52 protein-coding genes (1 of these 52 running past the window's edge) are annotated in these 57,671 nt (G+C 55.3%); 31 read left to right on the top strand and 21 right to left on the bottom strand.

What is annotated here, in order from left to right:
* Positions 1-476, top strand: partial view of a PAQR family membrane homeostasis protein TrhA gene (gene trhA / locus VFO10_RS02335; RefSeq protein WP_325137061.1) — the 3' portion only. 169 nt of this gene lie to the left of the window's left edge; 476 of the gene's 645 nt are visible here — the last part of the coding sequence; its start codon lies off the left edge, out of view; the stop codon is at positions 474-476.
* Between the two features lie 96 nt (positions 477-572).
* Positions 573-3,374 carry a 7TM diverse intracellular signaling domain-containing protein gene (locus tag VFO10_RS02330; RefSeq protein ID WP_325137060.1) on the top strand — a complete coding sequence of 934 codons (2,802 nt, stop codon included), beginning with the start codon at positions 573-575 and terminating at the stop codon, positions 3,372-3,374.
* 9 nt (positions 3,375-3,383) lie between these two features.
* On the opposite strand, the gene VFO10_RS02325 is transcribed toward VFO10_RS02330, so the two are convergent.
* Complete coding sequence (locus tag VFO10_RS02325) at positions 3,384-3,557, bottom strand: hypothetical protein (protein ID WP_325137059.1); 174 nt, start codon at positions 3,555-3,557, stop codon at positions 3,384-3,386.
* 64 nt (positions 3,558-3,621) lie between these two features.
* On the opposite strand from VFO10_RS02325, the gene VFO10_RS02320 reads away from it, so the two are divergent.
* Positions 3,622-4,437 carry a crotonase/enoyl-CoA hydratase family protein gene (locus VFO10_RS02320; RefSeq protein ID WP_325137058.1) on the top strand — a complete coding sequence of 272 codons (816 nt, stop codon included), beginning with the start codon at positions 3,622-3,624 and terminating at the stop codon, positions 4,435-4,437.
* Positions 4,438-4,498: 61 nt separating this feature from the next.
* On the opposite strand, the gene VFO10_RS02315 is transcribed toward VFO10_RS02320, so the two are convergent.
* Positions 4,499-5,623, bottom strand: coding sequence for a PA14 domain-containing protein (locus tag VFO10_RS02315; protein WP_325137057.1), 1,125 nt, complete (start codon positions 5,621-5,623; stop codon positions 4,499-4,501).
* Positions 5,624-5,936: 313 nt separating this feature from the next.
* Between VFO10_RS02315 and VFO10_RS02310 the strand changes: the two genes are divergently transcribed.
* Positions 5,937-6,644 carry an OmpA family protein gene (locus tag VFO10_RS02310; protein WP_325137056.1) on the top strand — a complete coding sequence of 236 codons (708 nt, stop codon included), beginning with the start codon at positions 5,937-5,939 and terminating at the stop codon, positions 6,642-6,644.
* Between the two features lie 72 nt (positions 6,645-6,716).
* On the opposite strand, the gene VFO10_RS02305 is transcribed toward VFO10_RS02310, so the two are convergent.
* Entirely contained in the window at positions 6,717-8,093 is a 1,377-nt protein-coding gene (locus VFO10_RS02305; RefSeq protein WP_325137055.1) for an OmpA family protein, read from the bottom strand.
* Positions 8,094-8,194: 101 nt separating this feature from the next.
* Positions 8,195-8,671 (bottom strand): hypothetical protein, encoded by a 477-nt coding sequence (locus VFO10_RS02300; RefSeq protein ID WP_325137054.1) that lies wholly within the window; start codon positions 8,669-8,671, stop codon positions 8,195-8,197.
* Between the two features lie 184 nt (positions 8,672-8,855).
* Between VFO10_RS02300 and VFO10_RS02295 the strand changes: the two genes are divergently transcribed.
* The 3 genes from VFO10_RS02295 to VFO10_RS02285 all read left to right on the top strand — a co-directional run bounded on the left by VFO10_RS02295 (position 8,856) and on the right by VFO10_RS02285 (position 10,770).
* Positions 8,856-9,545: a lysophospholipid acyltransferase family protein gene (locus tag VFO10_RS02295; RefSeq protein WP_325137053.1), complete on the top strand. Its 690-nt coding sequence runs from the start codon at positions 8,856-8,858 to the stop codon at positions 9,543-9,545.
* 132 nt (positions 9,546-9,677) lie between these two features.
* A complete protein-coding gene (locus VFO10_RS02290; RefSeq protein WP_325137051.1) occupies positions 9,678-9,944 on the top strand; it encodes a hypothetical protein in 267 nt (88 codons plus the stop codon).
* 94 nt (positions 9,945-10,038) lie between these two features.
* Positions 10,039-10,770, top strand: coding sequence for an SIMPL domain-containing protein (locus VFO10_RS02285; RefSeq protein ID WP_325137050.1), 732 nt, complete (start codon positions 10,039-10,041; stop codon positions 10,768-10,770).
* Here the strand turns inward: VFO10_RS02285 and VFO10_RS02280 are convergent, their stop codons facing one another.
* On the bottom strand, positions 10,771-12,507 hold the full coding sequence (locus VFO10_RS02280) for a PQQ-binding-like beta-propeller repeat protein (protein ID WP_325137049.1): 1,737 nt from the start codon (positions 12,505-12,507) through the stop codon (positions 10,771-10,773).
* Between the two features lie 176 nt (positions 12,508-12,683).
* Positions 12,684-13,184, bottom strand: a complete 501-nt coding sequence (locus VFO10_RS02275; RefSeq protein WP_325137048.1) for a hypothetical protein — start codon at positions 13,182-13,184, stop codon at positions 12,684-12,686.
* 236 nt (positions 13,185-13,420) lie between these two features.
* On the opposite strand from VFO10_RS02275, the gene VFO10_RS02270 reads away from it, so the two are divergent.
* On the top strand, positions 13,421-14,251 hold the full coding sequence (locus VFO10_RS02270; protein ID WP_325137047.1) for a hypothetical protein: 831 nt from the start codon (positions 13,421-13,423) through the stop codon (positions 14,249-14,251).
* A 21-nt stretch (positions 14,252-14,272) separates the two neighbouring features.
* Here the strand turns inward: VFO10_RS02270 and VFO10_RS02265 are convergent, their stop codons facing one another.
* Together VFO10_RS02265 and VFO10_RS02260 are read right to left on the bottom strand one after the other, a co-directional pair.
* A complete protein-coding gene (locus VFO10_RS02265) occupies positions 14,273-15,238 on the bottom strand; it encodes a DUF3187 family protein (protein WP_325137104.1) in 966 nt (321 codons plus the stop codon).
* The gene (locus VFO10_RS02260; protein ID WP_325137046.1) at positions 15,228-16,679 is read right to left on the bottom strand and encodes an ABC1 kinase family protein; all 1,452 of its coding nucleotides are present in this window, start codon (positions 16,677-16,679) and stop codon (positions 15,228-15,230) included. The genes VFO10_RS02265 and VFO10_RS02260 overlap by 11 nt, the downstream gene beginning before the upstream one ends.
* A 175-nt stretch (positions 16,680-16,854) precedes the next feature.
* On the opposite strand from VFO10_RS02260, the gene VFO10_RS02255 reads away from it, so the two are divergent.
* The 12 genes from VFO10_RS02255 to VFO10_RS02200 all read left to right on the top strand — a co-directional run bounded on the left by VFO10_RS02255 (position 16,855) and on the right by VFO10_RS02200 (position 29,469).
* Positions 16,855-17,634, top strand: coding sequence for an AMP nucleosidase (locus VFO10_RS02255; protein ID WP_325137045.1), 780 nt, complete (start codon positions 16,855-16,857; stop codon positions 17,632-17,634).
* A gap of 24 nt (positions 17,635-17,658) precedes the next feature.
* Positions 17,659-18,387, top strand: a complete 729-nt coding sequence (locus tag VFO10_RS02250) for a YebC/PmpR family DNA-binding transcriptional regulator (protein ID WP_325137044.1) — start codon at positions 17,659-17,661, stop codon at positions 18,385-18,387.
* A 10-nt stretch (positions 18,388-18,397) separates the two neighbouring features.
* Positions 18,398-19,570: a POTRA domain-containing protein gene (locus VFO10_RS02245; RefSeq protein WP_325137043.1), complete on the top strand. Its 1,173-nt coding sequence runs from the start codon at positions 18,398-18,400 to the stop codon at positions 19,568-19,570.
* A complete protein-coding gene (locus VFO10_RS02240; RefSeq protein ID WP_325137042.1) occupies positions 19,567-20,157 on the top strand; it encodes a hypothetical protein in 591 nt (196 codons plus the stop codon). The genes VFO10_RS02245 and VFO10_RS02240 overlap by 4 nt, the downstream gene beginning before the upstream one ends.
* Positions 20,150-21,637 carry a sensor histidine kinase gene (locus VFO10_RS02235; RefSeq protein WP_325137041.1) on the top strand — a complete coding sequence of 496 codons (1,488 nt, stop codon included), beginning with the start codon at positions 20,150-20,152 and terminating at the stop codon, positions 21,635-21,637. Before VFO10_RS02240 ends, VFO10_RS02235 begins: the two co-directional genes overlap by 8 nt.
* Positions 21,634-23,157: a sigma-54 dependent transcriptional regulator gene (locus tag VFO10_RS02230; protein ID WP_325137040.1), complete on the top strand. Its 1,524-nt coding sequence runs from the start codon at positions 21,634-21,636 to the stop codon at positions 23,155-23,157. Before VFO10_RS02235 ends, VFO10_RS02230 begins: the two co-directional genes overlap by 4 nt.
* 135 nt (positions 23,158-23,292) lie before the next feature.
* On the top strand, positions 23,293-24,204 hold the full coding sequence (locus tag VFO10_RS02225) for a hypothetical protein (RefSeq protein WP_325137039.1): 912 nt from the start codon (positions 23,293-23,295) through the stop codon (positions 24,202-24,204).
* On the top strand, positions 24,201-24,905 hold the full coding sequence (locus VFO10_RS02220; RefSeq protein WP_325137038.1) for an RNA methyltransferase: 705 nt from the start codon (positions 24,201-24,203) through the stop codon (positions 24,903-24,905). The genes VFO10_RS02225 and VFO10_RS02220 overlap by 4 nt, the downstream gene beginning before the upstream one ends.
* 189 nt (positions 24,906-25,094) lie before the next feature.
* Positions 25,095-25,781, top strand: coding sequence for a hypothetical protein (locus VFO10_RS02215; protein WP_325137037.1), 687 nt, complete (start codon positions 25,095-25,097; stop codon positions 25,779-25,781).
* Positions 25,782-25,792: 11 nt separating this feature from the next.
* Positions 25,793-27,379 (top strand): acyl-CoA carboxylase subunit beta, encoded by a 1,587-nt coding sequence (locus VFO10_RS02210; protein WP_325137036.1) that lies wholly within the window; start codon positions 25,793-25,795, stop codon positions 27,377-27,379.
* 12 nt (positions 27,380-27,391) lie between these two features.
* The gene (locus tag VFO10_RS02205) at positions 27,392-28,900 is read left to right on the top strand and encodes an acetyl-CoA carboxylase biotin carboxylase subunit (protein ID WP_325137035.1); all 1,509 of its coding nucleotides are present in this window, start codon (positions 27,392-27,394) and stop codon (positions 28,898-28,900) included.
* 14 nt (positions 28,901-28,914) lie between these two features.
* The gene (locus tag VFO10_RS02200; protein WP_325137034.1) at positions 28,915-29,469 is read left to right on the top strand and encodes an acetyl-CoA carboxylase biotin carboxyl carrier protein subunit; all 555 of its coding nucleotides are present in this window, start codon (positions 28,915-28,917) and stop codon (positions 29,467-29,469) included.
* 69 nt (positions 29,470-29,538) lie between these two features.
* On the opposite strand, the gene VFO10_RS02195 is transcribed toward VFO10_RS02200, so the two are convergent.
* The 3 genes from VFO10_RS02195 to VFO10_RS02185 are packed head-to-tail and all read right to left on the bottom strand — an operon-like array spanning position 29,539 to position 31,111.
* A complete protein-coding gene (locus tag VFO10_RS02195; protein ID WP_325137033.1) occupies positions 29,539-30,495 on the bottom strand; it encodes a HipA domain-containing protein in 957 nt (318 codons plus the stop codon).
* Positions 30,492-30,830, bottom strand: a complete 339-nt coding sequence (locus VFO10_RS02190; RefSeq protein WP_325137032.1) for a HipA N-terminal domain-containing protein — start codon at positions 30,828-30,830, stop codon at positions 30,492-30,494. The genes VFO10_RS02195 and VFO10_RS02190 overlap by 4 nt, the downstream gene beginning before the upstream one ends.
* Positions 30,827-31,111 carry a helix-turn-helix domain-containing protein gene (locus VFO10_RS02185; protein ID WP_325137031.1) on the bottom strand — a complete coding sequence of 95 codons (285 nt, stop codon included), beginning with the start codon at positions 31,109-31,111 and terminating at the stop codon, positions 30,827-30,829. The genes VFO10_RS02190 and VFO10_RS02185 overlap by 4 nt, the downstream gene beginning before the upstream one ends.
* A gap of 269 nt (positions 31,112-31,380) precedes the next feature.
* On the opposite strand from VFO10_RS02185, the gene VFO10_RS02180 reads away from it, so the two are divergent.
* The 8 genes from VFO10_RS02180 (at position 31,381) to VFO10_RS02145 (ending at position 39,871) form a co-directional block, all read left to right on the top strand.
* Positions 31,381-31,890 (top strand): hypothetical protein, encoded by a 510-nt coding sequence (locus tag VFO10_RS02180; RefSeq protein ID WP_325137030.1) that lies wholly within the window; start codon positions 31,381-31,383, stop codon positions 31,888-31,890.
* Between the two features lie 86 nt (positions 31,891-31,976).
* The gene (locus tag VFO10_RS02175; protein ID WP_325137029.1) at positions 31,977-32,201 is read left to right on the top strand and encodes a hypothetical protein; all 225 of its coding nucleotides are present in this window, start codon (positions 31,977-31,979) and stop codon (positions 32,199-32,201) included.
* A gap of 233 nt (positions 32,202-32,434) precedes the next feature.
* Positions 32,435-32,848, top strand: a complete 414-nt coding sequence (gene ndk / locus VFO10_RS02170) for a nucleoside-diphosphate kinase (RefSeq protein WP_325137028.1) — start codon at positions 32,435-32,437, stop codon at positions 32,846-32,848.
* 33 nt (positions 32,849-32,881) lie between these two features.
* Positions 32,882-35,365 carry a Tex family protein gene (locus VFO10_RS02165; RefSeq protein ID WP_325137027.1) on the top strand — a complete coding sequence of 828 codons (2,484 nt, stop codon included), beginning with the start codon at positions 32,882-32,884 and terminating at the stop codon, positions 35,363-35,365.
* Between the two features lie 5 nt (positions 35,366-35,370).
* A complete protein-coding gene (gene mtnP / locus VFO10_RS02160; RefSeq protein WP_325137026.1) occupies positions 35,371-36,246 on the top strand; it encodes an S-methyl-5'-thioadenosine phosphorylase in 876 nt (291 codons plus the stop codon).
* On the top strand, positions 36,227-36,712 hold the full coding sequence (locus VFO10_RS02155) for an acyl-CoA thioesterase (RefSeq protein ID WP_325137025.1): 486 nt from the start codon (positions 36,227-36,229) through the stop codon (positions 36,710-36,712). Before mtnP ends, VFO10_RS02155 begins: the two co-directional genes overlap by 20 nt.
* Positions 36,706-37,731 (top strand): 4-hydroxyphenylpyruvate dioxygenase, encoded by a 1,026-nt coding sequence (gene hppD, locus VFO10_RS02150; protein WP_325137024.1) that lies wholly within the window; start codon positions 36,706-36,708, stop codon positions 37,729-37,731. Before VFO10_RS02155 ends, hppD begins: the two co-directional genes overlap by 7 nt.
* A gap of 157 nt (positions 37,732-37,888) precedes the next feature.
* Positions 37,889-39,871, top strand: coding sequence for a hybrid sensor histidine kinase/response regulator (locus tag VFO10_RS02145; RefSeq protein WP_325137023.1), 1,983 nt, complete (start codon positions 37,889-37,891; stop codon positions 39,869-39,871).
* Here the strand turns inward: VFO10_RS02145 and VFO10_RS02140 are convergent.
* From VFO10_RS02140 to VFO10_RS02125, 4 genes are all read right to left on the bottom strand, one after another.
* Positions 39,868-41,166 carry a hypothetical protein gene (locus tag VFO10_RS02140; RefSeq protein WP_325137022.1) on the bottom strand — a complete coding sequence of 433 codons (1,299 nt, stop codon included), beginning with the start codon at positions 41,164-41,166 and terminating at the stop codon, positions 39,868-39,870. The two genes, VFO10_RS02145 and VFO10_RS02140, sit on opposite strands and share 4 nt — an antisense overlap.
* Positions 41,167-42,507, bottom strand: a complete 1,341-nt coding sequence (locus VFO10_RS02135) for a HAMP domain-containing sensor histidine kinase (protein ID WP_325137021.1) — start codon at positions 42,505-42,507, stop codon at positions 41,167-41,169.
* An 86-nt stretch (positions 42,508-42,593) separates the two neighbouring features.
* Entirely contained in the window at positions 42,594-44,402 is a 1,809-nt protein-coding gene (locus tag VFO10_RS02130) for a DUF885 domain-containing protein (RefSeq protein ID WP_325137020.1), read from the bottom strand.
* Between the two features lie 111 nt (positions 44,403-44,513).
* Positions 44,514-44,831, bottom strand: a complete 318-nt coding sequence (locus tag VFO10_RS02125) for a thioredoxin family protein (protein ID WP_325137019.1) — start codon at positions 44,829-44,831, stop codon at positions 44,514-44,516.
* A 186-nt stretch (positions 44,832-45,017) separates the two neighbouring features.
* On the opposite strand from VFO10_RS02125, the gene VFO10_RS02120 reads away from it, so the two are divergent.
* Positions 45,018-47,039 (top strand): HEAT repeat domain-containing protein, encoded by a 2,022-nt coding sequence (locus VFO10_RS02120; protein ID WP_325137018.1) that lies wholly within the window; start codon positions 45,018-45,020, stop codon positions 47,037-47,039.
* Positions 47,040-47,891, top strand: coding sequence for a DMT family transporter (locus VFO10_RS02115; protein WP_325137017.1), 852 nt, complete (start codon positions 47,040-47,042; stop codon positions 47,889-47,891). It begins immediately after the preceding gene.
* On the opposite strand, the gene VFO10_RS02110 is transcribed toward VFO10_RS02115, so the two are convergent.
* From VFO10_RS02110 to VFO10_RS02100, 3 genes are all read right to left on the bottom strand, one after another.
* The gene (locus tag VFO10_RS02110; RefSeq protein ID WP_325137016.1) at positions 47,878-48,480 is read right to left on the bottom strand and encodes a hypothetical protein; all 603 of its coding nucleotides are present in this window, start codon (positions 48,478-48,480) and stop codon (positions 47,878-47,880) included. The genes VFO10_RS02115 and VFO10_RS02110 overlap by 14 nt on opposite strands.
* Positions 48,481-48,584: 104 nt before the next feature.
* Entirely contained in the window at positions 48,585-50,681 is a 2,097-nt protein-coding gene (locus tag VFO10_RS02105; protein ID WP_325137015.1) for a S8 family serine peptidase, read from the bottom strand.
* Positions 50,682-50,972: 291 nt separating this feature from the next.
* Positions 50,973-51,581, bottom strand: a complete 609-nt coding sequence (locus VFO10_RS02100; protein ID WP_325137014.1) for a hypothetical protein — start codon at positions 51,579-51,581, stop codon at positions 50,973-50,975.
* A gap of 137 nt (positions 51,582-51,718) precedes the next feature.
* On the opposite strand from VFO10_RS02100, the gene VFO10_RS02095 reads away from it, so the two are divergent.
* Positions 51,719-53,503 (top strand): DUF885 domain-containing protein, encoded by a 1,785-nt coding sequence (locus VFO10_RS02095; RefSeq protein ID WP_325137013.1) that lies wholly within the window; start codon positions 51,719-51,721, stop codon positions 53,501-53,503.
* Between the two features lie 12 nt (positions 53,504-53,515).
* Here the strand turns inward: VFO10_RS02095 and VFO10_RS02090 are convergent, their stop codons facing one another.
* From VFO10_RS02090 to alaS, 3 genes are all read right to left on the bottom strand, one after another.
* Positions 53,516-54,436 carry a LysR family transcriptional regulator gene (locus tag VFO10_RS02090; protein ID WP_325137012.1) on the bottom strand — a complete coding sequence of 307 codons (921 nt, stop codon included), beginning with the start codon at positions 54,434-54,436 and terminating at the stop codon, positions 53,516-53,518.
* Between the two features lie 10 nt (positions 54,437-54,446).
* Positions 54,447-55,214, bottom strand: a complete 768-nt coding sequence (locus VFO10_RS02085) for an exodeoxyribonuclease III (protein ID WP_349259342.1) — start codon at positions 55,212-55,214, stop codon at positions 54,447-54,449.
* Between the two features lie 5 nt (positions 55,215-55,219).
* A partial coding sequence (gene alaS / locus VFO10_RS02080; protein ID WP_325137010.1) for an alanine--tRNA ligase occupies positions 55,220-57,671 on the bottom strand: 2,452 nt, incomplete at its 5' end.

Genomic DNA, 57,671 nt, shown 5'->3' with positions numbered 1-57,671 from the left:
GCTCGTTGGTCGCTCTTTATCTGGCATCCACGCTCTATCACGCGGCGAAGTCGCCGAAACTCAAGCGCTGGCTGAAGTACTGTGACCATGCCGCCATCTTTCTTCTGATAGCCGGCACCTACACACCTTTCTGCCTGATCGGGCGTGATGGCGAAGGGCAGAGCATTGCGATCACCGTATGGATCATGGCCACCGCGGGCATCATCGCCAAGTTTTTCCTGGTGGGTCGCTTTCGCTTTGTTTCGACTCTTATGTATCTATTAATGGGCTGGCTGGTGATCTTTCATATCGACTTTCTGCGCGCACTGCCCAAAGAAGAACTGACATGGCTGGTCTCGGGCGGTATCAGCTATAGCATCGGCACCATCTTCTACCTATGGCGCAGCCTGCCTTTCAGCCATGCGATCTGGCATCTTTTCGTGCTGGGCGGCTCGGCCTGTCACTATCTGGGTGTACTCTTTTATCTGGCCGCCTAGTCGATCCATACTTTATCGAAAAGGATGGGAAAGCTCTTATTTTCATGCCGCAGCTGCCGATCCCCTTGGGGTGATATCTTTTCAAGGGGTTTGGCTTTGCGTACTATCCTGCTTTCCATCCTTATGCTTCTGTCCCTCTCGCCTGTCAGGGCCGAAGATCGAACTCCACCCTTTTTGGAATTGAGCGCCTGGGATTTAAAGCCGCGCGATCTGGAGCAGGACTTCATGGTTCTGCCAACGATCCAGGATCCCGAGGTCTTTCAAAAGGAATGGCAGACGCTGGGCTGGAGCCTCGCACCCATTCAAACGCATTTCTCGAAGCTGACAATTGGTGATCGCAGCGTCGCATCGCATGACAGCGTGGCCTTCGCCCTTCAGCTGCGCGGTATTCCCGAAGGCGACTATGGTCTGCGCCTGCGCGCGGATACTTCGGCGGAAGTTTATATTATTCCCAGCGACGGCCAGGGCAAAATTCAAAGTGTTTTGAAAGTGGGTCGAGCCGGCAAGGACGAGGCCAGCACCATTCCCGCCGTCGCCGATCCCCTGGGGCATTTCACAATTCCGGCGACGGGTGATTACTGGATCCTGGTGAATGCGGCCAACTATCACTACAAGGAAGGCATGATCTGGCGCCGGCCGATCATCGGCTCCTATGAGGTGATGCACCGCTCATGGCTGCTGGAGATCGTCCAGGAAAACTTCGCCTTTGGCATCATCACGATTCTGGCCATCTATAACCTCGCCCTCTTTTTGAATCGAACCGAGGACCCTTCCAACCTCTGGCTGGCAGGCTACTGCTTTTTCGCGCTGCTTCGCTTCTTTGCCGTCAGTGCGCTGAATCTCTCGATCATCTTCCCGGAATCGTCGGTTCTCTTGCACCGCGCCCTGCGCATCATGGAGCTGGGCTTTGTTCCCATCTCCTGCGTGTGCTTTGCGAACTTCGCCATCGCCAACTTCGGGAATCAGGAGTACTGGCGCCGGAAATCGCAGGTCTTCATGGGCGCCGCGCTGCTCTTCGCCCTGACGGCCATGGTTTTTGATACGCGCCTTCTGCCCCATCTGATCATTCCCCTGGATCTCTTCGCGCTCGTTTCAGCCGTCATCACGATGGCGCTCCTTTTCAAAGCGATACGCTTGAAGATGACAGGCGCACGCCTGATGCTCTGTGGAGCCCTGGTGTTTCTCTCCACCGTCACCTATGACATCCTCTGCGGCCTGAACATCATCGAGTCGCCTTTCTATCTCACCAACTATGGACTCTCCGCCTTCATCTTCTTTCAGGGCCAGGTGGTGGCCAAGCTTTTTGCAAGGGCCTTCCGCACCGCCCAGGTCCTTTCCGCCCATCTGGAAGAGGAGGTGGATAAGAAAACGCGCGATATCCAGGGTATGCTCGATAACATTCCGCTCGGCATCTGCTCGATCGATTCCCGAGGACGCATACTCCCGAACTATTCCGTGCAGCTTCCGTCGATCATCGGCGTGAAGGAACCCGCGGGCCAGGATTATGTCACGGCGATTTTTGGTTCCTCCAATTTGAGCGTGGACCTGAAAGACACCATGCATCAAAGTCTGCTCGCCTGCTTTGACGACGACGTCATCAGTTTTGAAAGCAACGCCGCGCATCTGCCCGAAGAGGTGGCCATTGCCTATGACGGCCAGCGGCATGATCTGCAGTGCATCTGGAGTCCGATCACCGACAAGAATAACTGCGTGGCCCGAGTCCTGCTCGTGCTGCGCGATATCACCAGCCTGAAGCAGGCCGAAGCCCAGCGGCTCGAACATCAGCGCGAGCTGGAATACATTATCGAGCTGGTCAACGTGAGTCCGGATAAATTCCAGGGCTTCGTCGTCACCTCGATGCAGTTCCTGGCCGAGAATGATCGCCTGATCCGCCAGAACACCAGGAAGGATCCAGAGATCGTCAAGATTATTTTCGTGAACATGCACACGATGAAAGGCGCGGCGCGGACGCTGGGTTTCTATAAAATGACCTCGCTCCTTCATGAAGTGGAGCAGGTGTATTCGGCCTTGCTGCGTGATCCTGAGCTGCAGTGGCATCAGCAGAACCTCCTGGAGAGCATGCTGGACGTGAAGGCCGTTTTTGACTACTATGTGAAACTGAATCATGAGAAGCTGGGCCGTACCGTCGCCAACAGCACCGAAGTCTCGATCAGCCGCGAGGCCCTGGAGCATGAGAACCGCACGCTGCGGTCCATTCAGGTCTCGCGCCTGGAACCCCATGATGCGCTGAAGCTTCGCGATACCATTCAAAGGATCGAGGACCTCTGCTTCAGCGAAGCCTCCGATGTCTTCTTGGATATTCTGAGCAGCGTTCATCGCGTCGCGCGGGATTTAGGCAAAGAGATCCCCATCATCAACGTCGAGGCCCGCGGCTTCAAACTCAAGCAAAGCGCGCATGAACTCCTGGCCAATGTCTTTGTTCACATCATCCGCAATTCCCTGGATCACGGCATCGAGACTGCCGCCGAGCGCGTGGCCGTGGGCAAGCGTCCGACCGGGCGCATTGATGTGCGCCTGCAGCAAAAGGGCGATCTTCTGTCCATCGAGTATCGCGATGATGGACGCGGCCTGAACATGAAAAAGCTGCGGGAAAAAGCCCAGCGGGATCATCTGCTGGATGCGGAGGGATTGAAATCACTGCAGAAGGTGGCGGATTTGATTTTCATCTCGGGCTTGAGCACAGCGCAGTCTTTGACGGAAGTATCCGGGCGTGGAGTCGGGATGGATGCCGTGCGCCGTTACCTGGAAAACAATGGCGGTCAGATCCAGCTTCGCGTGCATGAAGAGCTGGCAGGCTTCGCCAGCTTTTCCATCCACCTTATGCTGGCGTCCACGCACTTTATCAAGGCGCAGGAGACGCTGGGCGAGGCCAGCTAAGACAAAAATTTACGGAACCTTCAATGGCTCCGTGGCATCGGGCTGACGCTTTTTCAGCTCCTCTTCCACGCGTTTCAAATGATCCTCGGGAATACTACTGACTTCGCGTCGGGCCGCTTCGACCATGAGACGGGCATCCTCAAGATCCTTCTTTCTATTGAATTCCAGACAAATAATGCACATAAAGACTCCTGATCAAAAAACGGGAATACCCCTGGTATATCACCATGAGTTGCGAGGATTTTCCATGCCTGATTTTGAGTTCCTGAAGGTCTCCCTTGCGAACAAGGTCGCCGAAGTCAGCCTGAATCGCCCCGACAAGGCGAACGCTCTGCATGAAAAAATGTGGTACGAACTGGAGGCTGCCTTTCGCTGGGCCGATGAAACACCCGAGGTCAGAGCCGTCATCCTGCGCAGTGAAGGGCCCCGTTTCTCGAGCGGCATTGACTTTGAATTTGTGCTGAGTATAGCCCAGCGCATCGAAAGCCTTCCGGAAGGTCGCCGCCAGGAAAAACTTCGAGCGATCATTTGTTCCCTGCAGGCAAGCTTTACCCGCATCGAAAGCTGTCGCAAGCCCGTGATCGCCGCCGTACAGGGCGTTTGCTTCGGCGGTGGCATTGACCTCATCAGCGCCTGCGATATCCGTCATGCATCCGAAGATGCCAGTTTTTCCGTCAAGGAAGTGGATCTGGGCATAGTGGCTGATATCGGCACGCTTCAGCGTCTGCCGAAAATCGTCGGCGAAGGTCGAGCCCGGGAATGGGCTTTGACCGGCAAACTTTTCCATGCGGTCGAGGCCCAGCGTGCCGGTCTTATCAATGAAGTGACCTCGGATGTCCCGGCCCTCCTGGCCCTGGCGCGGGAGCAGGCGGCCTTGATCGCTGAAAAATCGCCTCTGGCCGTGCGCGGGACCAAGCAGATCCTGAATTACAGCCGAGATCATTCCGTGGCCGAGGGCCTCGATTATGTTGCGACCTGGAATGCAGGTATGCTCATGTCGCTCGATTTGAAGATGGCCGTGGAAGCGGCGATGCAGCGAAAGAAGGCCCAGTTTCCCGACTGAAGAGGAAAGGCCGGCTGCCTTCTGCAGCCGGCCCCCTAAAGGTTTTTCTTTGAAACACACTTTACTTGAATGAGGCTTTCGGTACATAGACATACGAAGACGCTCCCGGCGTCTTCCAGTAAAGCTCAAGTGCGATCTGATAACGTGGACCCTGGAAGTAATCGATGCTGAGGGCATGCTGTCCAGCTGTCAGCGTAACCGTCGCTTCCTTGGCTGTCGGTGCATGCTGACCGTCGTTATCAATAACGAGTTTGCCATCTATATAGAGTTTGGCTCCATCATCAGAATTCAATTTGAAGCTATAGGTGCCATCCATCGGCACGACGACGTTCGTGGTGGTATGAAGGGCAAACCATTCGAAGAGATTCGTTACACCCGGAAAGCCGGTGGACCAGTCGCGCGGGGCGACATTGTATTGATCCATGCAGACCTTGGTCAAACGTGTCCCAAGCGCACTGAAATCCGGTAATTTCGTGGTATTCACAGGCAGCTGATAGACATCCGCAGTGATCGGGAAGAATTCCGAACCCTGCTGACAGCCGACAAAGATCTGTTCGTTGGCAATGAGTTTGATCGTGACGCTCGCCGTGATGCTTGGATCGTCGTTCAACGCCGCGGAAATGATAATGTCATAGCCGCCGCCGTTGGCAGGCGCTGTATAGAGCCCTGTTTCACTGATGCTGCCGGCACTCGCCGTTCCACTCGATCGCACCGACCAGGTGACATTCGCAGGCGTGGTCTGTCCTGAAAGTTTAGCCGTGGCCTGCATGGGAGCACTGCCCGCACGCAGGGATGTCGAAGGCACGGTTATGACCAAGGTCAAAGGCAGAGGCGCTGCCGGCGGCGTTGTTGGTGCGGATGGAGTCGAGGCTGGCGCTCCCGTTCCAGGAGGCGTCGCCGAATCCGAAGGAACGGCAACGGTTGCATCCGTGCCTTCATAGATCACGCTGTTGTCCATCTCGATGCTGTCGGTCTCTATAATTTCGCCATCGTCTGTTTGCACAGGCATGGCAGCTGTCGCATCGTCGCTCCCGCTGTCGCGATTGCCGAAATCGCGACCCGTGGCGTCATCCGATTCAGCGGTCCCCGACACGCTCGCCGTATCACCCTGAAATCCTGCCGGCTTGCCGGAGCAGGCTTGCAGCGAAAAAACCAAAAGGCTCAAAGATATCAAAGGCTTTCTCATCGCACGGACTCCCGAGTCGAATGACCACTATGGTTGCAATCCCTTTCCAATCTTTTCGGCTGCGGTCATTTCGGATCCTGAAACTTTTTCCAGAGCTTGAATACTTTCTTATAAGTCACTGTTTTTATTAAAGCATAAAACTTAACTCAAGGTGCGCAACCCCTGGAATTATTTTTGAAATGCCATATTGACATTTACGCCTGTTTGGACTAGCTTTTGCAAACCTTACTGGCAGTGCCAACAAAGCACTCCGATCCTGAAGATCCTATTGACCTGACATATACGGCAACTGATTCGAAACAGGAGAACTTCCATGCTCATGCGCACCCGTCCCCTTGCTGCTTTGATCGTATCCGCTCTTTTCAGTCTGCAAGTCGCCTGCTCGTCTCAGGAAACAACGACCGAAGAAAGCATTCAGCCTGTGGGTGAGGAAGCCCCGGCCGACGCGCCGACCGACGCCGAAAACACCGGCTCTGTCACCGAAAATACCGAGAAAACTGAAGCCGATATCGAAAAAGAGAAAGCCATTGCCGAAGCCAGCGGTTCGGACTTCACCGACCCCAGCCAGGTTCAGCTGAATGGTGACGGAAGTCCGGCGACACCTGTCGATCCTGTCGACACAACAGGCGCTCCCGCCATGAGCGATATCCCTGCTCCTGAAGCTCCCATGGCTTCTGACATGGGCCTTGATGCCGGCCTGGGCGCTCCCGCCAGCGGCTCGGTTTACTTTGCCAAGGCCAGCGCGAAAGTGAGCCGCGAATATCGTGAGCAGCTGAAAGACATCGCTGCGAAACTGAAAGCCGATCGTTCGATGAAAGTTGTTCTGGTGGGTCACTGTGATAACCGCGGCAGCACCGCCTTCAACCGTCGCCTCGCCAACAAGCGTGCGAAGGCTGTGAAAGCCGCCCTTATGAAAATGGGTGTGAAATCCAGGCAGATGAGCATCGGCGCTCCTCAGCTGGCCCAGTCGGGTTCGACCGAAGAAGAGCACGCCCAGAACCGTCGCGTTGAAATTCAGTAAGACTCTTTAAAGATAAAAAAAGAAAAGCCTGTCGGATGACGACAGGCTTTTGTTATTTTCAGCTTGATCCGCTTATTTCTTATAGATGATGCGGAAGACCACGCGGCGGTTCAGCTGGCGACCCTGGAAGTTGCCGTTATCCGCCACCGGCCTTGTTTCCCCGTAGGATCGGGCTTCCACGCGACTCGGATCGAGTTTTTCCGAACGCACGATGTATTCACGGATGACCTTGGCCCTTTGCAGGCCGAGTTCATAGTTATACTTCTCCTGACCCACCGAATCGGTATGACCTTCGATGATGACTTTCTCGACCGCATTCTTCTTCAGATGCTGGCCCAGATTGGTCAGGATTTCCCGGGTTCCGGGCAGAACGCGACTCGCCGAATCGAAGACGAAGTTGATACCGCGCAGAACGAAGACTTCATCCCCTTCACCCGCGGGCTCGGCAGGTCCTGCATCCGGCGTCTGCACGAACTTCGGTATCATCGGCTGCGGTCCGGGCGCCTTGGGTTTCGGAGGCGCCACGATCTGCGGCTCCTTCTTATCACCCTCGCCACCGAAGACATAGTTGATCCCCGTATAAACACGCCAGTCAGCGGACGAGGTGCCGTTGCCGGCTTCCGTTCCCGCACCGGCATGGAAGGCCAAGGCATCGGTGATATCATGCTTGATGCCGAGCAGCATTTCCGCAGCCGAAGCCGAACGGGATTTGACGGTATCGGTTTTTTTGGTGGGGATGCCCGCATAGAATTCGAAGATCAGCTTGGTATCGAGCGAGGTAAAGAGGTAGCTCGTGGCCAAGGATCCGATGTACTGATCCTGAAGAGGCTCGATCGGGAAACCGTCCACCTTGTCTCCAGGGGAGCGTTTCCGATAGCCGACATTCGCGCCCACGGCGATCTTATTGAAGGTGGTGTCGAATGCGAATTCAAAGTTCATGGTCGGTCCGCTGCCCGATCCGGTATAGGGATTGTTTTCGGTCACGTTCACGTTCGTGCCCAAAATAAAGGCAATGCCCCCATCCTGATCCCCGTAAAGACGCCATTTGCTGTTGGCGCGGATCTCGGTGACCCCGTTCTTATCGAACTGGCCGCGATCCCCATCGAAGTTCACATTCTGGTAAATCACCGAGGGAATGCTGATTCCGATATCCCAGAAACTGGCGACCCCCATCCCGAAGTTGATGTCCGCGGCGATGATGGAATCGTTGACGTCGGCGTCCCGACCGCTCGCATCCTCGTAACGCGGCAGGGTATTGACCGCGTAGTTGGTGAAGAGACCCAGGTTAAAGATCCCCTTCCCGAGTGTCTCCGACGATTGAACCGTCACAAAATCAAGGCCGTTGGTGGTGGCATTGAAGTTCTGCAGGTCACTGCCTGTGATGTTGGCGAAACTCATTGACGCCGGCGCGATCAGGCAAAAACCTAAAATAAGGCGGAAAGCCTTCACCTCTCACCTCCTTGTGATTGAGGTTCGACTCTGAAAATAAACAGAGGTGGTCATGGACCACCTCTGATTATACAAAATCTTTTAGATTTGCGCGAAATCGCTTACTTTTTTCCAGACTGGCTGGGATCGTTCTGATTGGGATCGTTTTGATCCGGATAATCAGGGCACTTGCCGTCCTTGCCGCCGCTCTGGTTCGGGCACTGCGGAGGATTGTTGGGTGTTCCTGGATCCTTGCCGCCGGGATCTTTGCCGCCTGGCGTCTTGGGCTTACATTCCGTTTTGATATCGGTGACTTCCGTAGGCTGCAGGATACCATCGAGGTTCTTATCCTTGCCTTTCTCATGAATAATCACGATGCCGTCGCAGCCATAGGACTCGCTGTCCTCGGGCGGCAACTCTTTGGTATTTTCAAGCGTGGGGTAGTCCGGGTTGGCTTTCTTGCCATCATCACCCTTGGCTCCCAGATCATCACCACTGGAGAGCAAACCCTGTTTTTGGATGTCCTGGAAGGACGCGCGACAGCCTACAAATCCAAGAGCCAGACCGACACAAAGCAATGCATGAGAAGTCAGACGCATGTTCCACCTCTAAAAAGGAACAACCTAGGTTTCATAGATCGGCAGTTTGGGATAAGATCTTAAGATAAATTTTATCGGCCAGTTATTTCAAAGGGTTGAAAACGTCAAAAGCCTGCTTGCTCCCCGGACCGGGGCAGGGTAGAAAGGTCCTTTTGTCGGTTTTGATTCCCCAGGGAGATGCCCTTTGGCTTTTACACGCAAACAAAAATTCATCTGCTGGCTGGCTTATGGGCTTGTGGGCCTTTTTCAGCTCAGCTATCGCTATACCCGTTTAAATCCCGAACTTCGGGATCAGGCGAGCCAGATGAATGAGAAAAAGACCCTGGCCTATGCCTGCTGGCATCAGAACGCGCTGTCCACAGTTATGGCCCACACCTGGCGGCGTCTTGCGATTCTCGTCAGCCGGTCTTTTGATGGCGAGGTCATCGCCTTCGTCGCGAAAAAATTTGGCATCCATTCCGCGCGCGGTTCATCATCCCGCGGCGGGCTTGAGGCTTTGCGTCAGCTCATAAAATTGACCAAGGAAGGCTACGAAGTCGGCATTACGGTGGATGGTCCGCGTGGGCCGAGGCACGAGGTGAAGGGTGGCGTCATCGCACTGGCTTCCCGCACCGGCGTTCCCATTCTGCCGACCGCCAGCCGCGGCCGCCGCACCTGGACCCTGGTGAAAAGCTGGGACCACTTCCGCGTGCCCAAGCCTTTTACGGAAATCGTCGTGCTCTATGGCCAGCCCATGCTGATTCCTCACCGGGTCACGGAAGAGGACGTGCATGTTTATCAAAAAAAGCTCGCCGATGAGCTGATGGAACTTGAGGCTCGGCTCGACACCATGCTGGCCCATGGGCACAGCCGAACCACAGCGATAGAAGCCTGATTTGAAAGCTCAATCACCAGCCTTTTGACATCAGTACCGCTTCGCAAAATTTGACTTTGTGAGGAATGGAGCCGATCCCCTTATCGGCATTCATGGAGTATTTGGACTCTTTTGAGGAAACGGACGAATTGCATGAGCGTCATTCACATTGATTTTCGCGACAAGGAACACTATCGGCTGACCCGCCTCGTGGAGGAGCAGCTCGAATCCTTTGGTCTGGATCCGACGAACATGCCGATTCCGGAAGATGCCATCGCCTGTGCGCTGGATGAGGTGAAGAAATTCACCAATGCCGGCGACCGTAAGGCGGCCCTCGTCAAGCTTGAGGCTCATTTTCGCCAGCGCCGCGAAGCCGACATGCCCATACCCATTGCCGCGCTTCACAAACCGAAGCCCTGAAGGACTTTACAGGGACTTCCCAAGGGCGGACCTTGACGGGAACGCCCCGAGGCAGCAAGATGACCTGCGAACGATCCTTTGCAGGAGGTTTCTTATGCCGCTTAAGTTCCCTGTTTTTGCCCGCTGCACGGCTCTTGTGATCGGACTTCTTTCCCCTCTCTCCCTTCAAGCCAAGGATGATGACCGCACCATACTCGTGACCGGGGATGGCGAATCCACGGGAACGCCGGATCAGGTGGAATTCATTGTCGGCATTGATGTCACCGAGGCCAAGGTGGAAGCCGCCAAGGCGAAAAGTGATGAGGCCATGCGCCGCATTCTGGCAATCGCCAAAGACTTTAAAATCGAGCCGAAAGACGTTCAGTCCGACTACGTGCGCGTGCAGCCGATCCAGGAAGGCGCCTACAATCCCGGCGGGAAACCCGCACGGCCGGTGATCACCTATAACGCCCGACGTGATGTGCGCATCCTTCTGCGCGACATTAAAAAATATGAAGAGCTGATGACCGCCATTTTCAACAGTGGCGCCAATAATCTTCATAGCCTTCAATTCAAAAGTTCTGCCCAACCGAAGCTGGAAGGCGAAGCCAGGACTGCTGCTCTGAAGGATGCCAAAGCCAAAGCGGAAGCCATGGCCCGGGAGATGGGATTGAAATTGGGGCGGCCGCGGAGCATAGCGGAAGGCGTGCAGAGTCCCGGACCGCTTCCCATCATGAAGACGATGATGATGGAAAGCGCGGCCCGGAGCAGCAGCGGAGAACCCACGCTGGCTCCTGGAGAAGTGGTCGTGCGGCAGCAGGTGACCGTTCTCTTCGAAGCCGAATAATTACTTGCGCAGAGCCTTGGTGGAACCGTAATAACCCGCATTCAAAATCAGAGTGCGGCTATCCCCGCCCACGCGGTAAAGGGAGGATTCCAGCCAGGTCTTCCACTTCAGCTGACCATTTTTCATATCAAGGGCCAAAACACCCATCGGCGGATATTTGCTGCCCGTGAAACCATAGGACACATAAGCCGTGGCGTTGTCCTGCTCCAGAACCGTCATGATGTTTTCAAAGGGCTCTTCGGAATCCAGCGTATAGACCCAGCGCACGGCCCCGGTCCAGGGATCGAGGGCCTTGATGCTTTTGCCGCTGATAATCCAGGTGCCGGAAATATTATCTTCACTCACATAACTATTGGCCCCGCCTTCCTCACGCTCCCAGAGCACCTTGCCCGTCCAGCTGTTCAAGGCGATCTGCCGGCTGACACCTGCGTTGTAATCGTTCGCACGCACCAGGACGACGCCTGCCTTCAGGACCTGAGTGTAAGGGAATTGCGCCGCGAAACTGCTGTAATCATAGGTCCAGAGCACACGTCCGCTTTTTTTCCCGACGGAGCTGATGCGGGATTTTTCATGAACGAAGAGTCCATTCTGTTCAAAGGTCAACCAGATCGAATCATCCTGCCAACCGTTATAGGTCCAAAGGGCTTCGCCCGTACCAGGGGAAACAGCCGTCAGCTGGGATCCGCTCACCCAGAAGAGCGAGCCGTCATCGGTCAGAGTATGATAGCCGGTACCGGGATCAGCCTGCCAAAGTTCGACGCCGTTGATCTTATGCAGCGCCTTCAACGAGGACTTCGCATCGACATAACTGCTGACAAAGACCCGCTGGCTGTCGACGCCCATGATGCCTGCAAATGCGGGCGCCGTCCATGACCAGAGCGCCTGGCCGTTGGAACGCTTCAAGCTGACCAGCGTCGTGCGATCGGCACCGTAGCTCAGATAGATTTGATCGTGGCCGGGATAGCAGTTCAGATAACCATAGGAATCCTTCAGGGCTCCATTCAGATTGGTGCTCCAGATCTCGCGTCCGGTTTTCAAAGACAGCGCCGCCACGCGCCCGGTCAGGCTCACGAAGACGGCATCATCCGTCGAGCAGTTGCCATAAAAGGAAATGTAACTCTCGGCCGTATAGGTCCAGTCAGGCAGTCCTGTCGCTCCGTTCACGAGCGAGATCGAGTTCTGCGGATAATAATTGGAAAGAAAGAGGTGCCCCTGGGTATCAGTCAGCATGTTGCCAGGCAAAGTCCAGGCGACATCACCCGGCTGGGCCACGGCATCCTTGCGAACGGAAAAATAACCATCACGCGTGTTGAGTGTAAAACGATAGCGACCCAGCGAGGGGAAGCGCAGTCGGAAATTCAGATTCTCCTGGGGCTCGCTGGCCACGCGAATGCGGGCGCTCTCCGGCACACGCAGAAAGGACAGCTGGCCTCCATAGTATTTCTGCCAGTCTCCCCACGCATCCAGCTGAGGCGTCTCGGTGATCACGCAATCATCCCCCGATTCCGTCATCCAGGATTCTTTGACTTCGAATGTGAGTTCCCGCAGAAAATCTTTCTCGGGTGAAGGTTTCAGACGGGATACTTCATTCACATCCCAGCTCGTGCTGTTGCAGCGCAAATAGAGATGGGTGCCAGCCCCCAGTGGTCCGGGTTGGGCCGCATCCTGCGCTTGCGCGGACGGCAGGCTGAAAATCAGAGCGGCAAGCCACGAGAGGCCTTTGATTTTTTTTCGCATGACAATTCTCCTGGCGGCCGAGGCCGCGCATCATGAATGGTGAAGACGTGAAATTAAAAAGAACGGGACCTGTGAATGCAGGGATGTGCTGGTTATCGCCTTTGTTAACTGTTATTATCAAGCGAAAATCGCAGCACGCAAAGTTGGGAGGAATGATGAGAGCAAAGGCATGAACATCAATAACGGACTGGGGTCAGAGCTTCCGCTGCGAAATATCCCGATTTCTCGTCCTGAGTGGACGGACCATAAATGATCTGTTCAACATGCACGGCGGTTTCGGGAACAGGCAAGAACGTAGGGCAGTTTTCATAGTTGTAGCGCGTGTTGTCGACCAGGAGAATCCGCACGGCATGCTCACGATTCTGCTGAGCCTCATAGATCACGGCATCGCATTCATCCACCCGGGTCTTCACGCCTTCCAGAAAATACTCATAAGGTGCCGGCATCACTTCCGTGCACGACTGCCCGCTAGGACAGGGCGGCATTGGTGGCTGCAGGACGAGGTTGATCGTGCCCGTGGTCTTGTTGAGCTGCACATAGCCTTCCACAAAATTGGAGCGGCCATCGCTTTGAAAACTTGTGGCTACGACTTCATTCGTGATCGGAACAATGCTGGCAAAGGACGGGCTGGGTAAAATACTCAGGACCAGGAAGAGCGAGTTTCGTATGGCTTGCATGGAAAATTCTCCAGTGAGTCTTGTATGAATTGCGCCGGTTATAGCGCAGAATTCATCAGGACTCCAAGGCCTGGCCGTCCAGTTAAGGTCTCTGTGCTTTTTATATTTTCGAAAAGCTCGCAGAAAAACCCTGCTTAATCAATTTCACCCAGAAGGCCCCGCTCAATCCTCGGCAAATCCTGCCGAATGGGAAAGTAACGACCCGTTATACAGCTTGTTCCAGGAGGGGAGAGCTTATGCTTTCACATAAAAGTCTATCGTCTATCTCTTTGGGTTTGACCATGGCCATGAGCCTTGCATGTGGCTCCAGTCATCAGTTCCAGGAACCCAATGTCCCAGTGGAAACCGCACCGATCGCCCGCGCCGATGGCGACGACGCCGCGATTGATTCCAAACCCCCTGTCTCGGATGAGAATGGGACCGTCAGCACCATTCCTCCATCACCTGTGGTTCCAGTTGTCAAAGATCCTGAGCCCGTCGCCTGCAGTACGCTTTATGCGATACCCGGCATCGCGAACCCCTTCCTTGCGGGCATGCCCGAAGGAACGGAGATAGCTTATCCAGCGTCGGTGGATCGCGCACCTGTAAACTCGCCGATTCTTGTCACACCAACCGATCGGCAATGTTTTGAAGCTGGGCGGTACCTTTACTTCCGTGTGGAAGGAACGATCGCGCACGGAACAAACGCCGATCAGATTTCGGATGCCGATGGCATTCCCACCGCACCTGGTCAGCATACGCTCGGCACCATGCATAATATTTCCAATATCAATGCACCGATCAACAGTTTGGTTGGAATATTCCTGGATGACAGGACGCCCGCACAGCGCCCTGCAGCCCCTGGCACGCTTGATTTTGGCGAGGCACCCCTGCGCAACTTCAAAACGCTGGCGCCTCAGCTCGGCCAGATCTTTTTCATCGGCGATGGCCGGGATGGGAATGGCAAGCTGCAGGGCTTCACCGTACCCCAGGGCACAACGCGACTTTATCTTGCCATCTGGGATGCGTATGAGTGGAACAATAACCTGGGCAAAGTTTCCGGTGGGATCCTTTGGGTGAAACCCTAAGGGTTTATGCGGAACAGATCCTTAGTTCACGGGTGCATGCAGCCCGAGACTGAAACCCCAGTCCGGGCTGTTATAAAGCCAGAAAATATTCTCGATCACCGCCGCCTCCAGCGTCACAGCCTCAAAGCGATAGCGATAGCCGAGCTGCCATTCATATGAGTTACGGCTGAGCTGACCCAGATCGCGAAAGACCGGCTGATTATTCATGAATTGAAAAATAAGCTCCTGCGTTTCTGGCAGCGGATAAATCAGGCCCAAGGCAAAGCCGCGATTTTCTGAACGCGTGCCGACGCGCACATCCTTACGCTTATCAAAGAATAGCTGCCGCAAATTGGCAAAGTATCTGAAGATCGAGCTGGGATAGAGCGCGCTCAGAATGAGGCCGCGATCCACCGAACCCGCGGAATAGGGGGAAAAGCTTGCCATTTCGTAGGCGGCGAGAACCGTCGCGGTCAGGTCCCAGCCGTGCCGCGCCGCTGTGAGAAACGCGTAGCTCAGATCGAAAGTCGCCTGTTCGCTGAAGGTGCGATCGAGGTTGTCGCGATTATACTGAAGATTGTAGTCGGGAATGACAAAGCGCGTGTGATGCTTGCCGGTCTGCAGGCGACCGTCCTGGCCGATGCGGAAAAGATCATGAAAGCTGATGGCGATCTGATCGGTGTCGGCCTGCACGAAGCGACGGGAAGAGAAGCCAAAAGCCGCCTGAAGGTTCGCCCCCAGGCCGATGGCAAAGCGCGCCTGATCGTCGACGATTTCGCCGTCCACCACGTAGCGTTTATCACGCGCCCAAAGGTTGGCATAGGTGCGCGAGGCGGCGAAGTCGATGCGGCCTGCGGGCAAAAGTTCGGGATTCTGCAGCGGTGGATTCAGTCGGAAGAGTTGACCAACCGCTTCGGAGCGGGTGAGCAGCGGCCCCTCGCCAGCGCGAACCGGGCTGGCAAGAAGGATCATCAGCAGAAAAAAAGCGGCGTGATCGTCACGATGCATTGGCAAATATTTTTTTCACCAGATGGGGCAGTCGGCGACCCATGCCGATCACCTCTTTGAGGTTGGGACGGGCGGCCCGCAGAAGCACAGGCCCTGCGGCCCTCGCAAACGAGACTTCAGGGTCGATGCCGCGCGCCAGTCCTTCGATCGTCAGAAGACTCTTGGCCATCATCAAAAGCCCATCGGGCACGGGAATCCCAAGATTCTCCGAACCGCGCAGCGCGGCCTCCAGCAGTTCTTCCATCGAAGCCTGCGTGCCCGCGGCTTTGTGCTCCTGAATCAGAGTCGAGACTTTGCGCAGCTCGGCTTCGACTTCGGCCCGGCTGCACTGCACATCGTGCTCTTCGCCGATACTGATCAGAACATCGACGAGCCTTTGCATATCAGCCATCAGAAGGGCCTTCAGAATACCGGAAATATGCCGACGATCCGTGTCGCGCAGCTCGCCGGTCAAACCCCAATCGAAGAGTCCAACCGAGCCGTCTTCAAGCAGCATAAGGTTACCGGCATGAGGATCGGCATGGAAAAGACCGATCTCGAAAACCTGCACCAAAAGTTCCTGCAGAAGACGGCGCGCGAGTTTTTTGCGCTGCTCAGCGTTCAGAGTCACGCGACCTTCCACGACATCGACCAGGGACGAACCGCGGAAGCGTTCCATCACCATGACGTTCGGCGTGCAGAAACGATCGAAGGTGTTCGGTAGGCGCAAAACCTGCTGCTTTTTCGCATCGAGACGTTCCCGCATGCGATCGAGATTTTTCTTTTCAAGATCAAGCTGCACCTCACGGCGCAGGCTTTTGATCAAATCCTGAAGTTCACGTATGGTTTTGGCACCGACCGACGTCAGCTTCAAAGGCGAGGTCAGCGTCACGATCTGCTCAAGGGCCTGGAGAGTTTCTTCCAGACGACGGCGTGATTCGGGTTTGATGACTTTGATCACCCATTCACGGCCCTCTTCATCCGTGGCCGCGTGGACCTGGGCCATGGATGCGACACCGAGCGGATAGGGTTCGACGACAAATTCCTGAGCCCAATCCGGAATCTCGGTATCCAGAATGGCTTCCACAGTTTCAAAAGGAATGGCCGGCCATGCACCATAGAGCCGGGTCAGCTGCATCTTCTGTGCAAGCTCCTGACCCTCTTCATCGAGACGGCTCAGGGCAATCTGACCCAATTTGCCATAGACAGGACCCAGCCCATCGAGGCACGAAAGGGCCACATCACCAACGAGTTCCAGGATGCGTTTTTCGGACCAGATCGGATCTATGCCGGGTTCTTTCAGGAAAGCCCTGGAGACCCGCAGCGGCAAGGCAATGCCGCCAGAGTATAGTAACTTCTTGTAAAGACATGAAATTTCACGAGCCAACGCCAGATGTTCACTCGGCCCACCAAAGGGAAAAGATCGCGAACCCTTGGAAGACTTGGCAGCATTTGTTTTCACAAAGACTCCTCATATCGAGTCGGCACACAGAGCAGCTGAGACTGCGGCTGGCTCTTAAACTTGCTGTTTTCTCAGCATTGATTTCAAGAATATAATAGCACATAAGCCCCGGCACTGGTCACGGGATCAAAATTTCCCAGGACACGGCGCCTCATAAGGAAAGGGATTCTACCTGATGGCACTTCGCACCAAACAGGACATCGTTGGCAATTGGCTCCCCCGCTACACTGGAACGGCTTTGGAAGAGTTTGGCAAGTACATCCTGCTGACGAACTTTTCTGATTATGTTCGGCGGTTTTCGGCTCGTTTTAATCAACCCATCAAAGGACTGGATCGGCCGATGCAGACCTGTTCCGATGGGAAAAACCTCACCATGATCAACTTCGGCATCGGCTCGGCCAATGCCGCCACCGTCATGGACCTTCTGAGCGCCATCAAACCCAAGGGCGTTCTTTTCCTAGGGAAATGCGGCGGTCTGAAAGATACCACCGAAATCGGACATTTCATTCTGCCCATCGCCGCGATCCGGGGCGAGGGCACATCCGACGATTACCTGCCCAAAGAAATCCCGGCCATGCCTTCCTTCAAACTGCATAAGTTCGTGTCGGAAAAAATCGTCGAAGCTGGTCTCGATTATCGAACAGGCGTGATCTACACAACCAACCGCCGGGTATGGGAGCACGACGACGATTTCAAACACAGGCTGCAAAAACTCCGGGCCATCGGCATCGACATGGAAACGGCCACCATCTTTGCCTGCGGCATTGCCAATGAAATCTCGCGCGGCGCTTTGCTTTTGGTATCCGACGTACCCATGACTCCGGAAGGGGTGAAGACCGAAGAAAGCGATCGTAAGGTCAGCGGACAATTTGTTGACCTTCATATCGACATTGGCATAAAAGCAATGACCGATATCGAAGGAAAGGGCGAGAAGATCAAACACTTCCGCTATTGAGTCGGGCAGGAGGACAAGACTAAGATGGCAGGCCATAGTAAGTGGAAAAATATCCAGCATCGAAAGGGCGCTCAGGACGCCAAACGCGGGAAAATCTTCACAAAGCTGGCCAAGGAAATTACGGTGGCGGCCCGTTTGGGTGGTGGTGATCTGGAAAGCAACGCGCGCCTGCGCACAGTTGTCGTGAAAGCCCGCTCGAACAGTATGCCCCGTGACAATATTGAACGCGCCATTAAAAAAGGAACCGGAGAACTCGAAGCCGAACAGTACGTGGAAAAGGTTTACGAGGGTTACGGTCCAGGTGGCGTAGCTGTCATGGTTGAATGTCTGACTGATAATATCAACCGTACCGTGGCCGACGTGCGCCACGCCTTTACCAAATTCGGTGGCAACCTCGGCACCGAAGGTTCTGTCGCTTACCAGTTCCATAAGAAAGGAACGATCGTTTATCAGCGCGGCAAGGTCAAAGACTTTGACAGGCTCTTTGAAGTCGCTCTGGAAGCGGGTGCGGAGGATGTGAAAGAAGACGAGGATGCGGTCGAAGTCATCTGCGCGCCGGACGCTTTCAATGCCTTGAAAGAGACCCTCGATAAGATGGGACTGGAAGCGGACGTCGCGGACATCATGCGCGTACCGGAAAACTATACGGCGCTGGATAGTGACAAGGCCCTGTCGATGCAAAAGCTGATCGACTGGCTGGAAGACAATGATGACGTTCAGAACGTCTATCACAACGCCGAGATGCCCGAATAAGGTAGCCTCCATGCTCAAAGCCTTGTGCGTCCTGATCCTGCCGGGATTTTTGGCTGGATCCGGTCTGGCGGCGGAACGCCGTCTTTTACTCGAGAACGTGGATGTCACAGGCAGCCAGAGACTTCCGACGGCTTTTTTGGAGCGCGAGCTGCATCTGACGCCCGGTGTTTCGGTCACCGAAGAGGAATTGACCGCCGATCGCAATCGCCTCCTGGGCACCGGACTTTTTCAATCCGTCCAGTTTTTCCTTTCCAAAGGCCAGAATCCTGGCGAGGCCCGTCTGAAAATCGAACTCGTCGATGACCCCGGCGTCTTCGGCACCTGGGCCTGGGGCGGATCCTTGGGTTTGACCCAGGATGAAGGGGCCTCGGATCAGTTCAGCGGCGAATTCAATCCTTTGAGCGCCCGCGCGCAGATCATCAGCCGCAATCTTTTTAATTCCCTGCATCGCGCCTCGGCCGCCGTCGATTACGATGGCCAGGGAATCATGCGCGGCTTTCACGTCGCTTACGGTTTCCCTCGTTTTTCAAAGGAAAGCGTGCAGTTCGATGCGCGCATGGAAGCCGCTGATGCGCAGGCGCGGTACCTCGATATCCTCGGTTTCGGCGCGCGCGGCCAGGCCTACTGGACCTTTGATCAGGACAATGGCACGCGGCTGCAGTATGGTCTCGCGATTTACATGAACAATCGCGGGGAGCGTTTTTCGCTACCCGGTTTTCCGCGCACTTTGATCGGACCCAAAGTCGGCCTTTATCGGGAAAATCGACTTTTGAGCTTCCGCCCGAGCGAGGGTTATGCCTATGGGGCCTCGGTGATTCTGAACAGCCAGGGCTTTCATAAAATGGGCTACGAGCTGGAAGGCGCGGTGACCGAAGGGCTTTGGGGTCAGTCGATGCTCACCGCGCAGGTGCAGGGTCTGAGCGTAGGCTTTGAATCGTTGAGCTATCGCGGATCGCTCCGCTGGGAACAGCCGCTGCCCATTCTGGATGAGGCCTCGGATCCTGGCATCTATCTGCAGTTCACGCATGGCGCGGATCATTACAAGGACTACCGTTATGAAGGTCGCGAGGCTCGGCTTGGCCTGCGTTTTCATAGCGCCGGGCTGATCGCGGATATCGCGCTGGCCTTCCGCACCCTCCCGGAAAGCATGAAGGATGTGCTGGAACAGGAGTGGGAGCCATGATGCGCATTCTCGCTCTTTGGCTTTTTCTGGTCTCGGGCTCGGCCTGGGCGGATATCAAAGCCCATTGGGAAAGCAGCAAGGATCGACAGAGCCTTCGCATCAACCTTGCCGAGTCCTTGACCGAGCAGCAGAAAAAGCTCCTTTATTCCGGCTTTTCCACCTTCAGCCATCTTGAAGTCCGCTGGATCGACAATGATGTGCGGCGCACTCTGGTTTTCATTTCTGAATGCACGATCAAGTTCGATCTTTGGGAAGAAAAATTCGCGCTCCTGCATTTTCTGGAACTCCGTAAGGAAAATTCCTTGAAGAGTTTTCAGCAGTACACCGACCTTTGCCTGCAGGCCGACATCAGCAGTCAAAGCAATATCGCGCAGATCGCGAGCCGGGGCGCGCGGCTGGACGTGCGTCTGGATATTTCCCAGGTTTCGAATGAATTCGCCCAGGATGTCCGCAGCTGGCTCATCCAGCAGCAGTCGGGTGTGATGCGCGGACTTTTTTCGCACATGCTCGGTGATCTGAAGTTAAGCGAGAGTACGCAGACCGTCCTGGTCGTACCGCCTCTTGTCAAAGGAGCCGACCGTGGCTGAACGCAAGGCTTTGCACCTGGCCTGGTATCAGACGACCGTGGTTCGCGCGGCGGCTCTTGCCATTCTGATTATTCTCGGCGGCTATGTGAGCGGCCTGAATAGCATTCGCCAGGCGCTCCATAGCCTTGCGGACATGGCCTATGATGAGGACCTGGATCAGGCCCTCGGCGATTACATGGATTCCCTGAAAGAGCTGGACACATCGAAGCGGCAAACGCTTCTTCTGGAGATGAAGGCCATCATCGACGAGGAACCTATCGGCCGCTTCAATGAAGCGCGCATTCGTGATCTTCTGATGAAGGCGAACATCAATAGCCTCGCGCCGATTGATGGCATCAAGATCGAACTCCTGCGGGAAAAAATCGAAGGACCGGAACTGGCCTGGCTTACGCGCACGGAACTGCGCGTCGGACGTTACATGGTCTCGGTGCCGGTGAGTGAGGTGCGGCAAAGGTTTGAACTCGTGCAGCAGGTGAAGCAGAAGTACGAGCTGATTGAAGCGACCTGGGACAAGGAAATCGCGCCGAGTCTTCTCCTTACCAACGGACTGATCCTGATCGGAGCCTTCTCCTTGGTCGGACTCGTCCTCGTCTGGCTCGTGCGCCGCTACGTGCGGAACGTGCAGGAAGTTCTGCGCGGGTTTCGCCGCTGGTCGGAAGAGGACCCGGGCTTTCGCCTGCCAGGCAATCTTAAAGGTGAAATGGGCATGATCGCCGTTCAGTTCAACACCATGGCCGATGAAGTGGAACTCAACCGGCGCAAGACGCTTTATCTGGAAAAACTCGCGTCCTGGCAGACGATGGCCCGGAAGCTGGCGCATGAAATCAAAAATCCTCTGACACCGATCCAAATGATGGTCAATCAGCTGCAGCGCAAATACAAGGGCGAGGACGAGGCCTTTCAAACACTGTTGGATGAAGCCACCAAGATCATTCATGAGGAAGTGAATGCACTCCGCCGCATGGTGGATCACTTTTCGCAGTTTGCCCGCCTGCCGGATCCCACCTGGGAAGAGGCCGACCTTTTAAGTCTTTGCCAAAAGCTTTTGGAGCTGGAAAAGGCGGCCTTTCCGGAACATGACCTGGTTTTGGAAACAAAGCTTGCCTCGGCTCCGATCATGATGGATAGTCAGCTTATGAAGCAGGTCATCATGAATCTGATTAAAAATGCCGCGGAAGCGAGCATCGGTCGCAAGGCGCACATCGCGGTTCAGCTGGAAAAGACCGCGCGGCATTATATCGTCAATGTGGTCGACGATGGCCCCGGGATTCGCGAAGAGGATCTGGGCCGCATCTTTGAAGCTTACTACACCACCAAGCATACCGGCCCGAGTCCCGGCATGGGCCTGGGTCTGGCCATCTGTAAGAAAATCGTGATGGACCATCAGGGTGAACTGACCGTCACGAGCCAGCCGGGTCACACCGTATTCCGCATTCAATTACCCAGCGAACATCATCATACCGAGGTTCTTTCATCATGAGTGAGACTGTCACGAGCAAGGATATTATCCGCGGCAAACGAGTCCTGGTCGTCGATGATCATCGCAATATCCGTCTGGCCCTGCGCCTCGCGCTGACCGAAGAAGGCGCGAACATCGTCGAGGCCGAAACCTATGCGCAGGCCTTGATTCAGGTGGGAAAGATCGGCCCCTCGAATCCGCCGCCCTTCGATGCGATCCTGCTCGACATCCGCCTGCCCGATGGCAGCGGCCTCGATTTTCTGAAGCTTTTGAGTCATCACGGCTTTGCCTCGCGGGTCATCATGATCTCGGGCGAAGGCACGGTGAAGGAGGCTTACCAGGCCACGCAGATGGGGGCTTTTGACTTCATCGAAAAGCCCTTCACGCCCGAACGCATCCTCGTCAGTCTGAGCCGTTGCCTCGACTTTCATAAGATTCAGGCCGCGCATCAGAAACTTTCGCAGGAAGTTCTGCGCGGGCAGGAAATCCTGGGCGCGTGCGAACCCATCGTGCAGCTGCGGAAGATGATCAGCAAGGTCGCGAATACCAATAGCCGCGTCCTGGTCCTGGGTGAAAGCGGAACCGGCAAGGAGCTGATTGCCAAGAGTCTTCATCGGCAATCCGAGCGCCGTGATCAGCCTTTGGTGAAGGTGAACTGCGCCGCGATCCCCCAGAACCTGGTCGAAAGTGAACTCTTCGGTCATGAGAAAGGCGCTTTTACCGGCGCGATTCGCACGAAAAAAGGGCTTTTTGAACAGGCCGACAGTGGCACCCTGTTTCTGGATGAAATCGGTGAGCTGGATCTGAACGTGCAGGCCAAACTTCTGCGCGTTCTGCAGAGCGGCGAGATCAGCCGCGTCGGTGGCGAAAAAATTATTGAGGTCGACGTGCGTTTGATCGCGGCCACCCACCGCGATCTGGAAGGCATGATTGAATCCGGCACCTTCCGCGAAGATCTTTACTATCGCTTGAATGTGGTGACGCTGAAATCACCGCCTCTCAGGGAACGCGGCGAGGATATCCGACTCCTGGCCCAGCACTTTTTGGAAGCCGCCTGCGAGGAGCATTCGATCGGTTCCCGCGTGCTCGGTCCCAAGGCCATGGAGCAGATCTGCGCCTATCATTGGCCGGGCAACATTCGCGAATTGAAAAACGTCCTCGAACGCGTCGTGATCCTGAGCGAAAGCGAGGAGATCGAGGACATCCCCGATCTTGCGGCGAGGCTGCGTGGAACGAAGGCCAAAGCGGAAGGCAGCCCGAGCCAGCCGCCGCCGAGCCCCCGGACCGAAACGGTCGAAACTGCGTCCGAAGAAGCCGCGAGCGCCACCAATGGCGGCAAAGAAAGTTTTGCCTACGAAACCGCGATCGTGCCCTGGGAAGAACTGCACCAGAGCCTCGGCCGGAGTTATATCCGTTTCATCCTGGGCCGTGCCAAAGGGAATGTCAGCGAAGCGGCGCGGGTCCTCTGTTTGGAGCGGGCTTACCTGCACCGGCTTATGAAAAAATATGGCATTCAAAGGGATGTCATTGTGAGCGACTAGGACCAGCCGGCACTGAAGCCTCGGAGTCTCGGGGCCCTGGCCCTGACAGGTCAAAGAAGCAAGCATCGCTTGTGTTTCCAGCTCAAATTACGTAAAGCTGGAGATTATTTTGTCGATATATGAGGTTAATCAGTAATGACAGAACTTCCTTTGACCCTTGCACTGATCTTTGCTTTCGCCTGTCTGGGCTTCGCCTTTTTCAGCCGCAATCGTCTGGCGCAAAGCCAGGCCGTGCTCGCGGATGCATCAAGTCGCCTGGAAGCGGTGAGCAAGCAGAACAAGCAGCTGGAGCAGGGGCTCCGCAATGCTCAGGACAACGCCGACAAATATCGGCAACAGTCAGCCCAGTCTGACAAACAGGTGGATGATCTGAAACAGAAGCTTTCGGATCGCACGATGGAATGGAACAAGCTGAAGTCCGAGCGCGAAGATGGGCAGAAGCGTTTCCTTCTGCAGCGCGAGCATTTGGACGAGCAGGTGCAGGTCCTGACCCAGCAGCTTGCCGAAGCCATTCGTGAAAAGAAAATGGTGCAGGATGAAAACGCCCGCCTGCAAAAAGAAGGTGATGAGAAATCGCGTCAGGCCATGGAGATTCTGCGGCAGCAGGTTCGTGAAGCCAATCAGCAGACGCAGCAGGTGCGCAAGGAAAAGCAGCAGCTCGAAGCGCAGTTGGCTCGGGCCAAAGACGAAACTCCGCGCGTGAAGCCGGAAGAACTTCTGCGTTACAAACAGAAAGTCATGCGCCTGGAGCAGCTCTACGGCAGCATGCGCGGACTGCGTGAGCTGGCCGAGGAACGCAATAAGAACTGGGAAACGGCTCTGCGTTATTTCGCGGGTCATATCCTTCAAAAGCCTTTGGATGCCGAACTGCAAACCCAAAGCATCGGTCGCCTGGTCGGTGAGGCCCTGGAAAAAATCGGGGCGAGTCTTGTGATTGAAACAAGGGCTGAAGCAGCAGCAGCGGAAGCAGCGGCTGTGGCGGCTGCGGCCGATCACAATTCAATAGCAGCGCCGGTGCGTACAGCGGAAACTGCCACCCAACCATGAGTGTTTGGCGCAACAACTTTGATGAAGCACACTATCCTTCTGACGCCTGGGAGCTCCTGAGTCCCAGGCTCAGTCCCGTTCGTCGCGAGCGCATGCAGCAGGTCGCGAGTCAGCGCACGCGGCATCTGCGCCTTGTTTTGCAGGATGTTTTTGATCCGCACAATGTCGGTGCCTGCCTACGCTCCGCCGAAGCCTTTGGTGTGCTGTGCTGTGACCAGGTCAATCTCTACCAGAAATTTGGCAAGATTTCGACCGTGAGTCGCGGCGCCGATCAGTGGCTCGAAGTGCGGCGCTTCACAGACCTCGATCTTTACATCCAGGGCCTGCGGGCGAAGGGCTTCAAGATCGCTGCGGCTTACCCTCCTGGTGGCACGACCATGCCGCTCCAAGCGCTTCCCCTGGACGCGCCTTTGGCCGTGGTCTTCGGCAATGAACGCGAAGGCCTGCATAAGGCCTGGCAGGACCAGGTGGATTATCGTTTCACCATCCCGATGTATGGGATGGTCGAAAGCTTCAACATTTCGGTCTCCGCGGCTCTGAGTCTGCACACTCTCACGGAGCGTTGCCGCGTGGAACTTCCCGCCGAAAAATATTTGCTGGATGCCGCGGCGCAAAAGCGTCTTCTCGATCAATGGATCTGCCGTCACAGCCATAACCCCGACGACGAGCTGACTCGCCTGCGTGATCAGAGCTCGGGCTGAGAGCTGGCAACGCAGCCTCTGATTCCTTGGACATGGCACCGAAACCGTTCTTTCGCTGGATCCCGGTCCTGGCTTTTGATAAACCTTGTGAAGACAAGTCAAAAGAGGATCACGCGCGAAAGGAAACATGCTTTGAGACGCTGCCTCGCTTTAATCTTCCTGTTCCTTACTTTGTTTCAGACGCAATGCGTGACCCCTGAAAAGGGCGACTACGGCGTACAGGCCGAACAACTCGCCCGCATTCCCGCAAGGATCGCCGTGGTTCCCTGTCGAGCCTGGCCGCAGGGCGCGCGCTTCGTCAATCAGCCGGAGCTCAAGGCTTCCCCCGAAGATCTGAAAGCCCTTTGTGAAAAATTTGATCAGTACGTCCTGCAGGGATTTGATGGCCAGCCTTACATGCGCGGCATCAGCCCGCGTGTGGTGCTCAAACTTCTGGAACAGAGTCAGCAGCCGGATCTCCTCACAAAAATCGACGAGCTGTGGTTCCGTCCCGGTCAGGCCTGCGAGTCATGTCAGCATCCCGCAAGCTATTATCGCGAGGTGATTGCTCCGCGTCCTGACTGGCGCGCCTGGCTCACCAATTTCAGCCGCAGCGCATCGCAATCGGATGCTCTTCTTTTGCCTCTTGTCATCGAAGCGGATAAGGGCACGCTCAATGATCGTGGGCTGCTCTTCAATTTCCGTCGGGCCAGGATTGCTCTTCTTCTGATCGACACCAATAACGGTGAATTGATTTGGATCGGTGGTCGTGAGACAGAATCCCGTCTGCCGAAGGAAAAGGAAGCGCAGGACACGCTGCCTGATCTGGAAGATTTCTATCGCAACCTGTTCATACCCGATCTTTGGCTCGAATTCCCAGGTCGGCAAACCAATTGAAGGATAAACAGATGCTCGATACACCCCCAACGAAAAGGCAAGAGGCCTTTGATCGGCTCAACGCCTTGCGTTCTGAAGCAGCCCAAGGCGGCGGCGAGGATCGCATCAAAGCCCAGCATAAAAAAGGCAAGATGACAGCACGCGAGCGCATTCATCAGCTGCTCGATCCCGGTTCCTTCACCGAACTCGATGCCTTCGTCACGCATGATTGCCAGGACTTCGGCATGGAGCAGAAACGCATTCTAGGGGATGGCGTCATCACCGGCTTTGGAACGGTGGAAGGGCGTCTCGTTTATATCTTCTCCCAGGATTTTACCGTCTTCGGCGGCAGTCTGAGCGCAGCGTTCGCGAAGAAGATCTGTAAGGTCATGGATATGGCCGTGCGGAACGGAGCGCCGGTGATAGGGCTGAACGATTCCGGTGGCGCGCGGATTCAGGAAGGCGTGGCGAGCCTCGGCGGCTATGCGGATATTTTTTATCGGAACGTGCAGGCGTCGGGCGTGGTGCCGCAGCTTTCTTTGATTATGGGCCCCTGTGCGGGTGGGGCGGTTTATTCACCGGCCATTACCGACTTTACCTTGATGGTCGATCAGACGAGCCACATGTTTATCACCGGCCCTGAAGTCATCAAGACCGTGACGGGTGAGGAGGTGACCTTCGAAGAACTCGGCGGCAGCCAGACCCATACCGCGACCAGCGGCGTCGCGGATCTTCGTTCGGCTTCCGAAGGCGATGCCCTGCTCGCGCTTCGGAAAATGCTGAGCTATATGCCTTCCAATAACCTCGATACGGCGCCGTTCCAGGCTCTGGATCAGGATCCGAATACCCAGCGCCGCATCGCGGATGCTCAGAAAAAGCTGCGCGATATCATGCCGGATAACCCGAACCAGCCTTATGATATGCGTGAAGTGGTGCGGACGGTTCTGGATCCGGACAGTTTCTTTGAACTTCGCGAAGAGTATGCTGCCAACATGCTGATCGGCTTTGGTCGCCTCGGCGGTCACGCGGTGGGGATCGTTGCGAATAATCCCAATCATCTGGCCGGCTGTTTGGATATAGATGCCTCGGTGAAGGGCGCGCGTTTTGTGCGTTTCTGCGATGCCTTCAATATCCCGCTTCTGACCTTTGTCGATGTGCCCGGCTTTCTGCCGGGAACCGATCAGGAAAAAGGCGGCATCATTCGCCATGGCGCGAAACTTCTTTATGCCTTCAGTGAAGCGACGGTTCCGCGCCTCACTGTAATTACCCGCAAGGCCTATGGCGGCGCCTATGATGTGATGAACTCCAAGCACATCGGTGCGGATCTGAACCTCGCATGGCCGCAGGCAGAGATCGCGGTGATGGGTCCTGAGGGTGCGTGTAACATCATCTTCCGCAACGAAATCGTGAGCGCGGCGAATCCGAATGAAACGAGAAAGCAGCTGGTGGATTCCTATTCGGCGAAGTTCGCGACGCCTTATGAGGCTGCGGATCGCGCGTATATTGATTGCGTGATCTTTCCCGAGGAAACCCGGCGCTATCTTCTGGATGGCCTGAAAGCGAGCATGAACAAGCGGGTTGAAACGCCCAAGCGCAAGCATGGCAATATCCCTCTTTAAGAGAAAAACGCGATGAAAAAGCCTCTTTTTAACAAAGTCCTGGTTGCCAATCGCGGGGAAATTGCGCTGCGCATCATGCGGACGCTCCGCGATCTGGAAATTCCCAGCGTTGCTATTTATTCGGATGCGGATGCCGGCAGTCTGCACCGCAAATATGCGAATGAAGCCGTTCGTCTGCCCGGTCGCGCCTCGAAGGATACCTATCTGAATGTCGAGGCCATCCTGGAGGCGATTCGGCTGACCGGCGCCGATGCCGTGCATCCGGGTTATGGATTTCTATCCGAGAATGCCGCGTTCTGTGCGGCTGTTACGAAGATGGGCGTGAAGTTCATCGGTCCGTCCGATCATGCGATGCATCTCATGGGCGATAAGGTTCAAGCCAAGGCGATCATGAAAAAGCATAACGTGCCCTGCGTGCCGGGGAGTGATGGTGCCTTGGCCTCCGTGGACGAGCTGCGGGAGCTGGTGAAAAAGATCGGCTATCCCATTATTCTGAAGGCCGCTGCGGGAGGTGGTGGTCGCGGGATGCGCATCGTGCGGAAGGACGAGGAACTGAAAGATTCCTTCGAGGCCTGCAAGCGCGAAGCGATATCCTATTTTGGGGATGATACTGTGTTTGCGGAACGCTATGTGAGCAATCCGCGGCACATTGAAATCCAGGTGCTCTGTGATGGAAAAACGGGTGTGCATCTTTTCGAGCGCGATTGTTCGGTGCAAAGACGCCATCAGAAGCTGATCGAGGAAGCGCCGAGTCGTTTTCTGAATGATGAGCAGCGCCAGCAGCTGGGTGAAATCGCTGTGCGTGCGGCTCTGGCAGCGGATTATGAAGGCGTCGGTACGGTGGAATTCATCTGTGAATCCCCTGATCGCGCCTACTTCATGGAAATGAATACGCGCATCCAGGTCGAGCATCCCGTGACCGAGATGATCACGGGCGTGGACTTGATTCAGGAGCAGATCCGCGTGGCCGCGACCGGCAAACTCCGTCTGAGCCAGGAGGATATTAAAATCCGCGGCTGGTCGATTGAAACGCGGATCAATGCCGAGGATCCCGCCCAGGACTTCATGCCGAATCCAGGGCAGATCACGCATCTGCATCTGCCGGCCGGTCCCGGGATGCGGGTCGATACGCATATTTATGCGGGTTATACGATTCCTTCGGATTATGATTCGATGGTGGCGAAGTTCATCAGCTTCGGTGCCGATCGTGATGAAGCGATTCAGCGTATGCTGCGGGCGCTGTCTGAATTCGAATGCGATGGCGTTCCGACCACTGCGAAATTCCATGAGGTGGTGCTGAAGCATCCGGCCTTTGTTTCCGGTGAGTTTGATACTGGATTCCTGGCTTTGCATCAGAAGGAAATTGATACGGCGTTGAAAGGCGGTCCGGCTGATGAAAAATACAGTCGGCTCTTTACAGCCTTCCAGGCCCAGGTGAAAGCCGACGGTCGCTCTGGAAACGCTGTATCGCTGCCTTCGCAGTGGCAGCTGCGAGCGCGCCATGAATCCTGTCGGCATTAAAGGAAGGAAGTCCTATGAAATGGAGCAGTAAAACGGAAAGCGCCGGCACGGAAGTCACTTTACCTGACGCCATTACTCCCGGCGTCTGGAGTCCCGCGCAGGTCGGCACAGAGTCCATGGAAATATGCTGGGAACCCGGTCTTCGCACACTTTTCGTGCGCGAGTCCGCGAAGCATCCGGAAGTCCCCTTGAAATATCGCGCGGTGAAGAGCCAGCGTTTTCCCGGTGATCTTTTCACCGAGATCCTTTTGGAATACGTCGGCGGCTCCGAAGGCTTCGCCCGTATTCTCCAAGGCGAAGTCGGCATCCAGGTGCCCGGCCTCAACGGTCGCAAGGCCGGCGCCGGCGCCGCGGGTGAAGTCATCCGCTCGCCGATGGTGGGCAAGGTGCTGAAAGTTCATGTCGAGCCCGGTCAGGTGATTGAACGCGGTCACGAGGTCCTTGTGATCGAGGCGATGAAGATGGAGAATAAAATTTTCGCGCGCAGTTCAGGTACAGTGAAGGACGTTCAAATCGCTGCTGGCGCCCAGGTCGTGGTCGGCCAGGTGCTTGTGCAGATCGGGTCCTGACCGAAGACAGTTCGATATCAGGGCAAAACTACGGCTACCTCTGTCGCTCGCTTTGCTTTTGCCCTGGATTCAGGAATCCTTGATTCTACTGAACCGAATACTGATCAAACGCTGGTACTCCTGTTTGATATGTTCAGGAAGGATGCTTTGACGAATGGCGTCCATCAAAACGTCCTGGCTTTCGATAAATTCTTCAAGCCTACCCAGGATCGCTTTCTCCGGGATCATGAGATTTTCCCCAAGAAAAATAAAGTTGGATCTCTTCATTGAAGACTTCTTTCCTTGGACCGATAACGTAAGTTCTTCGGGATCATCCTTTTCACTGATCAAGAGACGCGTAGAGAGCAAATCATAAGCGGGCGAGAGGGTCACCCGGTCGGGTTTATCCGTTATCATGGAAAAATTTTTCATATGCATATCGGCGTTGCCGGTCAAAAAGGAAAAGACTGTAATTTCAAAGTAGCGAAGGGCATCGTCGCCGGGATTGGATGAATAACGCCTTATGACTTTTCCGACTCGTTCCGCAGTGCTTTTGTCTTTGTGTTCAGTCATCATTTCCGAGAGCTGACAAAGATCCTCGACTGCGATTTTCTTTTTCCCTTCACGATCAAATCGCTTCGTGATGTAGGCGAGCTGTCCGTCTTTCATGATTATTAACCCGTGGGGCGCGGTTTTGATCCCGCATTTTTCAGCCAGGTGCATCGTCAGGTGTTCCACCTCGGGCATATGAGGATACTCTGGGGCCGGGGGTTTGAGGATGTGGCTCCCACCAAGGTATCCCACAAGGGTAAGCCGATCTGTGGCTTGCGTGGATAGTGATTCCAGCTGCAAAGACAGTTTTCTCTGAACGCCTGTCATGGCCAGGCGCCTATTGATCAGGGCACCAGCGAGTTCGTCGATATCATTTTGGTCAAGATCGAGAGTAGGTATAACTTTTTTTCCGAATAGCTTTCGAGCACATTGGGGATGGTAGAGTTGATCGACCAAACTCTGGTAACACACCAGGCATTTTTTATAAGGATTCATGGCTGATCCTCATCAGACAGCGGCTGAACATGCACAGCGCCGATACAGTCGCGACATGCTGCCAGCAGCAAACCCATCCGGTCTTTAGGGTTTAATTTCCAGTTCTTTGTACTGAGATCAAGCAACCACCCTTCCGGGATAAGTCCGTCAAAAATTGGAAAGAGGAATTTGGACTCATGGACTTCAGTGTCCAAGGGTAAGGTGAGACTGATGGCCTGAGCGCCGGGCTGCTGCTGGTAAGACTTATCATAAGTGAAGAGATACGTGCCGCTTTCCGTTTCCTGAATGATGCCGGCAAACTTATTTTTGAAGAAGACTCTTGCCTGTCGCGTCATGTCCAATCCTCTTTCTGGATCGGCCGTGGCGCCAGTTCATGCCCAAAGAAAGCCAGAATCTTGTTCACACTATCCATCTTCGCGCTGGCTTTGCCAAGTTCGAGGTCACGAATGAATTTTGTGCTCAATCCACTGCGACGGGCGAGCTGTTCTTGCGTATAGCCAAGTTCTTTCCTTCGCATGCGGACAAATGTGGCGACCGGCCCAGCGGTTTCCAGGATCTCCTCAACTTTTCTTCGAGGCGCTCGCTTCCTGGATTTTATCTCGTTGTTTTTATTCATTTTGGCCTCGTGCAGCATCATTTTTAGCCCCCGACGAGGAGCTATAATGATGGTAACACCTCTTTTATGACCTTGTAAGGGTACAAAATAGATATTTTATATAAGCAGGGGAGTATAAAAATGAAAGTTCCTCATTTTATATCCTTGCAGGTGTATAAAAATAGCGAATGCCTCGCCCTCCCTGACAAAAAAAAGTGCAATATCACTCAACTCATCCCGTCCTCATACCGCCCGCGTTACCCTTTGTTTGATGATAGTCGGAGCCCTACATGAAAGCACGAGTCCATATCACCCTCTTCACGGCCGCGTCCCTTTTGGGAGCTGCGGCCTTTTTCTTCCCCAAGGCTTCGTCGGCTCCTTCGGTGTCTGCCTCGCAAAAAATTGTAAAAACTTCCACGCAAAAAGACAGCGTGAGTCAGCTCGCAGCGCCGCTGCTTCATCGTGAATTCACTTCGACCTGCATCAGCGGGAAGGATGGTTTCTATAAAGAAAAGCTGAGCTTCGCCGCCGATGCTACTACGACCTTCGCCAGGCATTATTTTGCGGATGCCGCCTGCCTGCAACCGAGTGAGAAGGAAAGCGTTCAAGCGGGACACTTTGCAGTGGCCGAAGAGGAAGAAGGTCAGCTGCTTTTGATCGTTCGCAATCTGCAGGATAAAAAGAGCGCGGATGTTACGCCTTACTTTGAAGCGTTGATCAAAGTCGATCGCGAGCAGCTCGTCATGCAGAACAGCCCTTCGACTTCGCTGCACTACACGGCCTCCACCAAATCCATCTAAGCCCTTGCATCCCGGCAGTTTCTGCCCACTGTGCGCACCTCGGACCCTGTTACAATAGAAGAGGAATAGAGTCCTAAGGAGGCACCATGCGCACCTTGGTTTTTGGTCCTATGATATTTCTTTGTCTGGCCCTGGGCGCTTGCCAGAGCGGTGGCGGCGGCGGTGGATCAGACGGCGTTTCCGGCAATGAAGGTGGTTCGGAGCCGATCAACCCGACGGAAGAACGGGCTTATAAAAGAGCCATCCTGAAATGCTATAAGACAGGGGGTTCGCGCGTCGTGAAAATTGAAGGCCAGCTGATGTGCTACTAATCGGCGACAGTCAGCTCCGAGCGGGACCCGGAACCCCATTCCGGGTGCCAATTAGCCCACAAAACCTATAAAACCAGCCAATTTTAACCAGCCCCCTGCCAACTATGCTTAAAAAAGAGCGTTAAAACGCTCGTCACCCTTGCCAATTTTCAACCTTCCAGTATGATTATCTGCGTTTTTTTCCTATCTTAGGATACATTGAAAAACTCTTTCACAGGCAAGAGGAGCTTACCTTGGAACTTACACTTTCGATCATTAAACCCGATGGCGTGGAACGCAACCTTGTTGGTAAGATTATCAGCAAATTCGAAGATCAGGGCATCAAGATCGCGGCCATCAAGAAGGTTCAACTGAGCCGCGCTCAGGCTGAAGCTTTTTATGCCGTGCACAAAGCTCGCCCCTTCTTCGGAGAGCTGGTAGAATTCATGACTCGCAGCCCTGTCGTCGTCATGGTCCTGCAAGGTGAGAACGTGATCGTGCGCAACCGTGATATCATGGGCGCCACCAACCCAGCGCAAGCTGCAGCGGGCACGATCCGTAAAGACTTCGCCAAATCCATCGGCGAAAATACCGTGCACGGCTCGGACTCGCCGGAAGCTGCGAAGAACGAAGTCGCATTCTTCTTTGCATCCAGCGAAATCTGCTGAAACCATTTCGTGAATCTTCTGGAGCGGATCCCTATGGTCAATCTTATTGGCAAAATTTCATCGGAACTCGGGCTTAAGGAATTTCAAGTTCATAACTCCGTCAAACTCATGTTCGATGAGGAATGTACCATTCCCTTCGTCGCCCGTTACCGCAAGGAAATGACCGGCAGTCTCGATGAAGTTGCCTTAAGAGACATTCGGGAACGCTACAACTACCTGACGGAACTGGAAAGCAACAAGCAGAAGTACCTGAAGGTGGTGGAAGAGCACTGCAAAAAAAGCCCCGAGCTGATGGACAAATACCCAGAGCTCAAAGCCAAATTTGAAAAGTGCGAAACCAAGCAGGAGCTTGAGGACCTTTATCTGCCGTTCAAACCCAAGCGCCGCACACGCGCTCAGGTGGCTCGCGAGAAAGGCCTTGAGCCCCTTCTGGAAAAAATCCTGGCGGAATCCGCGGTGCTCACCAATCTTCTGGAAGCCGCGAAGCCTTTCGTCACGGCCTCGGATGCCAGTATTGATCCGGCCCTGAAAGTCCCGGATGAAAAAGCCGCGCTCGCCGGAGCCGCTGACATCTATGCCGAGCAAATTGCGGAAACGGCCGAACTTCGCGCACTCGTGCGGCACATCTCCCAGGAATCGGGCGTGCTCGTTTCGAAGAAGATCGAAGGCGCGGAAGCCGAAGACGGAGTCGAGAAGACCGCCGCGGCCAGCAAGGATAAGAAAAGCAAGAAGACCGATCCTTCCAAGTATCAAAACTATTTCGATTACCAGGAACCGATCAGCAAGGCCGCTTCGCACCGCGTGATGGCGGTTCGTCGTGGGGAAGCGGAAAAAGTCCTGAAGGTGTCGATCGACGTCGATGTCGCCAAGATCACCGCGGAACTGAAGAGCAAGGTCATCGCCGATCGCCGCATGACACCCGAAGTCAAAGCCTGGGTGGAACAGATCGTGGAAGATGCCTACCGCCGCCTCGTGAGCCCTTCGATCGAAACCGAACTGCGTCTGCAGCTGAAGCAGACCGCCGAGACCGAAGCGATTCGCGTGTTCTCGGAGAACCTGGAAAACCTGCTTCTTTTGCCGCCTATTCCTGGCAAAAGCGTGCTCGGTGTTGACCCAGGCCTTCGGACCGGCTCCAAATTCGCTGTGGTGGACGAGACGGGCAAACTCCTGACCCACACCACGCTGCTCACCGACCTTGGTGACAAGGAAACCAATAAGACGACCCGCGCCAAGGACGAGATCCTGCGCCTGGTCAAAGAATACAATGTCCACTACGTGGCCGTCGGCAACGGTACCGGCAGCCGGGAAATCATGCGCCTCATCGCAGCCGTTTTGAAAGAAAACGATCTGAAGGATGTGAAGCGCCTTGTCGTGAACGAAGCCGGCGCTTCGGTGTATTCGACCATGGATATCGCCCGTGAAGAATTCCCGGACCTCGATCCGACGATCCGCAGCGCCGTGAGTATCGCGCGCCGCCTCCAGGATCCCTTGGCCGAACTCGTGAAAATCGATCCCCGCTCGATCGGTGTGGGCCAGTATCAGCACGATGTGAACGTCACCAAACTCAAGACGAGTCTGGAAGAAGTGGTGGAGAGCTGCGTGAACCGCGTGGGTGTGAACCTGAACACGGCCAGCTATAAGCTTCTGAGTTACGTGTCCGGCATCGGCGGCACCGTGGCCAAGAATATCGTCGCCAAGCGCGATAAGGATGGCCGTTTTGCATCGCGTAAAGACCTTATGAATGTATCAGGGCTCGGCCCCAAGGTCTTCCAACAGGCTGCCGGTTTCTTACGCGTGCCTGAATCAACGAACCCGCTGGATAACTCCGCGGTTCACCCGGAAGCCTATGAGATCGTCGAAAAAATCGCCAATGACCAGGGCAAAGGCATCACCGAGATCGTCGGCAATCGCACCCTTGTGGAAACGATTCCGCTCGAAAAATATGTGACCGAACGTTACGGGATGCCGACCCTCAAGGATATCGCGAAAGAACTTCTGAAGCCAGGCCGTGACCCGCGTGAAGACGGTGCGCGCCTTATGTATTCGGATGACGTTTCCGAGATCGAGGATCTGAAAGTCGGCATGACCCTGCCTGGCACCGTGACCAACGTCACCAACTTCGGTGCGTTTGTGGATATCGGCGTGCACCAGGACGGTCTGATTCACATCAGTGAACTCGCCGATCAGTTCGTCGATGATCCTTCGAAGGTGGTTTCGGTCGGTGATGTCGTCGATGTGCGCGTGATCGAAGTCGATCTGCAGCGTCGCCGGATCGGTCTGAGCCGTCGTCTGAATGCAGCTCCCAAAGCTCAAGGCGCTGCCGCGCGTCCCGAAGCCGTGGCTGCTGGTCAGCAGCAGGCGCAGCGTCCGCAGCAGGGCGGCAAAGGCAGCCCGATGAAACCTCGGGGTTCGGAACCTGCCGCACGTTCGGTGGGTGGCATCAGCGCCAAAGGCAAGGCGCCGCAGCCGAACTACACGATGGATGATCTGCTCGCCAAGTTCAACCAAAGGAAATAAGCAGCATGGCGCAAGTCAAAGTGCAGTTGGGAGTGATCGGTGGATCCGGCGTCTATCAGATGGCCGGTGTCGAGAAGGTCAAGGAACACACCATCCCAACGCCCTTTGGCGAACCGTCGGATGCCATTATTGAAGGCAAAATCAACGGTCGAACCGTTTACTTTCTGCCAAGGCACGGACGGGGCCACCGCTGGCTTCCGTCCGAGGTCAATTACCGCGCGAATATCTATGCGCTCAAATCCCTGGGCGTCACGCATGTGCTGGCCGTCAGCGCGGTCGGCATCATGCAGGATCATATCAAACCAGGTGACCTTGTTCTCCCTGATCAGCTTTACGATCGCACCAAAGGCCTCAGGCCTTCCACCTTCTTCGGGGGCGGCATCGTCGGTCATGTGGAATTCGCCGATCCTTTCTGCCCGGATTTTCGAGGCTGGATCGAAGCGGCCGCCCGCAAGGTGACCCCCGAAGTTCATAGCGGCGGCACCTATGTCTGCATCGAAGGTCCGCAGTTTTCCACGCGGGCCGAATCCCATCATTATCGCGCTACACTTCAGCCCGCTGTGATCGGCATGACCGCTTTGCCTGAAGCCAAGCTTGCTCGGGAAGCGGAGATGGCTTACGGTATGCTGGCTCTTGCCACCGATTATGATTGCTGGCATGAGCATGAGGCCGATGTTACCGTCGGAACGGTGATCGCGGTCCTCAAGGCCAACACCGAGAAGGCCAATCGCGTGATCAAGGAAGTCCTGGCCGGGCTTCCCGCTCAGCATGAAAGCCGTATCTTCGAAGCGGCGAAACACGCGATCATGACAGCACCGGAAATGGTTCCGGAGCAAAAGAAAAAGGATCTGGCGCTGCTTTATGGCACATATCTCAGCTGATTCCGGCGTGATCCGGGGTGAAATTGAATTCCCGGTTTATTATGAAGACACGGACCTCTCCGGATTCGTCTATCACTCCAACTACCTTAAATACTTCGAACGCGCCCGCGAGCATGTGATCGGGATTCGTTTTCTGAAAGAACTCTTTGACCAGGGCGTTCATTTCGTCGTGAGCAAGGCGGTGCTGGAATACAAGGCCCCCGCGCAGCACGGCGATCAGGTTCTGGTCATTTCCGAAGGACAATACTCCCGCTCCCCGGCCATTCCTTTCGAGCAGAACGCTTATCTGGTCAATGGTGAAGGGACGCGGCGTCTGCTCGTAAGCGGACAGATCACGATCGTGGCGCTCAATGCTCAGAACCGCCCCATCCGCATGCCGGATGTGATTATCGAACGTTTTCAAAGGCAGAGCCCTGACGCAAAAGGATCAAAACCAACCACTGACGAGGAGTCACCCCCATGGTAAACAACCCAACAGGCATCACTGGTTTCGATTTCATCGAGTTCAGCAGCCCCCAACCGGAAAAACTGCATGAGCTGTTCACGAAGCTGGGTTTTTCGCGGCTGAAACGCCACAAGACCAAAAAGATTGATTACTATAAGCAGAACGACATCCATTTCCTGGTGAATACCGAGCCCGGCTCCTTCTCCGTGACCTTCAACAAAGAGCATGGTCCCTGCGCGTCGTCCACCGGCTGGCGCGTGCAGGATGCGAAGAAGGCTCTGGAGGCCGCTGTATCCCGCGGAGCCAAGCGCGCGGAGACATCCGACTATGATCTGCCCGCGATTCAGGGCGTGGGCAACAGCCTCATTTACTTCGTCGATTTTCATACGGCCAAGGATCGCTGGGAGCGTCTTGGTTTCGTGGATCTTGAAAAGACCGAAATCGTGCCTTCGAAAGGTTTCGCTCTGGTCGATCACCTGACGAACAACGTGTATAAAGGTCAGCTGCAACCTTTGGCGACTTTCTATAAGGAAGTCTTCGGCTTCGAAGAGGTTCGCTACTTCGATATCCGCGGCGAGCAGACCGGACTCAAATCCTATGCCCTGCGTTCCCCCTGCGGCTCCTTCTGCATTCCCATCAACGAAGGGACGGAAGCCAAATCGCAGATCAATGAGTATCTGAACGAATATAAAGGCGAAGGCATTCAGCACATCGCGCTTCTGACGTCCAACATTATCAATGTGATGGACAAGATGAAAGTGGAAGGCTTGAAAACCCTCGACATCGATGCCGATTATTATGATATGGCCTTCAAGCGCGTGCCACAGCTGAAAGAGGATAAAAAGAAGATCCAGGAGTATAACCTGCTCGTCGATGGTGATGAGAGCGGCTACCTCGTCCAGATCTTCACCGAGAACGTCATCGGCCCCATCTTCTTTGAATTCATTCAAAGGCACAATAATCTCGGTTTCGGTGAAGGCAACTTCGGAGCCCTCTTCCGCGCTATCGAACGCGATCAAAAGCGTCGCGGCGTGCTGTGATCCTGCTTTGATGGTAAGAGCAAAACTTATCTGATAGAAAGAAAGCCCGGCCTGGACCGGGCTTTTTTGTTTTTCACTTAAAATCACCCAAGAGGTACCGATAGCATCAAAGGAAGGCCGTTGTGGCTTTCGCTTTGGAGACATACGGGATACCACAATGCCGGCTGTTGAAAACGTGGATTCGCCTATTCCGCGACGTACGCTGCTCCTCATGGGCAGCTTGATGATGGCGTCGCTGCTTCCCACCTGCCTCTATCTGGCTTTTGCTTCGGGAACTACGGGCCCCACATCCACCATGCTGCCCCTGGCCCTGGCACTGAGCCCTGTGCTGACGTTGCCTCTTCTGACCCTCATTATGCTCGGCGCGAAGCTGCCTTCCGAACGTTCCGCGCTTTATGGCTTGATTCCCTGTCTTCTGCTCGCGAGCTACTTCGATGCCCTGAGTCTTTTGTCCCTGCGGGACGGTCATGATGCGGCCGCCTTCCTTCATAGTGAACAGATCAATGCCTTCACCCGCAGCTTCGCGCTCTGTCTGGTCACGCTCCTGGCCATGAAATTCCATCTGCCTGCGCGCCTCGGCGAAGGCCGGCGTTTCTGGATCATGCCGCTGCTTCTGGCCGGTGGGCTTTGCGGACTTCAGTTTTTGGATCTGCGCCTGGGCGTTTTCATCGAGCATCTGCATACCATCGTCGGCATCACCTGCCTGACGGCGGTGTTCAACATTGCTTTTCTCACCAAGATCGGCTGGGAAAAGCAGCGGCCTTTGATGCTGACCCTGGCGTGGATGGCAGCCCTGCAGCTGATCAATCAGCTGCTCTTTTTTATGTCGCGCCCGGAATCCCTTCAGGTTCCACTGCTCTTGACTCAGAATATCAACGATGCCCTGGCCTTTCTCGTGCCCCTGCCGTTTCTGGCCAGCGCCATCAAAAAGCAGATGACCCGGACGGTGAGTTCGCTGGCAAACGCGAACGCGGCGCATGGGAATCTCGGACCGAATCATGCCGAAGCCTTCGCGCAGGGTGTGGCGCAGGCCAAGTCCCAGCTGATGTCCAAACTTTCTCATGAATTCAAGACGCCTTTGAACACGATCATCGGCTATAGCGAGCTTTTGGTGGATGAACTGGAAAGCAACCAGCAGACGCTGCTGAGCGATGATCTGCATAAAGTCAATCGCGCCGGCTGGTATCTCATGACTCTGGTCGATGACCTCCTGGACGTCTGCTCCCTGGATGGCCAGGGTTTCAAGCCGCATGAAACTGCCTTCGATGCCCAGCGCTTTATGCAGATCCTCCAGCGCATGGCGGATAAGATTGCTGCGCCGCACGAGATCAAAATCGACTGCTACTGTCAAAAGGATTTCGGAACGGTCTATGCGGATGAAAGTCGCCTGCTCCAGGTTTGCATGAACATTCTCAGAAATTCCGTGCGCTATACCAGCAAGGGGCGCATCACCCTTCACTTCTATTCCATTATTCAGGACGGCAAGCGCTTCTTCAGCATAGATATCCGCGATACGGGCCGCGGCATGGATCAGATCGAAATGGCCCGCATCTTCTCGCCTTTTGAAAGCATCCAGACGGATTCCTGGGAAGCCATCTATGGCTTGAGCCTGGGGCTGCCCGTGACCAAACGCCTCTGCGAGATGATGGGCGGCGCGCTCACCGTCGACAGCACCCTGGGTCGCGGCACGACCTTCAGTCTGACCTTTCCCCATAAGAACAATACGCAGGAACCCAGGAACGAGAAAACCCAGCAGCAGCTGCCTGCAGGGCCTGTCCTCATCATCGATGATGACCTTGAATACGTGGGCTTTGTGCAGGAAATCTTTGAATCCGCCGGCATCCCGACCTTTTGCGTGACCAAAGCCCGCAGTGGACTGCGCGTCTATCTTGAAAAGCGGCCGAGCGTGATCATGGTCGATCTTAAAATGCCGGACCTTGATGGCTATTCCATTATTCAAAGCATCCGCGATCAGGATCCCGACTGCCTGATCATCACTGTGAGTGGTGAAGGGATGGAACACAGCGAGGAACGATCGCTGGCTTTGGGTTCCGATCAATTCTTTGCCAAGCCCATGGCGATCGAAGCCGTGCTGCGCACCATCGAGCAGCGCAGCCGGGGATCGGGCGATCCATCCTAGGCTACCCGAGCCTGGCAGCGTGATTGCAGCAGGATCAGGCGGCAGACCGTGTTCCTGCCTTCACGCTCCTGCAAACGTTCGACGCCGAGTTCACTGCAAAGTTCCTGAATCAAATCCTCATTCAATTCCGGATCAAAAGCGAGAGTCGCATCCGAGGCCGCGGCCACATGCCCCTGACTCAGCGTGCCATGCAGCATGAGGTGCAGACCATCCGGCCGCAGAGCGGAGGTCGCTCTCAGCTGCGTTCCGCCTTCCGCACCGAACCGTCTGAGTATGCTGATCAGAAGCATCACCAGCTTGGCCGTTTGCGTATAGATCAGAATATCCGGATCAGCCCGTTCCCAATCCAGCCGAGCCCGACGGAGGACGGCACCGACATTATAAATGGTATCCACATGCTGCAGCACCTGATTGAGGCTCGTCTGCTCCAGACCTTCCTCCAGATAGCGCCGGGAAAAAAGGCTGAAGCTGCGTGACACCGAGGCGAGTTCCTGGATTCCCGATTCCACAGGGGCCAGCATGGTTAGAAGACCTTTGGCATCCATGCTGCGCGACAAGGGTTCTTCGAGGTTATGCAGAGCCGTGCCGAGAACATCGAGCGGTCCGTTGGTTTTCAAGGCGAAATGCCCGGACATCTGCAAAAGCTCCTGCATGCGCGCCGTCCGCTGGAGCCAGTCCCTTTGTTCCCTGTTATTTTTTTCACTCTCGCGCAGCAGATAAAAGTAAAGCGTCACCATTCCAATAGTCAGGCAATTGACGATCAGAACGGTCATCAGCATGGAACGAATCTCGACCAGTCGATCACCCTCATAGGGAAGGGCCTGGCCATAGCCTTGGCTGAGAAGCACCGTGATGAGCGCCACAGCAAGGGTGCTCGTGCTGACAAAGAGCCCAAGCCGCCAGCCGCAGAGGAGGAACGCGGGCATGATCAAAACCTGAAACCAAAGAAAGCCCGACGCATAGAGGCTGCGAACCTGATACATAATCCCAACGCCCATCAGGATGCTGAGAATGATGAGAAGTCCGGCCGAAAGCCAGGTGTTGCGGCGGAAGAGACGATTCAGACCCAGGACCAGGGTGGCCAGTGTCATAATCAAATAGACTGTGAAAAGCCTGAGGTCCAGACCGCGGGTCAGCAGCGCGGTACCAAGAAAGCTGCCGCAGGAAATGAGGGTCAGAATACAGCAGAGGCTCAGCATGCGTCCACGAAGCAGCGGCATGCCTCCCCGCTTTTTATGATGCGGATGTACCGTGATATCGAGGATGCGAATGAGCTGCTTGAGAAGGGCTTCCACTCAGGCCCCTTTCGCAATGTGCAGAGCGGTGGCGGGATCACGCGGCACCTGGCAGGTGAAGATCGTGGCGCCGGGCCGACTTTCAAAGCTGATTTCACCGCCATGCCGCGCCAGGATCCCACGACTCACGCTCAGGCTCAAACCCTGCGCATTGCCTCCGGTCTTGGTCGTGAAAAAGGGCTGAAAAACCTTGTCCTGAGCCCCAAGGTCTATGCCCTTGCCGTTATCAGAAACGGCAAAGATCAGCTGCCAATCCACGTCGCGCACGCTCACATGAATCTCGGGATGCCGATGATCGCGACAGGCATCCAGGGAATTTTGAATCAAACTGCAGAGGACATAAACCAGCTGATGCGGCTGACAGCGCAGCGTCAGGGTCTTCCCCGGGTCATGAAATTCCAAGGCGACCTGCTGGGCCAGAGCCTGCGGTTTCATGGCCAACTGAACATCTTTCAGGATCAAACGCACATCTTGACTGACAAAGGGTTCATGCTGATGTCCCGAGGCGAAGATGGCGAGTGACTGCTGCACGCGAATGATGCGCTCATGACTGCGCTGCATGTTGCCTAAAAGTTTTCGGCCTTCATGCCTCCATTCATTTCGCTCCAGATGACGCCGAAGGCGCGTGACGCTCCCTTGAAGTATGGCCAGGGGATTGTTGACCTCATGGGCCACATGCCCCACGAGTTCACCGACGGCTCCTGTATGCGCATGGCGGGCTGCAAGCAAGCGCTGACGCGTCTGATGCTGCTCATTGGTATCCCGCATGAATTCATAGACCCCGGTGACGGCCGCTGTCAGGATGCTGGAACCGATCAGGCCCAGGACGAGCTGCTGCACATAGATATCATGATTCAGGATCATCCACTTCGTTCCGTGCACATAGCGCGAGGTCATCGTGAGAAGCGAAAGGACGGTCAGACAACCAAAGGACAGAAGGGCTCCGCGCATGCCCATGATTAAGCTGCTCATGACCACAAGGAACGACGACCAGAGGTAGACGAGGGAAAAAATAGAGGGAAAACCCAGAAGGGAATAGACGAAAAGGACATGCATCCAAAGCACGGAAGCGGTCGCGATTCGCCGATAGTCGCGGGTGCGTTTCAAACTTCCTAATAGACCGATGGAGACGATAAGGTTCGCCAGCCCCTGGATCATCCAAACCGAAGCGCTGGAGTTCACGTCCCGAAATAGAAGACAGGGCACAAAGCCTATGGGTATCACCGCAAGAATCGCGAACACCAGAAAGCGCATGCGAATAATATCCCGCGTCTCCAGCTTTCGCAGCTCAGGCGAAAGAAAGAAATCGAGGGTTTTTGTGATGCGCGCCAGGTCTTTCATGAGGGTCCTTAAGGCAGGATACATTCCCGCCTTAAGGCTGAACGGAAAAATTCACGAGGAATCAGGAGGCAAACTTTGCCGGCCGCTTAACCCTGACGGTTTTGGGTTTCAAGCCAGGCCATATGCTCCTTTTCCAAAAGGTCGAGAGGCAAGGGGCCATTTTTGAGAATTTGATCATGGAAGGCTCTTATATCAAACTTCTGGCCGAGTTTTTCTTCGGCGGCTTTCCGCAGCTCCATGATCTTCAGCATCCCGATCTTATAGGCGGTGGCCTGACCCGGCATTACAATGTAACGTTCCACGGCCTTGATAATTTCACCTTCATCCGCAGGCGTGTTCTCACTCAGATAGCGAATCCCCTCATCACGGGTCCAGCGTTTGGCATGAATTCCGGTATCCACCACAAGGCGGCACGCGCGCCAGACCTCCATGGAAAGGCGGCCGAAGTCGGAATAGGGATCCTTATAGAAGCCGTAAGCCTTGGGCAGATATTCGCTGTAAAGGCCCCAGCCTTCGACAAAAGCGGTGAAGCCCCCAAAGCGCCGGAATTTGGGAAGAGCCTTGAGCTGCTGGGAAATGGAAAGCTGCAGGTGATGGCCGGGAACACCCTCATGATAGGCGAGCGCCTCCATTTCGTATTTAGGAACCTGGCGCATGTCCCAAAGGTTCACATAGAAGATTCCAGGCCGGCTGCCATCCATCGCGGGGCTGTTATAGAAGCCGATTTCCGCACTTTTTTCGCGGAAGGGTTCGACGGCCTTGACCTGAAGCTTGTCCTTCGGAAGGATGCCGAAGAGTTGCGGCAGCTCATTGTCCATGCGATCGATCATCGCCTGGGTGTCCTTCAGATAGCTTTCCTTCCCCGCAGGACTCTGCGGGTAATAGTAGCGGTCATCCTTCTGAAGATGCTTGAAGAACTGCTGCAGATTGCCTCGGAAACCGACTTTTTCGCGGATGGCGTTCATGTCCTGATGAATACGTTTGACCTCAGCAAGGCCGATCTGATGAATCTCGTCGGCGGTGAGCTGGGTCGTTGTGATCTGCCGCAGCTGATTTTTGTAAAAGGCTTCGCCATCCGGCAGCGTCCAGGCTCCGACCTTGGTGCTGGCCTTGTTTTCAAGCCTTTCCACGGTTGCGATCAGCGCCTCATAAGCGGGCTTCAAATCATTGATCAGAGCCTGATTCAGATCCTTGACCAGAGCGTCCTGGGTTTTGTCATCCAGCTTCGCTTGGGCAATCTTGGTTTTGAAATCAGCAAGCAGGGCCGAGGGCTCTTTGGAAGCATCGAAGGGAGCGCCGGTGATCACGTTTTTAGAGTCGGAAAGAACCTTGGGAAAGACGAACTTCGGCGGGATCACGCCGCGATTTTCCCGCTCCTTGATATTCTCCTGCAGCTGAGTGAAGAGTCTTTTGGTGTCGCGCACGCGGCTGATATAAGCGCGGGCATCGGCTTCATTTTCGATGCGGTGCATGTTGATCAAAAAAGACGGCAGCTCGGCCTGGGCGCCAAACATCTGATTCACTGGGAAATTATGAAAGCGGAAGGGAAAGGAGGCTTGCTGGTCCTGAAGCTGTCGGTCAAAGATCTGATAGCTGAGCTGAGCCTCCTTATCGAGCTTTTCAAAGTTGAAGGTCTTCAGCTCAGCCAGATTTTTTTCGGCCATCTGCATTCGCTTCTGACTCTGGGCATCGGATATATCATCCAGGCGATCATAGTCCTGCTTGATGCCGAGCGCGGTCATGCGCTGCGGAGAAAGAGCGAGGTTTTCCTGAAAGGCTTTTTCAAAGAAAGCATTCAGCCGCTCGCTTTCTGACTGCGGCGCGGATGGTGTCTGGCAGGCCGCCAGGAGCATGAAACCCAGAGTGACAAGTCCCGTTCGAAGCTTTCGGTGCATATCGGCTCCCTATGTGAAGGATGGGAGCCAAAGCCTCGCAAAAATTCCTGCTTTGGGAAAGAGGAATCGGAGCCCTGAGGCTCCGCCATCTCTTGTATACCTGTTCGAAAGTCAGGCTTTCAGCGAATCGACCACGAATTCCTGCAGCTTGTCGAGGCCTTTGAATCCGGTGAACATGCCTTTTTTCTTTTTCTGATCAAAAACGAAAAAGACCGGCAGCACCTCGGTGCCAGCAACGTCCATCATCTCGGGATGGTCATCGATGCAGATCTTGCCGAAGGTCATCTGAAACTCGTTGTCCTTCTCCATTTTGTCGGTCGCCGGAGTCGACAGCTTGCAGATGCCGCAGCTGCGTTTCCAGAGCTTCAGAAACACACGCTCGCCTTGATCGAGACGGGCTTTCAAATCATCAGGTGTCCAGGCTTCCATGGATTCTCTCCTCGTTGACCACGTTTAAAGGGCACCTTAACAAAGCATGGATCGCCTTACAAGCTGGACCCAAACTCACCGCGTCAGACGGACAATGAATGGGGCTGGATTTGAAGGCTTTGCAAAGCGGACAGCTTCCTTTAGTCTGGCGAGCAGTCTGTCTTTTGAACTGATGAGGTGCTTCGCATGAAATCATGGATTGTGCTCTCGATCCTGGCGTTCCTGGCGCCTGGGAAAAGCTATGCAACGTCAAAAGGAAAACCCGCTGGGGAAGCTGATCTTTATAGGCTCGTTGAAATCGAGGATCACCGCAATGGTCGCGATCCTTATCTGAAAGAAGCACTGGCCGGAAAAAATCCGCAGCTGACGGCCAGGGCGCTCCTGGCATTGGGCCGTATCGGGGAACCGGAGGCTGCGGGGCTGGTCGCTCCTTTCCTTAAAAATGCCGTCGCCGATGTGCGTTTGCATGCAGCCTTTGCCCTGGGTTTGATCAAACAGCCCGAGAGTCTGAACGTTTTGGACGAGGCTTGGGGCCAGGAAAAAGATCCGAAAGTGCGGGCGCAGATTTTTGCGGCGCTCGGTCGCCTGCAGATCCCGGCGGCGCTTTCTGTTTTGGAAAAGGCCCTCACTCAGGAGACGCATGCTCTGGCCCAGTCGGGACTTGCCATGGGTTTTTGCTTTCTCTTTTTAGCGCCTGATGCCGCGTCATGGCCCGTGAGTGAAGCGACGCTTGCGACCCTGAGCACGCAGATGAAGGCGGCGGCTCCCCTTGGTATCTCCGCGGCATGGGCTCTCGCGCGTTATAAGGGGGATCTGAATCGTCTGCCGGAAAAAGAGCTGGCAACCGCCATTTCCGAAGCGCGGGAACCGGAGGCCAAAGCTCTGGCCCTGAAGGCGCTATCGCGGCACAAGACGCCGGCGACTGCAGAGGTTTTGAAGGGTATTTTGAAGAACGGTGAATCGCATAATATGCGGGTGGAAGCCGCCAGCGGGCTTGCCGGTCATACTGTGGAAAAGGGGTTGATTCAAAGCCTTTTGGATGCAGCAGGGAAAGACCTTGCGATCGTGCGGGCAGCGGCTCTGATGACGCTCGCGACTTATCAGAATTTGGATGCGGCCACGCAGAAATCCCTGGAGGAGATGACGCGAACGCAGCCTTCGCCATGGCTTCAGGGCAAGGCTTATCTGGCTTTGATTCCCCAGTTGCCAGCGGATCAGCGCCGGGAGGTGATGCTGAAGGGCCTCGCTCATCCCGATGTTTACGTGCAGCGTGAAATCATCGCGCTTTTGCCTCAGCTTGGCCCGGAAGGGTTGAATATCCTTTCCCGCAAAGCTTCTGATCCGTCGATACTGATTGCAGGAGCGGCTGTCAATACGCTGCGTGAGCTTGATCCCGAGCAGATGAATGATGAACTGAAAAAAGTCATGCTCGATCAGCTGTCACGGCATGATCCCGTGATCAGCAGCACCGTGATCGATGCGGCAGGCAAGTTCGGCTGGAAGGATGCGCTGCCTCTTCTGATGCAAACAGCCGACGAAAAATGGAGTGCTGCGGATTTCTCCATCCAGGAAAATCTGATGGGCGCATTGATCAGTTTCAACGATCCCACGACCCTGCCCCTGATTGAAAAAACCCTGCGGCATCCCGTGCGCAATGTGGTGGTCAAGGCTGCCGAAGCCTTTGCGAAAGTATCGGGAAAACCCCTGGGAAAAGCCCTTCCAGTGAATAATCGCGTGGATGAACCCACACCCGCGCTGGCCAGCATCAAAAAGGCTCTGGACAGTGAAATCGTCCTTGAAACATCGAAGGGGACCATCCGCATGGTGATGCTGAAGGAAGCTCCTCTGACCGCCACGAAAATCGTCCAGTGGGCGCAAAAAGGCTTTTACAACGCTTTGAATTTTCACCGTGTCGTCCCCCACTGGGTCGTGCAGGGCGGTGATCCGCGCGGTGATGGAGAAGGCGGCGACGGCATGATACGCGATGAAGTTTCCATGGCTCCGCATGCCCCTTATACCGTGGGCATCGCCACCGCGGGCAAGGATACGGGCAGCACGCAGATGTTCTTCAACCTGGGTGACAACACGCGCCTGGATGGGGCCTACACCGTCTTCGCGCAGGTGATCGATGGCCGTGATGTGGTCGATCGCCTGGAACTGGGAGATACGATCATCAAGGCGACCGTTCAGCCCTTCCGAGGTTTGTGAATGTCACGCACCGCCTCTTCCATTCTGCTTCTTCTGGTGGCGATGACCTCGATTCAATTCGGGGCGTCGTTCGCCAAACAGATTTTTCATCTGGCGCATCCTGCTGGCATCACGATGCTGCGGACCAGTCTTGCGGCCCTCTTTCTTTTGGCTCTCTGGCGTCCCTGGCGAACCACCTGGGACCGCTCGGCATGGCCGCATGTGCTGCCTTATGGGGCCACGCTCGGCATCATGAACCTCTTGTTTTATATGTCGCTGCAAAGAATTCCGCTCGGCATCGCCGTCGCCGTGGAATTCACCGGGCCCTTGGGCCTCGCTCTTCTATCCTCGCGGAAAAAGCAGGATCTTCTTTGGGTGGCGCTGGCGGCGCTGGGCATTATTCTGATTTCGCCGATCACAGGGCATGATGCCCTGGATCCCATCGGTATACTTTTGGCTTTGGGCGCCGGGTTTTGCTGGGCGCTCTATATCGTCTTCGGCCAGCGCATGGGAAGGCGGATACCTGCCGGCACGGCCACGGCCCTGGGTATGCTGGTGGCGGCTCTGGTCACGATTCCGGTCGGGGCCTTTTATGTGAATGAAGAATTTTTTCAGGCCAAGGTCTGGTGGATGGGGCTGATGGTGGCGATCCTTTCGAGCGCTTTACCCTATTCTTTGGAGATGACGGCTCTGAAGCATCTGCCGACCAAAACCTTCGGCATTCTGATGAGTCTGGAACCCGCGCTCGCAGCTTTGATGGGACTTCTTTTCTTGCATGAAACATTGAATCTGCAGCAGACCCTCGCGATGGCCTGCATCATGGCAGCCTCGGCGGGCTGCACTCTCCTATCGCCAGAACTCAAGGAGGCATAAGCTGCGCGTAACGCTCGCACCACTGCGGGCGGGCGAGTTTCTCGGCGATGGCCTTGAGCCTGGCGGCCTGATCGCGCGGCAGCGGGCAGAGAAGCTCATAGGGGCCGCAGGCATGCCTGTATTCCAGGCGGAAATCATAGGCTCCGGGCGGCGAATCCTTCTTGCGGACGATTTGGAAAACCGGGGTCACAAGCGCCTCGAAACTTTTCCGAAAGGCTTCGCGCTGGTTTAATTCCTTCTGATTTTCAGCCACATGCTGCTCCGCTTCACGGATCTGATCCCGGAGTGTTTCGATTTCAAAGCGAAGGGCCAGGACCTGCTCGTCCATGTCAAAGGCCGGGATCGGATCTTTGGTATTGGTCTTCAGCTGGTGATAGCGAAGGTCCAGCATCTCCCGGCGAGCCTTGGAGTCCTTGACCTTCTGTTCGCTCTGCGCGATCAGGCCGCGCAGGTAATCGACATCATTGTAGGCGCTCAGCAGGGTACCGCTGACTTCCGCGCGGCAGTGTTCACGCATATCATGGCGAGCTTCCTCGGCCGCATAGAGGCGAAGGGAGAGGGCGAAGGTGAGCAATAAGATCGTCTTCATACTTTACCTGGTCACAAGAGATGACGGGAGCTGGGTGCCTGTTCCACAAAAAAAATGGGGGAGGCATCCAGGATGCTTCCCCCATTGTAGCATGAGCCGGTTCGTTAGAGCTGACGCCCCACAACTTGGAAGCTATCGATATCCCAACCGTCGTACGTGATGGAATAGTCAGTCTTCAGCCTAAAACGAATGCGGAAGACGCTTGCACCATTGAGAACAGATTTCAAACTGAGAGAGAGGGTGCTCCAGTCACTGGTGCCGGAGATCTTCTGCAGTTCGATCCAGGTCTGACCGCGATCCTTGCTGATCTCGATATAGCCGTAGTCATAGCCGGCTTCGAGTTGATAGCGGGACTTGATGTCCAGGATCAGATCGCTGTCGTTGAAGTTAAAATCGACGGTTTCCGCCGCGATATTCAGGTTATTCTGATAGGAACCCGTGGCGCTATCGGTCAGGAGCGTCTGGCCATTTTTAGTGGTCAGCGACCAGGGCGCATCCAGCTTCGGCCAGTTGCCATTGCTGCTTGCGTCTTCGGTCAGAAGAACGCTGACCGGCTTCAGAGTGAAGTTTGCACTGGCCGAGAGCCCCCCGGTATTGCCGACATTATCCACGGCGCGAACGGCGATATAAGCCGACTGATTGTATTCGAGGCCCGTGATGCGGCCACTGACATTGCCATTGCTGCGAACCAATTCGCTGACCGTGATGGGTTTCGCCGCATTCCAGCTCGTCTCGTCTTCGATAGGGTCGGAGGACAGACGGACAAGGTAACGGCTCGCCTGACCGAGGTCGGCGTCGTCACCGCTTTCCTTCCAGCTGATGTGAAGATCCTTCACGCCGGTTTCCAGAACCGTAACGCCCTGAACAGCACCGGGGGCGATAGTGTCATCTTCCAGTGAACTGGCGGCACTGATGCGGCCGAACTTCACTGTGCTTTGAATCTGGGGTACGAACTGGGTGGCCCCGATGATGCGGCTTTTCAGGGCCTGCGCGTCCAGATTCGGATAACGGGACTTGATGAGGGCGACAAGGCCGGTCACGTGAGGGGTCGCCATCGAGGTGCCGCTTTTCAGGCCATAGGTATTGCCTGGAGTGGTCGACCAGATATCCGTGCCGGGCGCTGCAACCTGCACGGTTTTCACACCGTAGTTGGAGTAGCTGGCCAGGGCATCGCGGCGATCGGTGGCGGCCACCGAGATGATGTTGGGGACATCGTAGCTGGACGGATAATGCGCGACGCTATCATTGTTGGTGCTTTCGTTGCCGGCTGCGGCGACGAAGAGGATGCCCTTGTCATTGGCTCTTTGAATGGCGGCCAGCATCGCATCAGAAAACGCGCCACCGCCCCAGCTGTTATTGGTCGCGACCACTCCAAGGGCCGTTGCATAATCAATACCTTTGATCAGGACATCCGCGGAGCTTTCCCCGGAACCTGAAAAGACTTTGATGGGAACCATGGACACCGTCCAGTTCACACCGACCACGCCGCGCGCGTTGTTGCCGCGACCGCCGATGGTTCCCGCGACATGCGTCCCGTGGCTGTTGTCGTCCATAGGATTATTATCATTATTGAAGAAGTCCCAGCCGTGCCAGTCATCGACATAGCCATTGCCATCATCATCAACGCCGTTGCTGCTGCGATCCTGACCGTTGGCGTCGACGCCGCTTTCACCTGGGTTTTTCCAGATGTTTTCCGCAAGATCGCTATGATTGTAATCCGCACCGCTGTCGATGATGCCGATCACCACCGACGCGCTGCCTGTGCTGTAATCCCAGGCCCTTGTCATGCCGAGGTCTGCGCCGGCCACGCCACCGGATGATCCATCGTTTCTGAGGCCATAGAGTTTCGTGAAGTCAGGATCGTTCGGAACTCTCTCGTCCAGGCGATAGATGAGGTTCGCTTCCACAGCCTGCACGCGACGATCACCTGCCATGTCCTGCGCGACTTCAGCCAGATCAATGGTTTCACCTTCGGGAAAACGGACGACCATCGAACGCTCATTCAGCACTTCGACTTTCGCGGAACCGTAGGAGCGCAGCAGATCCTCGGTTGGCAAGGCTTCGCCGGGACGCATGGTAAGAATGAGTTCATTGTCTTTGTGAGGAAATTCCAGTTTGAATTTCTGTGGCGCCTTTGCACAACCCAGGATAGCAACCATGACCCAAAGGGGCTGTAAAGCCCTTGTCGAGCGAGACTTCATGTCTGTCCTTTGTGTAAAAAATGGATATGCCAAATGCCGCGAGGTGCGACACCACTGCCCGAAATTCAACAGCTGGATGGATGCAACTGGCGCTTCCGAAAAAGGATCCGCGATCAATTGTGTGGTTGCTGTAATTTCGATTATAGATTGATGAACCTGTCGCTGTAAAGCGGCGGTCCAAACTGCAGCGTTTAGAAATTTTAAGGAATTTCCGCAGAATTCTTACACTTGTGTACCCTGAACTTGGAATTCGCAAAAGAGCCGCGAACTTGGTATTTGCGAAAAAATTCTTTAAAAAACATAGCCGGCGAAGAGTTGGGCCTGAATCAAATTAAAATGCGTGCGCAGTCCCGCGAAGGTTGGATTCCAATAGCTCGTGCTCCATTGAGCCCCGAAATTATAGGGTTTATGGGCGCTTATGAGGTTTATGAAAATCGGCGGATTGGTGTTTCCCATCGTAAAGGAATTGAAGGATTCGCCACCAAGGTTCTGTTCCAGATAAAGAGAATTGGAAAAAGGCAAACCAAGGCAGAGTTGCAGCAGCTGCCGCGTGAATGAGCAGACGTAAAGCGCGGCCACGCTCCATGCGAGTTGAATGTCCTCCTGCGACGAGAAAGGCGAGTGGGCCTTCGCATGCGACTTGCCGCTCAGCCTGTCGACGTCAAGGGACAGCATCCAGCCGAGCTCCGAAGTCCAGCTGTCCTGCAGCGAAGCCTTGCCGAAGTCATCGGGGATGAGTTTCACGGTCAGTCCCCCGCCTTGCAGATTTTTGTCCGCGAAGAGATTGCCACTGGTTTGATAGAAGCCGGCTTTGGCTCCGAGCATCAGTCCCAGATTTCCTTCCTCGGCTTGCAAGGGAGCGAGGCTGATGCCGAAGAGAAGAATAAAAATTTTGCGCATGCGGCTCTCCATTTTCATCCGAGGGGCCTCACCTATTGTGCGGCATCCTGGCTCTTTTTGGCAATTTCCTTGCTCCCCACCTTACACTCGTGTAGTCACTGGAAAACAAGTCTCTCCGTGCAAGGAAACCGAGTCCCATGAATGAATGCCCCAAGATCATTTCACGTCTCTATTGCGCTTCCTTGAGCGCGGCCCTTCTGACCTTTGGATCCATGGCCTGTACATCAGTTCCCAAAGAGGATGCTTCACAACACGCCCAGGAACAGCCACTCAACCCGGCCGATCAGGCTTTCAAGAAATTGAGCCAGGCCTTTATCGAAGAATACCTGGAACTTTTTCCCGTGATGGCCAGCTCGCTGGGCGATCACCGCCGCGACGGCGAGTGGGGTGATTACAGCAAGGCGGGCGAGGCACGCATCAGGGCCTTCTATCAAAAGTATTACGAAGTCCTGAAGGCCACCGATACCAAACAGCTGAGCCCCGATAATCAGGTGGATGCCGCGGTGCTGACCAATGAAGTGGAAGGCCGCCTCTTTGAAATGCAGAACCTCGCCCCTTATCGCACCTCGGCGATGGCCTATGTCGGTGTCCTGAGCCTGGGCCTCGATAACCTCATCTCGCAGGCCTATGGCACGCCCGAGGCTCGCGCCGAGGCCCTTCTGAAGCGGCTGAAGGGTGTGGACAAGGTGGTGGCCGCGGCACGCGAACGCCTGGAAAATCCTTCGAAGCTCGACACGCAAACGGCCATTCTGCAGACAGACGGTCTCCTTGATCTTTGCCAGAACGGAATCAAGCCGATGCTCAAGGCGGTGCCGGCTCAGGCCCAGGCTTTGACCGTAGCCGCTCAATCCGCGCAAAAATCCCTTCAGGAATTGAAGACCTTTTTGGAAAAAGAGGTGCTGCCCAGGAGCGATCGCAATTTCCGCCTCGGTCCCGAGCTGTATGCGCGGAAGATGCGCTATGATCTGGTCGATGGCATTCGTCCCGAAGCGCTGGCCCAATCGGCTCGTGAAGCCCTGGATAAAACGCTGAATGACATGTACGACGTTGCTGTCCGCCTGAGCCCCGAGCTGCTCGGAAAGCCGGCGAAGCCGAGTCAGGATCCGAAGGAGCGCCGGAAACTGGTACGGGCCGTTTTGGATCGCATGGCTTTGGAGCAGCCCACCGATGCCACGCTCTTTCACGAAGCCGAAGCCGCCATTGATTCCGCGACCGCTTTTATTCGGGAGCGGCAGATCCTGACTGTGCCTGATGAAAAGTGCAAGGTCATCCGAATGCCGGCGTTCAATGCGGGCTTTGCCGGTGCCTATAGCCAGTCCTCGGGACCTTTCGATGAGAAGTTTGAAAACTTCGTCGCGATCGAGCCGCCCGCACCGAACGAGAAGGATTCCTTTTATCGTGAGTATAATAAGAACATGCTGATCGAACTCATGCTGCATGAGGCCGTGCCGGGACATTGCCTTCAGGCCATGCATGCGGTGAAATCACGGCATCCTCTGCGCGCGATTTTCGGCAACGGTCCCTATACCGAAGGCTGGGCGATGTACAGCGAGGAAGTGATGGCCAACCATGGCTTTGGAGGACCGCGCATCAAGATGGTGCAGCTGAAACTTCTGGCCCGTGCGATTGCCAATACGCTGCTGGATTATGGCGTTCACACGCAGAACATGTCGGAAGAGGAGGCCATGCGCCTTCTGATGGAAGAAACCTATCAGGAAAGGGCCGAGGCCGTGGGCAAATGGCGGCGGGCGCAGCTTTCCAGCGTGCAGCTCACGACCTATTTCTATGGCTATCAGCAGTTCGCATCCATGCGCAAGGCCGCGGAAAAGCAGCCTGGATTCCAGGAAAAAGCCTTCCATGATCAGCTGCTTGGTTCCGGTGCCCCGCCTCTGAAACTTCTGAGGGCGCGTTACGGGATGTAGGATCCGCGCTCATCAACCATCTTCCCGGTCGCCGATCCAGCTGCTGCTGTTCAGATCGACGGCCGAGAGGATATTCCACATGAGCTCGCTGCAGGGGCCCTGGAATTTTTTGCGCTTGCGCATCAGATAAATCGGTATGGAAAAATCAGTGTAGGGCTCGACATTCAAAGCGATGAGGCGTCCGGTCTGGAGGTCCTCATCGACAAGACTGAGCGGCATCAGACCCCAGCCGAGACCACCGAGCAGAAGGTGGCGCTTGCTGGCAAAGTCGCTCACGCTCCAGGTGCCCGCGCCTTCCATGATGCCGGCGCGGATATCCTTGGTGGCCACGTCGGTACTGGGAAGGATCACCTGGGTATGAACGCGAAGATCGGTTTCTTTCAGTAACTTTTTTTCCGCAGCCAGAGGATGACCGGGAGCGCAGACGGGAAGAAGACGCACATGCCCGAGCGGGAATTTTTCAAGGCCCTCGGTTCCGGGTTTATTATTCACAAGCTCGGAAATAGCCATATCCGCCTGATCATCCTGCACCTTCCCCTGAGCCGCCAGAACCTCGACCCGCAGATTTAAAATAAGATGCGGCTTCCTAAGACCCACGTCTTTTAATGCGGGAATCACAGGGCCCATGGGCACAATCGCGCTGATCGCAAGATTGACGAAGGGTTCATCACCGAGCTTCAGCTGCCTCGCCAGTTCCAGGATTTCATCGGTGCCGGCCAGAACCCTATGCGCCCGCAAAAGCACAGCTTCACCGGCGGCCGTGAGGGTCGGGCGGTACTGATCCCGGCAGAGCAGTTCGACACCCAGTTCCTCTTCAAGATTTTTGATGGCATAGGAGATGGCGGATTGCGCGCGATGCAGAGCACCGGCCGCCGCTCGAAAACTGCCGGTTTCCGCGATCTTGCTGAGCACAAGCAGTTGATCAAGGGTCACCGGCATTCCTTCATTCAAAAAGATCTTTGACGACGATGCTGACCGGACAGTGATCCGAACCCATGACGTCGCCAAGGATGGAAGCGGAGACAAGGTGCTCGCTCAGAACGCGCGAGACGCAGAAGTAGTCGATTCTCCAGCCCACATTCCGTGCCCTGGCATTGGTTCGATAGCTCCACCAGGTGTAATTCTTCGGTTCCTGATTGAAGTGCCGGAAGGTATCCACGAAGCCAGCGGCCACGATATTATCAAAACCCAGGCGTTCCTCGGGCGTGAAACCCGCGTTCTTGGTGTTGGTCTTGGGATTCGCGAGGTCGATTTCCTTGTGCGCGACGTTCAGGTCGCCACAGAATATCACCGGCTTCTTCTTCTCCAGCTCTTTCACATAGGCTAGAAAATCGCGATCCCACTCGGCCGTGCGATAGGACAGGCGACGCAGATCATCTTGGGAATTCGGGGTGTAGACGGTCACCACGAAGACCTTTTCGTATTCGAGCGTGATCACCCGCCCTTCCTTGTCGTGATGATCCAGGCCAAGCCCGTACTTCACATCCAAAGGCCGGAAGCGGGTGAAGATCGCCGTTCCGGAATAGCCTTTTTTCTCGGCGGCATTCCAGAAAATTTCATAACCAGGAAAATCCACATCGATTTGATCGAGTGTGGCTTTGACTTCCTGCAGGCAAAGGATGTCGGGCATTTCGCTTTCGAAAAACTCGACAAAGCCTTTTTTAAGCATGGCCCGCAGGCCATTCACGTTCCACGAGATCAGCTTGGTCACGCTCATCAACCCTTCCCGAACATCGTCGGCACAAGGTCACGGGCTTTATTCAGCGCGGGCTTCAGACCTTCGAGCCTGTCACCACCGGCCTGGGCCATGTCGGCTTTCCCGCCGCCGCGACCGTTGATTTCCGGTGCCAGTTTCTGCAAAAGTTCCTGCGACGAGAAGCCTGTCGCGACCTGCTTGCCTTTGGCTACAAGAAGGAAGGCCTTGCTGGCGCTTTCCTGCTTCATGCCGAGGACGACCACGGTATTCGGGGCTTTCTGCAGAATCTGATCGCTCAGATCGCGCAGGGTTTTCACGCCCTGATCATCTTCCGGGCAGAGGAAGGTCACGACCTTCGTCTCGCCAACGGTCGGGGATTCTTCCAGGATCGTATCGATCTGCTGAGCGAGGGATTGGGCCCGCAGTTTTTCGATCTGCTTTTTCAGATCGCGTTCGCTCTGCAAAAGCTTATCAATCTTGCTCGTGACATCCTCAAGGCTGGCGGCCTTGAGTCTACCGCGCACAAGGCGGGTTTCCTGCTCGCGGCTCTTCAGATATTCGAAGGCCTTCTGCGAGGTGTAGGCGATGATACGGCGCACACCGGCAGCGATCGAGGATTCCTGAGCGATCACGAAAAGGTTGATCTCGGCGGTATTGTTCACATGCGTGCCGCCGCAGAGTTCCGTCGAGAATTCACCGACGCGGACCACGCGCACGCGGTCGCCGTATTTTTCACCGAAGAAGGCGATCGCACCGGCGGCGATGGCCTGCTCTTTTTCCATTTCATCCTTGCGAACGGCCTGCTCGCTGAAGATGCGGTCGTTGATCAGCTGCTCGATTTCAGCCAGCTCGGCCTCGGTCAGGGCCTGGAAGTGGCTGAAGTCAAAACGCAGCATATCGCTCGTCACGAGTGAACCGGCCTGCTTCACATGCGTGCCGAGGACCTTGCGCAAAGCCCAGTGCAGCATGTGGGTGGCGGTGTGGTTGCGCGCCGTCAGATTCCGCAGCTGCTGATCGGTTTCCTGCTGATAGCTTTCGCCGATGGTCAGCATGCCCTTGGTCGGTTTGATGTGAACCACGACGAGGCCTTCGACCGGCTTCAGAACATCGATCACTTCACCTTCAAAGCCATGCCCGCTGATGCGGCCCCTGTCACCGGCCTGGCCACCGCTTTCCGCATAGAAAGGCGTTTCATCAAAGACGGCTTCGAACGTCACTTCCGGTGACGCCATGGCGGCTGTTTCCAGGCGCGTTTTGTCCTGACCATGCTTTTGCAGGATCGCAAGGCAGCGGCCGTGAGCCTGGAGCGCATCATAGCCGACGAACTTGATCTGGATATTCTTATCCGCGAGTTCCTGGGCGATCTCCTGATAAAACTGATCGACCGAAGACTCACCCGCACCTTTCCAGTGCGCGCGGGACTGCGACTTTTGCTTTTCCATGGCCTTTTCAAACGCCGCTTCATCCACAGTCAGACCATGTTCCGCACAGATGATGCGGGTCAGGTCCACAGGGAAACCGAAGGTGTCGTAAAGTTTGAAGGCGACTTCGCCCGAAAGGACGCCCTTGGCTTTGGCATTCGCCATCTCTTCATCGAGAAGCGCAAGGCCGCGTTCCAGGGTCTTGAAGAACTGCTCCTCTTCAGCCAGGACCGCACGGGCGATGAAGGCTGCCTTTTCCTTGATATCGGGATAGGCGTCGCTCATCTGCTCGATCACGAAACCGCAGGCCTTATGCAGGAAGGGTTTATCGAGGCCGATTTTCTTGCCGTAACGAATCGCGCGACGAATGATGCGGCGCAGCACATAGCCGCGACCTTCATTGGCCGGCATCACGCCATCGGTGATCAAAAAGGTGGTGGCGCGGGCATGGTCGGCGATCACGCGATAAGGGAAATTATCCTTCGCTTTCGGATCATAGGTTTTTCCAACCAGAGCGGCGATTTTCTTCAGGATATCCAGGAAGGTGTCGATCTCGTAGTTCGTATCCGTTTTTTGCAGAATCGAAGCCACGCGCTCCAGACCCATTCCGGTATCGACCGAAGGCTTGGGCAGCGGATGAAGGTTGCCTTCCGCATCGCGGTTGAACTGCATGAAGACGAGGTTCCAGAATTCCATATAGCGATCGCAGTCGCAGCCCATGCCGCAGGTGGGCTTGCCGCAGCCGTATTCCACGCCGCGATCGACGAAGATTTCACTGCAGGGGCCGCAGGGGCCTGTTTCGCCCATCGACCAGAAGTTGTCCTTCTCATCGAAGCGATAGATGCGCTCCTTCGGAACACCGATTTGCTTTTCCCAGATTCCGTAGGCTTCATCGTCCTCGCGGAACACGGTCACATAGATTTTGTCGACCGGCAGCTGGAGTTCCTTGGTCACGAAATCCCAGGCGAAACGAATCGCATCGACTTTGAAATAATCGCCGAAGGAAAAGTTTCCGAGCATTTCAAAGAATGTGTGGTGACGCGCGGTGTAG

Source organism: Oligoflexus sp. (assembly GCF_035712445.1).
GTDB lineage: Bacteria > Bdellovibrionota_B > Oligoflexia > Oligoflexales > Oligoflexaceae > Oligoflexus.
This window is presented reverse-complemented; position numbering and strand designations above follow the sequence as displayed.

Bases quoted from the DNA above. Each gene is read 5' to 3' on its own strand.
- VFO10_RS02325 (WP_325137059.1), bottom strand. From the start codon at position 3,557: ATGTGCATTATTTGTCTGGAATTCAATAGAAAGAAGGATCTTGAGGAT.
- VFO10_RS02320 (WP_325137058.1), top strand. From the start codon at position 3,622: ATGCCTGATTTTGAGTTCCTGAAGGTCTCCCTTGCGAACAAGGTCGCC.
- VFO10_RS02315 (WP_325137057.1), bottom strand. From the start codon at position 5,623: ATGAGAAAGCCTTTGATATCTTTGAGCCTTTTGGTTTTTTCGCTGCAA.
- VFO10_RS02310 (WP_325137056.1), top strand. From the start codon at position 5,937: ATGCTCATGCGCACCCGTCCCCTTGCTGCTTTGATCGTATCCGCTCTT.
- VFO10_RS02300 (WP_325137054.1), bottom strand. From the start codon at position 8,671: ATGCGTCTGACTTCTCATGCATTGCTTTGTGTCGGTCTGGCTCTTGGA.
- VFO10_RS02290 (WP_325137051.1), top strand. From the start codon at position 9,678: ATGAGCGTCATTCACATTGATTTTCGCGACAAGGAACACTATCGGCTG.
- VFO10_RS02285 (WP_325137050.1), top strand. From the start codon at position 10,039: ATGCCGCTTAAGTTCCCTGTTTTTGCCCGCTGCACGGCTCTTGTGATC.
- VFO10_RS02280 (WP_325137049.1), bottom strand. From the start codon at position 12,507: ATGCGAAAAAAAATCAAAGGCCTCTCGTGGCTTGCCGCTCTGATTTTC.
- VFO10_RS02275 (WP_325137048.1), bottom strand. From the start codon at position 13,184: ATGCAAGCCATACGAAACTCGCTCTTCCTGGTCCTGAGTATTTTACCC.
- VFO10_RS02270 (WP_325137047.1), top strand. From the start codon at position 13,421: ATGCTTTCACATAAAAGTCTATCGTCTATCTCTTTGGGTTTGACCATG.
- VFO10_RS02265 (WP_325137104.1), bottom strand. From the start codon at position 15,238: ATGCATCGTGACGATCACGCCGCTTTTTTTCTGCTGATGATCCTTCTT.
- VFO10_RS02255 (WP_325137045.1), top strand. From the start codon at position 16,855: ATGGCACTTCGCACCAAACAGGACATCGTTGGCAATTGGCTCCCCCGC.
- VFO10_RS02250 (WP_325137044.1), top strand. From the start codon at position 17,659: ATGGCAGGCCATAGTAAGTGGAAAAATATCCAGCATCGAAAGGGCGCT.
- VFO10_RS02245 (WP_325137043.1), top strand. From the start codon at position 18,398: ATGCTCAAAGCCTTGTGCGTCCTGATCCTGCCGGGATTTTTGGCTGGA.
- VFO10_RS02240 (WP_325137042.1), top strand. From the start codon at position 19,567: ATGATGCGCATTCTCGCTCTTTGGCTTTTTCTGGTCTCGGGCTCGGCC.
- VFO10_RS02230 (WP_325137040.1), top strand. From the start codon at position 21,634: ATGAGTGAGACTGTCACGAGCAAGGATATTATCCGCGGCAAACGAGTC.
- VFO10_RS02225 (WP_325137039.1), top strand. From the start codon at position 23,293: ATGACAGAACTTCCTTTGACCCTTGCACTGATCTTTGCTTTCGCCTGT.
- VFO10_RS02220 (WP_325137038.1), top strand. From the start codon at position 24,201: ATGAGTGTTTGGCGCAACAACTTTGATGAAGCACACTATCCTTCTGAC.
- VFO10_RS02210 (WP_325137036.1), top strand. From the start codon at position 25,793: ATGCTCGATACACCCCCAACGAAAAGGCAAGAGGCCTTTGATCGGCTC.
- VFO10_RS02205 (WP_325137035.1), top strand. From the start codon at position 27,392: ATGAAAAAGCCTCTTTTTAACAAAGTCCTGGTTGCCAATCGCGGGGAA.
- VFO10_RS02200 (WP_325137034.1), top strand. From the start codon at position 28,915: ATGAAATGGAGCAGTAAAACGGAAAGCGCCGGCACGGAAGTCACTTTA.
- VFO10_RS02195 (WP_325137033.1), bottom strand. From the start codon at position 30,495: ATGAATCCTTATAAAAAATGCCTGGTGTGTTACCAGAGTTTGGTCGAT.
- VFO10_RS02190 (WP_325137032.1), bottom strand. From the start codon at position 30,830: ATGACGCGACAGGCAAGAGTCTTCTTCAAAAATAAGTTTGCCGGCATC.
- VFO10_RS02185 (WP_325137031.1), bottom strand. From the start codon at position 31,111: ATGAATAAAAACAACGAGATAAAATCCAGGAAGCGAGCGCCTCGAAGA.
- VFO10_RS02180 (WP_325137030.1), top strand. From the start codon at position 31,381: ATGAAAGCACGAGTCCATATCACCCTCTTCACGGCCGCGTCCCTTTTG.
- VFO10_RS02175 (WP_325137029.1), top strand. From the start codon at position 31,977: ATGCGCACCTTGGTTTTTGGTCCTATGATATTTCTTTGTCTGGCCCTG.
- VFO10_RS02165 (WP_325137027.1), top strand. From the start codon at position 32,882: ATGGTCAATCTTATTGGCAAAATTTCATCGGAACTCGGGCTTAAGGAA.
- mtnP (WP_325137026.1), top strand. From the start codon at position 35,371: ATGGCGCAAGTCAAAGTGCAGTTGGGAGTGATCGGTGGATCCGGCGTC.
- VFO10_RS02155 (WP_325137025.1), top strand. From the start codon at position 36,227: ATGGCACATATCTCAGCTGATTCCGGCGTGATCCGGGGTGAAATTGAA.
- hppD (WP_325137024.1), top strand. From the start codon at position 36,706: ATGGTAAACAACCCAACAGGCATCACTGGTTTCGATTTCATCGAGTTC.
- VFO10_RS02145 (WP_325137023.1), top strand. From the start codon at position 37,889: ATGCCGGCTGTTGAAAACGTGGATTCGCCTATTCCGCGACGTACGCTG.
- VFO10_RS02135 (WP_325137021.1), bottom strand. From the start codon at position 42,507: ATGAAAGACCTGGCGCGCATCACAAAAACCCTCGATTTCTTTCTTTCG.
- VFO10_RS02130 (WP_325137020.1), bottom strand. From the start codon at position 44,402: ATGCACCGAAAGCTTCGAACGGGACTTGTCACTCTGGGTTTCATGCTC.
- VFO10_RS02125 (WP_325137019.1), bottom strand. From the start codon at position 44,831: ATGGAAGCCTGGACACCTGATGATTTGAAAGCCCGTCTCGATCAAGGC.
- VFO10_RS02120 (WP_325137018.1), top strand. From the start codon at position 45,018: ATGAAATCATGGATTGTGCTCTCGATCCTGGCGTTCCTGGCGCCTGGG.
- VFO10_RS02115 (WP_325137017.1), top strand. From the start codon at position 47,040: ATGTCACGCACCGCCTCTTCCATTCTGCTTCTTCTGGTGGCGATGACC.
- VFO10_RS02110 (WP_325137016.1), bottom strand. From the start codon at position 48,480: ATGAAGACGATCTTATTGCTCACCTTCGCCCTCTCCCTTCGCCTCTAT.
- VFO10_RS02105 (WP_325137015.1), bottom strand. From the start codon at position 50,681: ATGAAGTCTCGCTCGACAAGGGCTTTACAGCCCCTTTGGGTCATGGTT.
- VFO10_RS02100 (WP_325137014.1), bottom strand. From the start codon at position 51,581: ATGCGCAAAATTTTTATTCTTCTCTTCGGCATCAGCCTCGCTCCCTTG.
- VFO10_RS02095 (WP_325137013.1), top strand. From the start codon at position 51,719: ATGAATGAATGCCCCAAGATCATTTCACGTCTCTATTGCGCTTCCTTG.